This is a genomic window from Flavobacterium sp. (assembly GCF_965657075.1).
Lineage (GTDB): Bacteria > Bacteroidota > Bacteroidia > Flavobacteriales > Flavobacteriaceae > Flavobacterium.
Window position 1 is genome coordinate 1 of sequence record NZ_CBFHMV010000018.1, and the last position, 53,720, is coordinate 53,720.

Annotated in this window: 46 protein-coding genes; 40 read left to right on the forward strand and 6 right to left on the reverse strand. The window is 29.7% G+C overall.

Translation table 11 applies throughout. The features are described 5' to 3' along the window. The 6 genes from ACTF56_RS10050 to ACTF56_RS10075 form a co-directional block, all read right to left on the reverse strand. Positions 1-5,167, reverse strand: a 5,167-nt coding sequence (locus ACTF56_RS10050) for a beta strand repeat-containing protein (protein WP_438966773.1), incomplete at its 3' end; no start/stop codon positions are given. Between the two features lie 75 nt (positions 5,168-5,242). Further along, positions 5,243-6,394, reverse strand: a complete 1,152-nt coding sequence (locus ACTF56_RS10055; RefSeq protein WP_438966774.1) for a hypothetical protein — start codon at positions 6,392-6,394, stop codon at positions 5,243-5,245. 858 nt (positions 6,395-7,252) lie between these two features. Then, a complete protein-coding gene (locus tag ACTF56_RS10060) occupies positions 7,253-8,623 on the reverse strand; it encodes an OmpA family protein (RefSeq protein ID WP_438966775.1) in 1,371 nt (456 codons plus the stop codon). A 148-nt stretch (positions 8,624-8,771) separates the two neighbouring features. Next, positions 8,772-11,165 (reverse strand): GumC family protein, encoded by a 2,394-nt coding sequence (locus ACTF56_RS10065; RefSeq protein WP_438966776.1) that lies wholly within the window; start codon positions 11,163-11,165, stop codon positions 8,772-8,774. Positions 11,166-11,171: 6 nt separating this feature from the next. Continuing rightward, complete coding sequence (locus ACTF56_RS10070) at positions 11,172-12,908, reverse strand: polysaccharide biosynthesis/export family protein (protein ID WP_438966777.1); 1,737 nt, start codon at positions 12,906-12,908, stop codon at positions 11,172-11,174. Positions 12,909-13,166: 258 nt separating this feature from the next. Then, the gene (locus tag ACTF56_RS10075) at positions 13,167-13,910 is read right to left on the reverse strand and encodes a LytR/AlgR family response regulator transcription factor (RefSeq protein WP_438966778.1); all 744 of its coding nucleotides are present in this window, start codon (positions 13,908-13,910) and stop codon (positions 13,167-13,169) included. Between the two features lie 383 nt (positions 13,911-14,293). Between ACTF56_RS10075 and ACTF56_RS10080 the strand changes: the two genes are divergently transcribed. From ACTF56_RS10080 to ACTF56_RS10275, 40 genes are all read left to right on the forward strand, one after another. After that, positions 14,294-14,443 (forward strand): hypothetical protein, encoded by a 150-nt coding sequence (locus tag ACTF56_RS10080; RefSeq protein ID WP_438966779.1) that lies wholly within the window; start codon positions 14,294-14,296, stop codon positions 14,441-14,443. Positions 14,444-14,498: 55 nt separating this feature from the next. Continuing rightward, on the forward strand, positions 14,499-14,969 hold the full coding sequence (locus ACTF56_RS10085) for a UpxY family transcription antiterminator (RefSeq protein WP_438966780.1): 471 nt from the start codon (positions 14,499-14,501) through the stop codon (positions 14,967-14,969). A 238-nt stretch (positions 14,970-15,207) separates the two neighbouring features. Next, complete coding sequence (locus ACTF56_RS10090; protein WP_438966781.1) at positions 15,208-16,182, forward strand: SDR family oxidoreductase; 975 nt, start codon at positions 15,208-15,210, stop codon at positions 16,180-16,182. Positions 16,183-16,187: 5 nt separating this feature from the next. Next, positions 16,188-17,576 (forward strand): UDP-glucose 6-dehydrogenase, encoded by a 1,389-nt coding sequence (locus ACTF56_RS10095; RefSeq protein WP_438966782.1) that lies wholly within the window; start codon positions 16,188-16,190, stop codon positions 17,574-17,576. Between the two features lie 12 nt (positions 17,577-17,588). Beyond that, positions 17,589-18,866, forward strand: coding sequence for a nucleotide sugar dehydrogenase (locus ACTF56_RS10100; protein WP_438966783.1), 1,278 nt, complete (start codon positions 17,589-17,591; stop codon positions 18,864-18,866). Positions 18,867-18,904: 38 nt separating this feature from the next. Then, positions 18,905-20,341, forward strand: coding sequence for an MBOAT family O-acyltransferase (locus tag ACTF56_RS10105; RefSeq protein WP_438966784.1), 1,437 nt, complete (start codon positions 18,905-18,907; stop codon positions 20,339-20,341). Positions 20,342-20,343: 2 nt separating this feature from the next. Beyond that, positions 20,344-21,480, forward strand: coding sequence for a hypothetical protein (locus tag ACTF56_RS10110; RefSeq protein ID WP_438966785.1), 1,137 nt, complete (start codon positions 20,344-20,346; stop codon positions 21,478-21,480). Between the two features lie 238 nt (positions 21,481-21,718). Beyond that, positions 21,719-22,477, forward strand: a complete 759-nt coding sequence (locus ACTF56_RS10115) for a cytidylyltransferase domain-containing protein (protein ID WP_438966786.1) — start codon at positions 21,719-21,721, stop codon at positions 22,475-22,477. A 12-nt stretch (positions 22,478-22,489) separates the two neighbouring features. Continuing rightward, a complete protein-coding gene (locus tag ACTF56_RS10120) occupies positions 22,490-23,548 on the forward strand; it encodes an N-acetylneuraminate synthase family protein (protein ID WP_438966787.1) in 1,059 nt (352 codons plus the stop codon). A 149-nt stretch (positions 23,549-23,697) separates the two neighbouring features. Beyond that, positions 23,698-24,216 (forward strand): KdsC family phosphatase, encoded by a 519-nt coding sequence (locus ACTF56_RS10125; protein ID WP_438966788.1) that lies wholly within the window; start codon positions 23,698-23,700, stop codon positions 24,214-24,216. Between the two features lie 98 nt (positions 24,217-24,314). Further along, positions 24,315-26,111, forward strand: a complete 1,797-nt coding sequence (locus tag ACTF56_RS10130) for an ABC transporter ATP-binding protein (protein ID WP_438966789.1) — start codon at positions 24,315-24,317, stop codon at positions 26,109-26,111. 212 nt (positions 26,112-26,323) lie between these two features. Next, on the forward strand, positions 26,324-27,127 hold the full coding sequence (locus ACTF56_RS10135; protein WP_438966790.1) for a hypothetical protein: 804 nt from the start codon (positions 26,324-26,326) through the stop codon (positions 27,125-27,127). A gap of 14 nt (positions 27,128-27,141) precedes the next feature. Further along, complete coding sequence (locus ACTF56_RS10140; protein ID WP_438966791.1) at positions 27,142-28,017, forward strand: glycosyltransferase; 876 nt, start codon at positions 27,142-27,144, stop codon at positions 28,015-28,017. A 22-nt stretch (positions 28,018-28,039) separates the two neighbouring features. Then, positions 28,040-29,353 (forward strand): hypothetical protein, encoded by a 1,314-nt coding sequence (locus ACTF56_RS10145; RefSeq protein WP_438966792.1) that lies wholly within the window; start codon positions 28,040-28,042, stop codon positions 29,351-29,353. A gap of 19 nt (positions 29,354-29,372) precedes the next feature. Continuing rightward, positions 29,373-30,539 (forward strand): glycosyltransferase, encoded by a 1,167-nt coding sequence (locus tag ACTF56_RS10150; RefSeq protein ID WP_438966793.1) that lies wholly within the window; start codon positions 29,373-29,375, stop codon positions 30,537-30,539. Positions 30,540-30,662: 123 nt separating this feature from the next. Further along, entirely contained in the window at positions 30,663-31,766 is a 1,104-nt protein-coding gene (locus tag ACTF56_RS10155) for a hypothetical protein (protein WP_438966794.1), read from the forward strand. A 4-nt stretch (positions 31,767-31,770) separates the two neighbouring features. Continuing rightward, complete coding sequence (locus tag ACTF56_RS10160) at positions 31,771-32,886, forward strand: hypothetical protein (RefSeq protein ID WP_438966795.1); 1,116 nt, start codon at positions 31,771-31,773, stop codon at positions 32,884-32,886. After that, positions 32,879-33,520, forward strand: a complete 642-nt coding sequence (locus tag ACTF56_RS10165) for an acyltransferase (RefSeq protein WP_438966796.1) — start codon at positions 32,879-32,881, stop codon at positions 33,518-33,520. Before ACTF56_RS10160 ends, ACTF56_RS10165 begins: the two co-directional genes overlap by 8 nt. 71 nt (positions 33,521-33,591) lie before the next feature. Next, entirely contained in the window at positions 33,592-34,665 is a 1,074-nt protein-coding gene (locus ACTF56_RS10170) for a glycosyltransferase (RefSeq protein ID WP_438966797.1), read from the forward strand. Beyond that, positions 34,662-35,600: a glycosyltransferase family A protein gene (locus tag ACTF56_RS10175; protein WP_438966798.1), complete on the forward strand. Its 939-nt coding sequence runs from the start codon at positions 34,662-34,664 to the stop codon at positions 35,598-35,600. Before ACTF56_RS10170 ends, ACTF56_RS10175 begins: the two co-directional genes overlap by 4 nt. Before the next feature lie 276 nt (positions 35,601-35,876). After that, positions 35,877-36,296: an adenylyltransferase/cytidyltransferase family protein gene (locus tag ACTF56_RS10180; RefSeq protein ID WP_438966799.1), complete on the forward strand. Its 420-nt coding sequence runs from the start codon at positions 35,877-35,879 to the stop codon at positions 36,294-36,296. Between the two features lie 174 nt (positions 36,297-36,470). Next, the gene (locus ACTF56_RS10185; RefSeq protein WP_438966800.1) at positions 36,471-37,622 is read left to right on the forward strand and encodes a glycosyltransferase family 4 protein; all 1,152 of its coding nucleotides are present in this window, start codon (positions 36,471-36,473) and stop codon (positions 37,620-37,622) included. An 89-nt stretch (positions 37,623-37,711) separates the two neighbouring features. Beyond that, a complete protein-coding gene (locus tag ACTF56_RS10190) occupies positions 37,712-37,948 on the forward strand; it encodes an acyl carrier protein (protein ID WP_438966801.1) in 237 nt (78 codons plus the stop codon). Between the two features lie 14 nt (positions 37,949-37,962). Further along, positions 37,963-38,706 carry an SDR family NAD(P)-dependent oxidoreductase gene (locus ACTF56_RS10195; protein WP_438966802.1) on the forward strand — a complete coding sequence of 248 codons (744 nt, stop codon included), beginning with the start codon at positions 37,963-37,965 and terminating at the stop codon, positions 38,704-38,706. 1 nt (position 38,707) lies between these two features. Next, positions 38,708-39,340 (forward strand): NeuD/PglB/VioB family sugar acetyltransferase, encoded by a 633-nt coding sequence (locus tag ACTF56_RS10200; RefSeq protein WP_438966803.1) that lies wholly within the window; start codon positions 38,708-38,710, stop codon positions 39,338-39,340. An 11-nt stretch (positions 39,341-39,351) separates the two neighbouring features. Next, positions 39,352-40,338, forward strand: a complete 987-nt coding sequence (locus tag ACTF56_RS10205; RefSeq protein WP_438966804.1) for a hypothetical protein — start codon at positions 39,352-39,354, stop codon at positions 40,336-40,338. A 17-nt stretch (positions 40,339-40,355) separates the two neighbouring features. Further along, positions 40,356-41,429: a ketoacyl-ACP synthase III gene (locus ACTF56_RS10210; protein WP_438966805.1), complete on the forward strand. Its 1,074-nt coding sequence runs from the start codon at positions 40,356-40,358 to the stop codon at positions 41,427-41,429. Between the two features lie 73 nt (positions 41,430-41,502). Further along, on the forward strand, positions 41,503-41,748 hold the full coding sequence (locus tag ACTF56_RS10215) for a hypothetical protein (RefSeq protein ID WP_438966806.1): 246 nt from the start codon (positions 41,503-41,505) through the stop codon (positions 41,746-41,748). Positions 41,749-41,752: 4 nt separating this feature from the next. Then, a complete protein-coding gene (locus ACTF56_RS10220; RefSeq protein ID WP_438966807.1) occupies positions 41,753-42,505 on the forward strand; it encodes an SDR family NAD(P)-dependent oxidoreductase in 753 nt (250 codons plus the stop codon). 94 nt (positions 42,506-42,599) lie between these two features. Continuing rightward, entirely contained in the window at positions 42,600-44,003 is a 1,404-nt protein-coding gene (locus ACTF56_RS10225) for an AMP-binding protein (RefSeq protein WP_438966808.1), read from the forward strand. Then, complete coding sequence (locus ACTF56_RS10230) at positions 43,987-44,613, forward strand: MBL fold metallo-hydrolase (RefSeq protein WP_438966809.1); 627 nt, start codon at positions 43,987-43,989, stop codon at positions 44,611-44,613. Before ACTF56_RS10225 ends, ACTF56_RS10230 begins: the two co-directional genes overlap by 17 nt. 23 nt (positions 44,614-44,636) lie before the next feature. Next, on the forward strand, positions 44,637-45,347 hold the full coding sequence (locus ACTF56_RS10235) for a sugar transferase (RefSeq protein WP_438966810.1): 711 nt from the start codon (positions 44,637-44,639) through the stop codon (positions 45,345-45,347). 4 nt (positions 45,348-45,351) lie between these two features. Further along, positions 45,352-46,503, forward strand: coding sequence for a LegC family aminotransferase (locus tag ACTF56_RS10240; protein ID WP_438966811.1), 1,152 nt, complete (start codon positions 45,352-45,354; stop codon positions 46,501-46,503). Between the two features lie 10 nt (positions 46,504-46,513). Beyond that, positions 46,514-47,725 carry a polysaccharide biosynthesis protein gene (locus ACTF56_RS10245; protein ID WP_438966812.1) on the forward strand — a complete coding sequence of 404 codons (1,212 nt, stop codon included), beginning with the start codon at positions 46,514-46,516 and terminating at the stop codon, positions 47,723-47,725. A 4-nt stretch (positions 47,726-47,729) separates the two neighbouring features. Next, on the forward strand, positions 47,730-48,401 hold the full coding sequence (locus ACTF56_RS10250; protein WP_438966813.1) for a sugar transferase: 672 nt from the start codon (positions 47,730-47,732) through the stop codon (positions 48,399-48,401). Positions 48,402-48,410: 9 nt separating this feature from the next. Next, entirely contained in the window at positions 48,411-50,258 is a 1,848-nt protein-coding gene (gene glmS, locus ACTF56_RS10255; protein ID WP_438966814.1) for a glutamine--fructose-6-phosphate transaminase (isomerizing), read from the forward strand. Positions 50,259-50,832: 574 nt separating this feature from the next. Beyond that, positions 50,833-50,976, forward strand: coding sequence for a hypothetical protein (locus ACTF56_RS10260; protein ID WP_438966815.1), 144 nt, complete (start codon positions 50,833-50,835; stop codon positions 50,974-50,976). A 736-nt stretch (positions 50,977-51,712) separates the two neighbouring features. Beyond that, complete coding sequence (locus ACTF56_RS10265) at positions 51,713-52,453, forward strand: LytR/AlgR family response regulator transcription factor (RefSeq protein ID WP_438966816.1); 741 nt, start codon at positions 51,713-51,715, stop codon at positions 52,451-52,453. 540 nt (positions 52,454-52,993) lie between these two features. Beyond that, complete coding sequence (locus ACTF56_RS10270; protein WP_438966817.1) at positions 52,994-53,344, forward strand: hypothetical protein; 351 nt, start codon at positions 52,994-52,996, stop codon at positions 53,342-53,344. Between the two features lie 2 nt (positions 53,345-53,346). Beyond that, positions 53,347-53,670: a hypothetical protein gene (locus ACTF56_RS10275; protein WP_438966818.1), complete on the forward strand. Its 324-nt coding sequence runs from the start codon at positions 53,347-53,349 to the stop codon at positions 53,668-53,670. Positions 53,671-53,720 lie beyond the last annotated feature (50 nt).

The following is a 53,720-nucleotide window of genomic DNA, read 5'->3' on the forward strand; positions in this document are numbered from 1 at the left end:
GAACGCTGTAAGTAACGGTTGTAAGACCACACAAGCTAGTAGGCCCACTAATTGTTCCTGTTACTGTACTAACTGATAAATTTCTTTCCGGTCCTGCACCACAAGTTGAATTTACGGCTTGTACAGAAATAGTACCCGATTCAAAAGTAGCTAAATTATAACTTACTGTAATACTAGTAGTACCTTGACCACTAACTAAAGTTGCTCCTGTAGGAACAGTCCATGTGTAAGAATCTGCATCTGAAACAGCTGCAACACTGTAAGTATAGCTATTTAAAGCAGTATTACCTGTAATATTTCCTTGACTATCCAAGACAACTTGTACGGCTCCACAAACACGATTAGCTCCATTGATTCCTCCAAGAATTGGAGCTGAGTTTACAGTAAATCTTCTGCGAGTACTTAATCCACAATCATTTTGAGCTTGAACTGTAATCGAGCCATTAATAGTTCCCGAAATTGAAACATTTATTGAAGCGGTATTGTCGGCTCCAACAACTGTCATTCCTGAAGGTAAACTCCAAACGTAAGTTGTTCCAGACACATTTTCAACGGAATAAGTAGTAGTACTTAAACCACATACATTTGAAGGTCCTGAAATAAAGGAAGGTAAAGCAACACCAGCCACAGCATAATTACTTTCATAGTTGTATTGTGAAGCTACACAAGTAGCTTTTATGTTTCCTGATGTGAAATTTGCACCTGCAGTAACAGAAATTGAATTTGTTCCTTGTCCTGATACAATTGTTGCACCAATTGGAACCGTCCAATTGTAAATACCATCAGCTATAGTTGTTGCAGTATAAGTTTCAGTTGTATTCGAACAAAGAACTGACTCACCAGTTACATTAAAATCTATTCCACCAGTTAACTTTGTAGCATAAAAAGTACGAGTTTGAGTAACACCACAATTATTTAGGGCATAAACAGAAACAGTACCATTTGTAAACGATCCTGCAAGGGCTACCGAAATAGAAGGACCTGTTTGAGAAGTAAGCGTCATACCCGCTGGCACATTCCAAATATAACTCGTAGCTCCACTTACTGGTGAAACAGAATAAGTGGCTGTGGTAGCATCAGATGCTAAATTTGCAGTACCACTTATGAAATTGATTGAACCTAAAGCTGGAGTTACTGTTTGACTTACAATTTGCGTATTAACAGCACAAGGAGTAACACTAGAGGTTAATTCTGCAAAATAATATTTTGTACCAACAGTTGTTGTAGGCAATGAATAAGAATTACTAGTAGCTCCTAAAATTAAAGTAGCCCCTATATAACTATTTGAACTATTGCTATACCACTGAATGGAATAATTACTTGCAGTAGATGTTAAACTGATGGTCTCTGCTGTTGTATTTTGACAAACTTGATCACTTACAACTATTGGCTGAACTGTGATAGCCAAAATTTCTTCGCAAGTTGGGTCGGTAGCTCTATAAATAGCATAGTTATTTCCATTTACTAAAACTGGACTAAAAATTGTACTGTTTTCATCATAACCGTAACGCGTATTACCATTTCCACCTACTAAACTAGTAAGACCAGTACTGCTTGCGTTTGTTCCACTGAATAATTTCGCAATACCATTGGTTCCTGTTGTAACCGATGGTGTTCCACTAACGATAATATCACCATCTGTTGTAGTACCAATAGAAGCCGATTTTCCAGCATTTAAAATGATCGCATCTGTAGCTGTATTGTCTGTAACTACATTACTATTTAAGTTTAAATTATTAGTAAGCGTTTGAATATTAATTTTACCACTTGCAATAATTCCTGGATTCGTGAGCGCTCCAATAGTTAATTCGTTGCTATCTACATAACTTAAAGAACCTAATTTTGACGATAAAGTTCCACCAGCAATAGTACCAACATTATTAGAGGTATTCGTTAAGGTAAAAGTTCCTGTACCTGAAAGCTCTAAATTAGTAGCTGTAATTGCAGCTGTTTGTGTAACAGCTCCTGGTGTTGTAATATTAATATCACCATCAGTTGCTATTGTTCCTTTAATTTCAATATTTCCATTTAAATTTAACGTTCCAGCAGTGCTTTGGAATCCTTCAAAATTTATAACCCCATTGGTACTAGCAATAGGACTACCAATTGATATTGCTGGTCCACGACCACTGTAGCCAGAAGTTCCAATTAATGTAATGTCCCCATTCTCTGAAAGAATAGGATTGATTTGAGAGGCTTCAATTCGAATACCCGTAGCCTGCTCAATTACTTCAGCAAAAGCTCCTGAACCCCCAATACCATTGATTAAAATAGTCCCATTTCCAGTTGCTTTCACTTGAGAATGTTTGGATAAATTATCCATTGCTCTTCTGATTTCAACACCTACTTGATTAGCATCTGAATTTGACGATCCAGCTCTACCGCCTAATCCTGTTAACGAAATAATACCAGAACCTTCTATTGTAAAACCTTCTAAGGAAAGCCCCCAGTTAGAAGAAGATACACCTCGTATTGAACCTATAGCATCTACTGTAATATTTGTTCCTTTTATAGACCCTCCATATAAGCGAGTACCTATTTGAAAATTTTGCAGGTTACCCGTTCCTTGTCCTTTTATAAGAACATCACCAGATCCTGCATCAATACTAGTATTATCCATAGACAATCCAGCATTTACAGTTAATCCAGCTCCACGAGATTCTGTGGCGAAAGCTCCAATAGCATATCCATCAGGAATACCATCATTGTTTGTATCATTTCCTCCTGCTAATACCACATTTCCTCCATAAGTTCTTATGGAAGAAGCATTCATTAAAGCAATAGTTCCCCCAGCAACTGAAGCTGTTCCGGATGCATCAGCATCGGACCAGAAAATTACATCACTATCATCAGTTGTAATATTCACTCCTGCTGCTTGTTTAATATTTCCGCTTGCTTTTAAGGTAAGACTATTAGAATCCGTTGCATACACAACATCTGTATTAACATTTATATTAGCGCCTATAATAGTAAGATTTCCTAAAGCCATTTTTGACAATACATCGGAAACATTTATAGTTACCGCTGTATTAGAAATAGGGTATATCGAATTATTCCCAAAACGCCAAGTAGAACCTTCTGCTGAACCGCCACTTGCAACAATTGTCATATCGCCTAATGTAGATAAATTTAGCCAATGTGCATAAAGTGTTATATCAGCCGCAACAGAATAAGTAGCATTCACATCGTATCGTGTACCTGTACCATTTGCTGCTGTATTCCATCCTATGAATTGGTATCCTGTTTTCTCTAAACTTCCTTGATTTGGTAATGTAGCAGAAGTAGTAAAAGTAATATTTGCTGGAGAAGAACCAGCGGTATTCGTATTTCCGTTAAAAGTAATTTGACGATTAGAACAACTACCTGTAATGGTATGGGACGATACACCTGAAGGCAATGGATTAAGCGTATAGCTAGAAGCATTAGCCCCTGTTAATGTTAGACCAGACAAATAGGAAACTCCTGTATATGTACCTGGTGGAGTAGCATTATTGATTGTAAAAACAGGTGTTCCTGTTGGTGTTGCTAATCCAAGTGAAGATAGAGTAACCAAATTTCCTGAAGCATCTGTAATAGTGTAATTTACACTTATAGCACTACAAGGACTTGATTGATCCGTTGTTACTTTTACATAAAGAATGCTTGGAGGGGTTTCCAAATCTAATAATACAGGTAACTTTCCTGTTTCTTTAGACCAAATGGTATTGTTAAATCCTGTTGGTAAAGATGTACCACTAGTAGGCGAAACAGCCGTTACAGAAGAATAAATATTTGAACTGTTATTGAAATTAGCTCCAGGCGTAGATTGTGTTGTATAAGAATTTGAAATTGGACCAGAATTAGATAAAACAAATCCAATTAAACCCCCAAATGATCCAGTTGAAACAGCGCTACCCCATGAATAACAGTTAGAAACTGAAGAACCAGAAGCAAATAGTACCCCTATAACTCCACCAGTACCATAGTACGCTCCGTAGGTACCCGACAAAACCGATCCTGTGGTAAAAGATTTGTTTAAATTCAAAACCATATCGGCATTTGTACCTTGTGTATGTTGAACAGGCAAATTTATGTTTTTACCAATATCTCCTATTAAACCACCAATTGCAATATTGTCTGAATAAGAACCACTTGAACTTACATTAGTATAACTATAACATCTTGAAATGTTTGCAGTTCCATTGTTTACACTTCCTACCAATCCTCCGGCAAAAAAGAATTTTTGTCTATCACCAGAAGACATATTATCAGTAGAAAAGTTATTTGCAGTACCAATATTTCCACTCGACCATACAGACTCTATTGCAGTTGTATAAGCTATGCTAGAATAACCTGTGGTAGTAAGCGCTGAATTTCCTATGTTACCAGCTAATGAACCAATTCTAAATTCACTTCCTGAAGTTCCAGCTGATGTGGAGTTGGTTAAAATATCTACATTAGTAACCCCTAAGTTTCTAACAGTTGCGCCTTGTAATTGTGCAAATAATCCAAGATTTGTCTTTGATGAAGCACCTCCAGAATTTCGTATTTTTAAGCCATTAATAACATGACCTAAACCATCAAACTTTCCTGAAAAATTAATATTAAACAAGGCGTTTGAGTAAGTATCACTAAGGTAAATATTTGCCCCAATAGCAACTCTTGTGGCACTAGTAGCAACGGTCATTACACTTGATAATTGATTTAAAGTGTTACAAATAGTAAATATTTCATTACCAATACGTAATTGAGAAGAAGCACTTGCAAAACTTATCTTATTACGATTTTTTTGAGACATCGCACAACTATAACTGCTATTTGGCGCCGTTGTTGCATTTGATCCTCCATAAAATAAAGATAATCCTGCTGAGCTTCCTCCAACAGTAACATCGCTATAAAGCAAGATATTTTGCGAAGCATTAAGAGTCAAACTTTTATTTGAACTCCATGAAATAGCTCCATTTACATAAAGATTAGAAACACCAATGATGCTTAAATCGTTTGAAGCCAAATGTCCATTAATAACACTAGGGTTAATAATTGCATTTCCAGTTACATTTAGCACATTAGCACTTAAAGTCCAATTTGCACCCGAAAGTCCTGTTTCACCAGTACTAGAAATTGTAAGATCTTGAGCATGCCCTAAAAAGGATAAAACAAACAAAAAAAGAAAAAGTTTTAATTTCATAATTTTTATTATTATAATTTAGGTACAAAATTAACTTAATAGAAGCGCATAATATTATAGATAAAATATAGAAATTTAATTTTCCATTAAATACATAACTAATTCATTATCAGTATTAATATCCATTTTTTTTCTTAATAGGTATCTTTTACTAATCACACTTTCATATGAAATATTAATAAGTGTTGCTATTTCTTTATTACTTAAATTTAACTTAATTAAAGTAAGGAAATCGATATCTTTTTTGGTTAACTTTGGGTATTTTTTTTTAGTTTTTGATATAAAATTAGGGTGCATATTCATAAACTTCAATTGAAATTCTCTCCAATAATCTTCATTATCAAAACAGCGATCTATTTTTTGTATTAATTTAGCAGTTGTATTATTTTCTAGTTGTAGTTCGTTTTTATCTAAGAGACCAATCACTTTTTCTTTGATTTGAAATAACTTAAGCTGTAAAGCTGTTAACTCTCGTTCTTTTGTTTGTGCTATTTCAGACTCATATTGCAACTGAATTGCTGTTAATTTTGCACTTTTTTCATGCAATTTCTTTTCTTGCTCTAACTGCTTTAAAGAAAGTTCTTGAATTTTATTCTTCTTTTTGAATTTATCTATAAAGTAATAAACCCCTACAATGATAAAAAGTATTGAAATTAAAATAATAGCATTTTGTAGTTTTAAATTGAATACTTTTAACTCTAAGGTTTTATTTTTGTTAATTTCTTCTTTTATATTAAATTGATTTAATTGTTTTTGCAATTCTTCAAAAGTATTTTTCTTTTCTCTTTCGGCGTAAAGCTTTTGTAATTTTTTTAATGCATCAAACTCCTTGGCTGCATTATTTAAATTTTCGTAGATACTAGCCAATGTTTCATAGTAAAACACTTTTTCTTGTAAGTTAGCATCAGAAAGCATAAGTTCTGAATCTAAATTAAGTAATTGCTGAATTTGAGTATACTGATTCATTTTTTGTAAATTACGAATGTAAAATGAATAAATTTCAAGGGAAAGATGCGGCAAACTGGTATACATATAATCAAAAGATTTTTTCAAAAAAGGTAAAGCATCGGCATACTTTTGATTTTTAAAATAATATTTTCCAATTCTACTTAAACAGAAATTTTCGTTTCTTAGATCCGAAATGGATTGAAAACCTTTGAGGGATTGATTTAAATAATCTAAGGCTTTTTTATCGTTTAATTGGCTATAGCATTCACCAATATTCATAAGAGCTACGTATTTGTTTTGAATATTGTTGTCAATTACTTTATTAAAATAAGTAAGTGTCTTTTTATAATTATCTATTGCACAGTCAAAATCTCCTAAATTAAATTGAATGTTCGCTTGTCGTAAAAGTTGAATGTTTAGTAATTTTTCATCGCCAAATTCTCGTAATTTTGGAATTAAATTTGATGATATTTCAAGAGCTTTATTGAAATCTGATGTATTGTAATAAACAGCACTTAGTTCACTTTTAACTTTAAATATATTTTTTTCATCTTCTAAAAAAACATATAATTTTTCAGCTTGTTTATAATTTTGCAATGCCAAGTCAAATTTACCATTCATTTTTTGGGTATTTGCAATATTGCACAAAATATTTGCCTTAGTTAGCTTTGAGGCATTTTTATCGAAATAGAAAGCTTTATGAAAATATTGGATTGCACTATCATAATCCGAAACTACTGCATGGTATATTCCAAAATCATTATACGTTTTTGAAATTATGCTATCAGAGAGTTTTGGTAATAGTATAATAGAATCTAAATATTTTTTAGACAACTCAGGGTTAGAAAATTGAACTTTTGCAAACGCGTTATAGTACGTCTTATAGTCCTTTTTATTTTGGCTGAACAAAAGCGATACTGTAAGTAAAGCCACTATAATAAAACTGTTTTTCATGTGCTATTTTTATTATATTCAACTAGTTTTGAAGCATTCAAAATTTATTTATCTAAAAATTGAGCATAATTCAGTACTTGTATTATTATGTTCAAAAACATTAAGATGCAATTACTATTTTTAAAAAATAAGGTCTGCAAAAGAATTACAGACCTTAAGATAAGGGTTTATTAAAGTTCTTGTTTAATCTACTTTAAAAGCTACTCTTCTTACCATTTGTCTAGCCAATGAAGACTCTTTAGGTACAGAATTATCTTCCCCTTTAACCACTACTTTTAATCGGTTAGCGTCTATACCATATTTAACTATCATTTCGGTAACTTTTTCAGCTCTTCTTCTTGACAAATCAATGTTGTAGTCAAAATCACCATATTCGTCTGCATACCCAATAATTTCAGCTTTTGAATTTGGATTAGCGTTCAAATATTTGATTAAGAAATTTATTGCTGATATGGTACCTGTGGTAATTTTAGTTTCATCAAAATCAAAGAAAACATTTACATACTGTCCATTAATCATACTTCGCATTTGAGCATTAGAATAATTAGTATCACCTGAAATTAAATTATTAACCGTAGCTTGTAAGTCTCCATACGTAGTGTTAATATAACTTTCTAGCTCATCAGGCACACCATTATTATTTAAATCAACAGCTCTTCCTTTGGTATCTACTGCTACACCAGTAATGGTATTATTTTCAGCATCTAAATAATCAGGAACACCATCTCTATCGGTATCGTTCATCATGGTTTCTAAAAATTCAATACGGGCTAATAATTCGTCATTTTCATCTTTCTTATTTTCCCAATACCAATCGGCATGTTTTTCTTCTTTTCCAAAATAATAAGTAAGTCCAATAGTTGATACATAAATAGAACCTGTTCGACTAAAGCTTGGATCTATTTTTGATTGTCCATCTAATGTTACATGATGCGTTAGATTACTAATCATCGTAAAATCTAAACTAAAGACTATTTTGTCACTAGCTTTAATTAATGCGGTTGCACCACCTAATACGCTAAAAATATTATCGTAATCACTAAAAGTTGTTGTGCTTGGAGCTTCTAAAAACGAAACACCTGGACCAAGATGTAATTGTAATCCAAATGTATCCGTAAACTCTTCCCAGTTGAATGCTCTATGTACATTTAATACAGCTTGTAAGCTTGTTCTATATAAGTTATTATTAAAATAAGGACTACTATTATCAGAAGAAAAGTTATCATAAGCGAAATCCCATCTTAGTCCGAATTTAGTATTAAACATTTTTCTAACATTTAAATCAAAATGATTGAAATCAGGATTGAAAAAATAATTTGGTGTAGTTGCATAATATCCTTCTGTAAAAGGTTTTATACCAATATTAGTACCTCCATTCAAATTCACTGACCAACGGTTATAATTCTTTTCTTTGTCTTTTGGATGAATGGTATCATTACCGTTTGAAATCTGTTTTTTTTCAATTTCTTGTGCAAAAGTTTTCTGATCTTGTGCAAAAGATGCAACAGAAAGTAAAAAAACTAACAAAAGGGTTTTAGTATTTTTGATATTCATAAGTTGTACTTGTTTTAAATTATAAGTGAATATTATTTTGTGATTTTTTGTTTGATTCATAATTCCAATTAAGTTTTTAACATGAGATTATTAATAGGAATGTTTTAAAAAAAAAGAATAATGTTTTGGGTTAAATAGGTTTGTGTCTTTATGGTTTAGATTTCTTGAATAATTTTAAAATGTACTTTATTGGATTCCTTGTAAATATTATTTGTTTATTGTCCTCATCATTTTCGCTATATCCATATCCGTATCCGTAATTATAAGAATATTTGTAATTATAATTGTAGCCGCTATTTGCTGTTATTGCATTAATGATAAAAGCTATGTTTTTTAATTTATTGCTTTCTTTTAGAGTTGTGGTATAGTCAATAAGTTTTTTTTCTGTTAAGTTATATTTGGTAATGTATAGCGTTAAATCAGCCAAATTTGCAATTAAGAATGTATCATTTACATAAATTGTAGGAGCAGTATCAATTATTATATAATCATATTCCAGTTTGGCTTCTTCAACAAGTTTGTCTATTCTTCCATTTGAAATAATATTGGAAGGATTAGGAGGAATTGGACCTGAGAAAAGAATTGAAAGATTATCATTATAAGGATTTTCTTGAACTAAAAATTCTCTCCAATCTTTGTCTATATTATGAAGGTAAGTTGACAAGCCATCGGTTCCTTTGTTCATATTTAATGCAAGATCTAATTTTGGTTTTCTCAAATCAAGACCAATTAGCAATACTTTTTTATCATAACTAGATAGGGCAAGAGCTAAATTTGTGGCTATAAATGTTTTTCCTTCACCCATTACAGATGATGTTATTAACAGCACTTGACCTATATTTTTTTCTTTTATTGGTAAGGAGAAACTAACATTAGATGATAATATTCTAAAACTTTCCGCATCAACTGATTTATCGTTTTTGTCTTCAAATAATTTAAAATCTTTAAATAAAGGTAATTCGGCAATTACAGGTATTTGAGAATTTTTAAAAACGGTATCATTACTTCCTTTTATTTTAGTATCGAGTAAATTATAGATGTAAATTATAGAAAAAGGTATAGCAAAACCTAAAACAAGTGCTATTAAATATAGCGTGTTTTTCTTTGGAGCAACAGGCTGTCCACTTGCATTTGCATATTCTATCACTTTGATTGATGGAGATGTTACAGCATACGCTATGGCAGACTCTTCTCTTTTTTGAAGTAATAGCAAATATAAATTTTCTTTAATTTTTTGTTGTCTTTCAATACTTCTTAATGTTTTTTCATTACTAGGTATTTCTAGCACTTCGTTTTTAAATTCAGAATAATTATATTGTTGTTGTTTTAGATTTATTTTTAATTGTTTTTTGTAGGTGAATATAGATTCGTTAATGTTATTTTTTAAAATAGTGATTTGTGATTCTAATCCTTTAAGAGTTGGATTTTCACTTCCAGCCGTTTTAATTAACCTATCTCTTTGTAAAATAAGTGAATTATAATCACTAATTAAACCATTTATGATCATGTTGTCTAAACCTATATTGGCAGGTAAAATAGATGTTTTTGAACTATCTAAAGCTTCTTTTAATAGGTCAGAAAGTTCAATTTGTGTTTCAATTGAAAAAAGCGTTTGATTAGAGATAGATTTTTCATTTACTTCCATTGCAGCATCTACTTCAATGAAACTCATTTCTTTTGATTTTTTAAAATCTCTTTTTTTATTTTCTATGCTATCGAGTTCTAGTGTTAAATTTAAAAATCTATCATCGATAAATCGAACCGTTTTTTCATTTACTAGTCTTCTGTCATTAATACCATCTTCATTAAAAACTTCAATTATTTTGTCAATTAAACAAATGCCTTTCTCTCTATTACTCTCTAAAATTTTAACAGAAAGTATTTCACTTTCGTTACCTACTTGACTGACACTAATTTTTCTCTTCAGAGATTCAACCGCATTTTTAAAAGGAACTATAGTTACATAAAATTCATAATTTGTTACTGTATTCTTCCAATTGGAGTTGGGTTCTAAAATTATGTCAATATCTTTGATTGTAGTTTTAGCATGTAATGTTGGTAAAAAAAATTCTTTGCCATTTGTTGGAGTTATTAAATAACCTCCATTTTTTACATTAATCTTAATTTCAATAGGAGAAAATAAACTATCTTTATGGGAAAGCGACGTTACTTTAATTGGAACATTCCAAAGTTCAGTATTTTTAAATTTACCTTTCCTGTAGTAGGTTGTTGTTAGATTCAATTCAGAAACGACTGGAGTAAAAAGTCTTCTTGATTTTAAAACTTCCATTTCGTTTTCTAAATTTAAACCTGTTCTAGATGCCATCATTCCCAGTAATTCAGACGGTAATTTTAATCCGTTTTTACTCTCATCAAGTATCTTAACTGTAGATTCTACTGCATATATTGAATTTTTGTATCTTAGATAAACATTAGCGGAAAGTATTGCTATAACTATGCATGCTAAAAAATAATGCCAGTAACGCAAGTATTTGAATAGTTCTTTTTTTAAATCTAAAGGTTCTTCTATGTTTGTATTCAATTTGTGTTAATTTTTAATTAATAAAATACCAGTTAATAGCAATGAAACAACTGATATTAACGTTCCAGCATTACCAATAATACCAGCAGATTTAATTTTAGCATTGTTGGGATTAACAACAATTACATCGTTTTGTTTGACGTAAAATAAATCTGTACTCATCCATTCTGTTGAAGTTAGGTCGATATGATTTATGGTTTTAACGTTATTTTCTTGCCTAATTAAAAGCACATCTTTTCTTTCGCCATTGATAGTTAAATCACCAGCTAAGCCAATGGCTTGTAATAACGTTATGTTTTTTTCTTCGAATGTAAATGTGCCTGGACTTTTTACTTCACCTAAAACTGTAATTTTAGAATTTAAAATTCTGATGTTTACGATGGGTTCTTTTAAGTGTGATTCATCTTTTAGTTTATTTACTAGAAATAACTCTAATTCATCTGTAGTTTTGTCCGTGACTTTAATAGTTCCTAAAACAGGCATAGTTATAGTACCTTCATCATTTACTAAATATCCTTTTAACTTTAAAATTTGAACATTAATAGCTGCATTGGTGTTTTCAAGCATTTCAATATTATAAAGTCGAGAAGATTCTCCATCAAGTGAATTTATTTTAATATTTAGAATATCATTAATTTCAATTTTCTGATTTAAAATTTTTTTATCATCTATTTCATTTTTACTTGTTTGTTGAAAATACAATAAATCTTTTTTTGTAGTGCAGGATTGAAAAAATAGAACAGACAACAATAGGGTGAATCCTAGAGCACCATTTTTTAAAAAATTGAAATTATAATCTTTCATTTTGTGAATTAGTATTGGTGTTGAAAAAATGAATATTCCGGCGATGAGTATTATTAGTACTTGAAGATTAATATTTATCCGGTTAATTAAAATACTAATAATCGTTAAAATAATTGTTGAAATGCCCACAAAAATAGATGTTTGCCAATGTTTGAACCCCAATTTTAATAAGCGGTGATGGATGTGATTTTTGTCTGCTGAAAACGGATTTTTTTTATAAATAAATATTCTTATAAAAAATACACGTGTGGTATCTAACAAAGGATAAAATAACAATGAAATAAATAAAATAGGGTTTATTTGATAATAATGATTTCCATAAGTCAAGCCTTTAATATTCAATAGGTTTATTAGCAAATAGGACATCAAAAAACCTACTATCATGGAACCAGTATCGCCCATGAAAATCTTTTGCTTTTTAGAAAAATTATATTGTAAAAAAGCAACAATCGGCCCCAATACTATTATTGATATGATACACATATTTGTGATGTTAGCATTGTAAAAAATCAAACAGCTTGCAAACAAAAAACAAATGGCTACTATACTTGCTAATCCATCAATACCATCAATTAAGTTGTAAGCATTAATTAGTAAAACAAAAACAAAAGTTGTAATCCCAATTGACCAAATAGTACTTAGTTCATAAATACCAAGAAATCCATAGAAACTATTAATTGTTAAATTTGAACTTAGAATTATCAGTAAGGATATTGCTATTTGAACTATAAATTTAGATTTTGCAGATAAAACTAATATGTCATCTTTTAAACCTAAAAAAAACAACACAAATACAGAACCTAATAATTGATAAGCTTGAACGTTTTTGAATAGAGAACCAAATATTGAAAATGCTAATATAAACCCCATAAAAATACCAACACCACCCAAGGTAGGGGTTTTCTTGATGTGAGAACTTCGATCTGAAATTTTTGCCATCAAGTCTTTTTCGTTAGAAATGTTTATAATAACTGGAAAGCTTGTATAGCTTATTATCCAAGAAATTATAAAAAAAAATAAGAGCCAGGGAAGCAGCGAAATATCGTAATTAGTCATAATGCATTACATATAGTCCAACAAAGATATTGTGATTGGTAATTTTACATACTTGAATGGTAACAAGTGATGTATTTTTTTTAATAAATGGGAAGTAAACGAGAGTATTGAAGATTTAACTCTTTTTTGAGAAACTTGAATTTAAAGACTATTTTTTCCGATATTTAGAAAAGCGTTTAAATCTATGATTCTTCTTTTTGATACGGGTATATTTTTATTATTTATCATCTCACAATAATATCCGTCAGCTTTAATTATGTTTGTGAGTTTATTCATGTTGATTATGAATTTATGATGAATTCGGCAAAAAATACTAGGGTCAATTAATGATTGAAATTCACCTAAGTTTTTACTTGCCATTTTGCTTACTCCATTGGTCAAAAATAATTTAGTATATCTTCCATCAGCTTCAAAGTAAACAATGTCTTCAACTTTAACTAATTCTATTTTTTTTATTGAACTTACAGGAATAAATTTTTGAAATTTTTCTTCAACAATTTTTTGAGAATAAAAATTACGTTCTAGGTGTATTTTATTTATTGCTCTATTTATTCTAGCCAATAAAATGTTTAAATCTGTGGAAATCAAAATATAGTCAAAAATGTTGTATTTTAAATATTCAAAAACATCATTTTCATTAGGTGATAAAATAATAATTTTCGCTAAACTTTGATTGGCTTCTCTTAAAAAATTTATAATATCAATTTTGTTGTTGTAGTCTTCAAAAATTATAATATCAATAATTTTGTTATTATCAATATTTTTTAAATCATCAAAATTATTTACTGAAAAAAAAATCACTTCATGAGAAGAACTACAAATAAATTCGTTTATTTGAATTTCAATGTTTTTATTATGTTGATATGAAGCAATGTTAATTTTCATTTTTGTTATTTACATTACAAAAATCTATTATTTAATAATTTATTTACTGATTGATTTAATATGTGGTACTAAATAAGTCATAAGTGTATAAAAAAAACATCTAATTGAACTTAACCTTTTTTTATCAAGTTTATAAATATTTTCTATATTATCCATTAGGCATTTATTTATAAAACATCTTTTTTCATTTATATCCTTTTTACTTCCACTTGTTACTTTTTTGTGCATCCTAGAATTATAATTAATCACTTTTGCAGTTATAATTAGTAAATACTAAACGAGTGTATTTTTTTTCAATTTTATCAGTTAAACATTTTTCCGCCTACCAGCAGGTTATAGATGATTACAAGTCACTTCAAATATATGAGAGTGAATTATTGTATATGAATAACAAAAAAACCTCTAACTACGAAAGAGTTAAAAATGAAGTTGTGGTCTTGTTGGAGCGAATCATTAAAAACAAGAATTTTTTGAATGAAAATACCAAAGCAGATCAAGAATATTTATTGAAAATAAAAAACGATAATTTATAATCACTAATCAAATACCATACAATAACCTTTTTTCTGTACTACTAAATATTTTTAAATGAATAGCAACTTAAACTGGTTTGTTCTCTACACAAAACCCCAACAAGAGCTTAAGGTATTAGAACAGCTAAGAAAAATTAATATAGAAGCTTATTGTCCTACAATTGAAGAAGTACGGCAGTGGTCGGACAGAAAAAAAAAAGTTACAGTTCCTTTAATAAAATCATACGTTTTTGTGAGAATTGATACGAAACACAGACAAGATGTTTTTAATGTTAGTGGAGTAGTTCGTTATTTGTTTTGGTTAGGAAAGCCTGCAATTGTTTATGATAAGGAAATAGAATATTTAAAAAAATCTTTAGAAAAGTCATATACATCAATTAAACTTGATTGTTTAAAAACAGGAAATAGAATGTTAGTTACTTCTGGACCATTTATGGATAATGAAGGAACAATAGTTAAGTTAGGTTCAAAATATATTACTATAGAAATGGAACAACTTGGGTTGTTAGTCACTTTAGTAAGATAATAAATTAAAATATATTTTTTTTAGGTGGTTCACAATGTGACTCATTCGGCGAAGCCGTTTAAAAAATGAAATAGGAACTGCTTAACATGCAACTAATAGTGTGCGAGTTTTCGATAAATTATAAAATAAGGGTGTTGGTTGGTATTTAATATCAAATAGCATCGTTTTCAAGTAGTGTTTACGAAATGAAGTCGTAAATATTGAACAAAATTAAAATTAAAACAAATAGTATAAAATTTTGAAGCAATCAATACTAATAACTGGTGGTGCTGGATTTATAGGTTCTAACTTATGCGAATACTTCTTAACAAAAGGTTATAAAGTTACTTGCTTAGACAATTTTTCTACAGGTCATCTACATAATATTACACCATTTTTAAACAACCCAAATTTCAAATTAATTGAAGGTGACATTCGGAATATAATTGATTGTCAAGAGGCAGTTTCTGGAGCTACTTTTATATTACATCAAGCAGCATTAGGATCTGTTCCAAGATCTATAAATGATCCTATTACAACAAATGATGTTAATGTTTCTGGTTTTTTAAATATGCTAGTTGCGGCTAGAGATGCAAAAGTAAAACGTTTTGTTTATGCAGCCAGTTCATCAACTTACGGTGACTCAGAAGAACTTCCAAAAAGAGAAGATATCATAGGAAAACCACTTTCGCCTTATGCAATAACTAAATATGTAAACGAACTTTATGCTGATATCTTTAGTAAAACCTATGGTATAGAAACCATTGGGTTGCGCTACTTCAACGTTTTTGGTAGAAGACAAGATCCAAACGGTGCATACGCTGCAGTGATTCCATTGTTTGTTAAAAAATTAATGAAACTTGAAAGTCCAATCATTAATGGTGATGGCAATAATTCAAGAGATTTTACCTATATCAATAACGTAATTCAAATGAATGAATTGGCCATGTTAACAAATAATAAAGAAGCCATTAATACTGTATACAATACCGCATTTGGAGATCGAACAACTTTAAATGATTTAATGACATCACTTAAAAAGTACTTGTCAGAATTTGACCCACAAATTAGTACTATAGAAACTATTTACGGACCAAACCGCTCGGGTGATATTCCTCATTCTTTAGCCAGTATAGAAAAAGCTAGAAAATTATTACATTACAACCCACAGTTTTCAATGCAACAGGGTTTGCAGGAGGCAGTTGCTTGGTATTGGAATAACTTAGAAAAATAAATCACATGATTAAAACGATTTGCTGTATTGGCGCAGGATATGTTGGTGGACCAACAATGGCTATTATTGCTCAAAAATGTCCACATATAAAAGTTACTGTTGTTGACTTAAATGAAAAAAGAATTGCACAATGGAACGATCCAAATGTTGAAAACATACCTATTTACGAACCAGGATTAAGTACTATAGTTGCAGAGGCAAGAGGAAGAAATCTATTTTTTTCAACTGAAGTAGACAAGGCTATTGATGAAGCAGAAATGATTTTTATTTCTGTAAACACACCAACAAAAACCTACGGAGTTGGAAAAGGAATGGCAGCTGATTTAAAATTTATTGAACTTTGTGCTAGACAAATTGCAAGAGTTTCCAAAACAGATAAAATTGTAGTTGAAAAATCAACTTTACCAGTTCGAACGGCAAGTGCTATTAAAAGCATATTAGACCATACAGGCAATGGTGTTCAATTCCAAATTTTATCTAATCCTGAGTTTTTGGCTGAAGGTACAGCTGTTGAGGATTTATTAGCTCCAGATAGAGTTTTGATTGGAGGAGATTCAACTCTGGAGGGACAAAAAGCAATTCAACAATTAGTTGATATTTACACCAATTGGGTTTCAAGTGAGCATATTTTAACTACGAATGTTTGGTCCTCAGAATTATCTAAATTAACGGCAAATGCTTTTTTAGCTCAAAGAGTTTCTTCTATTAACGCCTTGTCAGAATTGTGTGAAAAAACAGGAGCAGATGTTAATGAAGTTGCAAAGGCGATTGGCATGGATACTCGTATAGGTGCGAAATTTTTGAAATCTTCCGTTGGATTTGGAGGGTCTTGTTTTCAAAAAGACATTTTAAACTTGGTTTATATAGCAAAATCGTATGGATTGAATGAAGTTGCCGATTATTGGGAACAAGTTATCATAATGAATGACCATCAAAAAAGAAGATTTGCAAAAAACATTATCAAAACGCTCTACAATACAGTATCAGAAAAAAAAATTACGTTTTTAGGCTGGGCATTTAAAAAAGATACAAATGATACAAGAGAATCAGCCGCCATTTATGTAGCTGATGATTTGTTAGCCGAACAAGCAAATGTAGTTGTTTTTGATCCAAAAGTAAATGAAAATCAAATATATCATGATTTGAATTATTTAGAAAGTCGCTCTGAAACTGAGAACTCCAATAGATTGAAAATTGTAACTGACCCATATCTTGCTTGTAAAGACGCACATGCTATAGCTATATTAACAGAATGGGATGAATTTAAAACATACGATTGGCAAAAAATATACAATCAAATGCAAAAACCAGCTTTTGTGTTTGACGGTAGAAATTTATTAAATAAAAAAGAATTAGAAGAAATTGGCTTTGTATATCAAGCTATAGGGTCATAACTTGAAATAAATATGAGTAATAAAATAGCAGTTATTGGATTAGGTTATGTTGGATTACCATTAGCAAGATTATTTGCTACCAAATTTCCTGTAGTAGGGTTTGATATTAATCAAAAAAGAATTGATGAATTAAATTCGGGAAAAGACAACACATTAGAGATAGAAGAGGATATTTTACAAAAAGTATTAGTAAAATCACCATCAGATTCTAAGGGTCTCTATTGTTCAGCTTATTTGGAAGATATTAAGAATTGTAATTATTATATAGTTACAGTGCCCACACCTGTTGATAAAAACAATAGACCCGATTTAACACCTTTGTTTAAGTCAAGTGAAACTGTTGGAAAGGTTCTTAAAAAAGGGGATATTGTAATTTATGAATCTACAGTGTATCCTGGAGTTACCGAAGAAGAGTGTGTGCCTGTTTTAGAGCGAATAAGCGGTCTGAAATTTAATGTTGACTTTTTCGCAGGGTATTCACCTGAGCGAATTAATCCAGGAGATAAAGAGCATACCGTTGAAAAAATATTAAAAGTTACTTCAGGATCTACTCCAGAAATAGGTGTAAAAGTTGATGAGCTGTACAAATCTGTAATAACAGCTGGAACACATTTGGCACCAACTATTAAAGTTGCCGAAGCAGCCAAAGTGATAGAAAACTCGCAGAGAGACATCAACATTGCTTTTGTTAATGAACTAGCTAAAATCTTTAATTTGTTAGGTATTAATACGCAAGATGTATTAGAAGCGGCAGCAACAAAATGGAACTTTTTGCCTTTTAAGCCAGGATTAGTAGGTGGACATTGTATTGGTGTGGATCCTTACTATCTAGCACAAAAGGCACAAGAAGCAGGTTATCATCCCGAAATTATATTAGCTGGTAGAAGATTAAATGATAGTATGGGTGAATATGTTGCTTCTCAAGTGGTGAAGCTAATGATAAAAAAAGGAATCACGGTAAATGGCGCTCAACTTTTATTATTAGGAATTACTTTTAAAGAAAATTGTCCTGATGTTCGTAATACTAAAATTGTAGATGTTATAGCAGCCCTTGAAGAATACGGAATCAACGTCACCATTTATGATCCTTGGGCAAATCCAACTGAAGTTATGCACGAGTATCAACTTACTTGTCATTCAGAACTTATTTTGGAAACTAAATATGATTCCATCGTACTTGGTGTTGCTCATAAAGAATTCATAGAGATGGATATAAATTCGTTAATGAATAAAAATGCAGTTGTTTATGATGTAAAAGGTATTTTAAAAAATAGTGATGCAAAATTGTAATTACTAAAGCAAAATTATAAAAAAAAACATAAAAGATTATGCTTTTTAATTCGATTGACTTTGCAATTTTTTTACCAATAGTTTTTTTTCTGTATTGGTTTGTAACTAATAAAAACCTAAAATTACAGAATTTTTTAATTGTTGCTGCAAGTTATTTATTTTATGGATGGTGGGATTGGAGATTTTTAGCACTTATCTTATTTAGTACTATAGTAGATTATGCTGTAGGAAGAGGACTTTCAAAAGCGTTAAATATTTCTAAACGAAAAATTCTACTTTGGACAAGCATTTCAATTAATCTTGGTTTTTTGGGTTTCTTTAAGTATTATAATTTTTTCTTAGATAACTTTATTACTGCTTTTTCATTTTTTGGAACAGAAATAAAAGCAAGTTCATTAAATGTGATTTTACCTGTTGGTATCAGTTTTTATACTTTTCAAACCTTGAGTTATTCAATAGATGTTTATAGACGTAAACTAGAACCGACAAAAGATTTTATTGCTTTTTCAGCTTTTGTAAGTTTTTTTCCTCAATTAGTTGCTGGTCCCATAGAGAGAGCTACACATTTACTTCCTCAGTTTTATAAGAAAAGAACTTTTGATTATTCAAAAGCTGTTGATGGATTGCGTCAAATTCTTTGGGGTTTATTTAAGAAAATTTTAGTTGCAGATAATTGTGCAGAATTTGCTAATTTAATATTTAATAATTCGGACGAATATTCTGGAAGTACACTTGTTTTAGGGGCATTATTTTTTACATTTCAAATTTATGGTGATTTTTCAGGGTATTCTGATATAGCAATTGGTACATCAAGATTGTTTGGGTTTGACCTAATGCAAAATTTCAATTTCCCATACTTTTCAAGAGATATTGCTGAGTTTTGGAGGCGATGGCATATTTCTTTGTCAACATGGTTTAGAGATTATCTTTATTTTCCTTTAGGCGGAAGTAGGGAAGGTACTTTAAAAAAAATACGAAATACGTTTCTCATTTTTATTGTCAGTGGATTTTGGCATGGAGCAAATTGGACTTTCATCATATGGGGAGCTTTAAATGCATTATATTTTTTACCTCTTTTATTAACAAATAGTAATCGTGATAATCTAGATATTGTTTCTAAAGGCAGATTAGTTCCAACTTTGCAAGAAGTTTTTAAAATGCTATTTACATTTAGTTTAACTGTTTTTGCTTGGATATTTTTTAGGGCAGATAATGTAGCTCATGCACTAAACTATGTTTCAAAAATATTTTCTAAAGAATTGTTTTTAAAACCAGAAATTTTCCCAACAAAAATAATAATCATAATAGCAATATTTATTTTTATAGAATGGCTAGGAAGAGAAAATGAATATGCAATGGCTAAAATAGGTCATAGATGGAAACGTTTTTATAGACTAGCTCTTTATTATGCAATTATCATATCTATATTTTTTCTTAAAGGAAATGAGCAGAAATTTATTTATTTTGATTTTTAATTATGATGAAAACCTTTGTTTTAAAAACCTCTAAATTTTTAATAATTTTATTAGTAATGTTATCCCCAATTTATATGTTTCTCTTATATACTGGAGAAAATTTTTATAACATTGATAAAATAATTAAATCTGACAATAAATACTTTATTGGGTACTCACATAATGAAGAAAATTATAGTTATCTCAAATGGAAAACTATTACATCCAAAGAAAAATTTAAGATATGGACTTTAGGTAGTTCGCGAGTTTTACAATTTAGAGAGAATATGTTTACAGATTCTTTTTACAATGCAGGATATACTGTTACTTCAATAGGAGATTATTTGGAGTTTATGAAATCTATACCAAAAGAGAAATATCCTGATGTATTGTTGTTGGGCATTGATCAATGGATGTTTAATAAAAATTATGATGATCTAAAATATACAAGAGATACTACATATTGGAAAAGTAGTTTTTTATTTTTCCCAAAAAGTAATATTTACACTCCTTTATTTTCTAATCTTTTATCAGGAAAATATAATTCATTAATAACCCAGTTCAATGCTAAAAATGAAGATATAAAAAAAATTGGTTTAAATGCTTTAGTGAATAATACTGGTTTTAGGAATGACGGAAGTATGTACTATGGAGCTCAAATTGAAAATTTATTAAACAATAGTATTTCCACAAAAGATTTTGAATATAAAGAAACGTTTAAAAGAATTAAACAAGGGAATAGAAAATTTCAATATGGAGATGTTGTAAATAGTCAAGCAATTAGTAAACTTGAAAAATTATTAAAATTTTGTGATGAAAATCATATTTCAGTTGTAGGTTTTCTTCCTCCATTTGCAGAAAAAGTAAATCTTAAAATGAAGGAAACAAAAAGATATAATTATATTGAAAAAATTTATCCTGAAATAAATCCTTTGTTCAAGAAATATAATTTTGAATTATATGATTTAACAAGTCCTATTAAATTTAACTCCGAAGATGATGAGACAATCGATGGATTTCATGGTGGTGAACTCACTTATTTAAAAGCACTAATAGATATTACTTATAAGAATTCAATTATTAAGAATCATGTAAATATTATAAAATTAGAAAATGATATTTTGAATAAGCAAAATAGATATTTAATATATAAAAATTAAGTCAATTTATTTAAAGATTACTCAAAAATCAATAGGTTTCAAAATCTTATGTTAGTAGTCATCCAAAACAATCCAGATAAAAGTTAGAGTTATTTATGATGAATATAGTATTCATAAAAATAAATTATAGTCTTTAATTGTTAATAATTTTTTTAAGGTCAACTAAGTACATCTTAAATTCAATCTACCTAATTGGAGATGAAATAATCAAGAAATATTCCATTATATACTATTAAATATGAATAATCTAGGTTTTATTATACAAGCTAGAATTGGTTCTACGAGATTGCCTCAAAAAATGATACTTCCTTTTTATAATGATTTATCTGTAATTGAAATTTTAATAAATAAAATACAAGATAGTTTTCAAAACATTCCAATCATACTAGCTACATCAGTAAACTCGGAAAATGATATTTTAGAAAATATTGGATTACAAAAAGGTTGTAAGGTGTTTAGAGGTGATGAAAAAGATGTTTTAAGTCGTTTTTGTAATGCTGCTAAAGAAAATAAGATTGACCAAATAATTAGAATATGTGCAGATAATCCTTTTTTAGATATAAAAGAGTTAAAGCGTTTAGTTGATTTTTCAAATGGTAATAATGCCGATTATATTAGTTTTAAAGTTGACGGAGTACCAAGTATAAAAACACACTTTGGCTTTTGGGCAGAATATACAACACTTGAGGCTTTAGAAAAAATAAAGATTAATACCAGCAGTCATTTTTACCACGAGCATGTAACGAATTATATCTACGAAAACCCTTCGAAGTTTAAGATAAAGTTTATTTCTCCAAATGTAAAAATTAACAATCAAAACGATATAAGAATGACACTAGATACTAAAAAGGACTTTATGCTTTTAAGTGAAATTTTTGCTGCTTTATATTCCAGATTTAAATTAAGTTTTGGTATTGATGAGATTATAGATTTCTTAAAAGACAATACTAAATACCAAGAAGAAATGCTTCTTGAAATTACTAAAAACATTAAATAGTTTAAAAAAATTATGAAGAATAAAATACAAAATGAAACCTACATCATTGGAGAAATTGGACAAAATCACAATGGATCTGTTGATATTGCAAAATTGATTGTTGAACTTGTATCAAGACCTATTTTTGAAGACAATTTTAATTTAAGTTTAAAGCCAATGAATGCTGTTAAGCTTACTAAAAGAGATTTAAAAGAAGAACTTACAGATACACAAATGAATCGCTTATATGATTCTCCACATTCGTTTGGAAAAACTTATGGTGAGCATAGAGCTTTTTTGGAATTGTCTGATGAAGAGCATTTTGAAGTTTATAAATATGCTAAAAGTAGAGGATTAGAGTTTGTAGAAACTTTATGTTCTCTTGGATGTCTTTCATTACTGAAATTATTTGAACCAGATTGTTTAAAAGTGGCGAGTAGAGATTTAACTAATTTACCACTTTTAGCTGCAATGGCAGAAACTAAAATCCCAATAATTCTCTCAACGGGTATGGCAGGAAATAAAGAACTAGATGATGCATTAGAAACTATTTCACACTACCATTCAAACATTTCTATTTTACATTGTGTTTCTCAATATCCCACACATCCGGAAAGTTTAAATTTAAAAACCATTACCTACCTTCAAAAAAATTATCCTGATTACATTATTGGTTTTTCAGACCACACCATTGGAATATCTGCACCTGTTGTAGCAGTAGGTATGGGTGCTAAAATTATTGAAAAACACATTACCATCGATCGAAATATGAAAGGAACGGACCAAGCCGGATCTTTAGGTCCGGAAGGTGTTTTTAGGATGGTAAGAGATATTCGAGTTGCTGAAAAATGGGAGGGAACCGAAGCTTTATTTATTGAAAAAGAAGTACTTTCTGCGAAAGTTAAATTAGAACGCTCTATTGCAACCAAACGAGAGCTTGCTGTAGGAGAAATAATAACGGAAGAAGACTTACACTTATTGAGTCCTGGCGATGGTTATAAATGGTCACAACGCCATGAAATAATTGGAAAGGCAGTAGCGCAAAACATCCCTAAAAATGAATTAATTTATCCTAATTTAATTCAGTTTTAATTTGTATTTAAATACTTCTTATTCGCTAGAATTGAAAAAAATAAATACTCTCTAAACACAACAATTATATTTAAAGGTTTAATTTTTTATTAGATACAAAATAACCTAAAATATAACCTTATAATAGAAATTTCCAAGAAAAATATAATATGCTACCAAAATTAATTATTACTGATATTGATGGGGTTTGGACAGATGGGAGTATGTATTACGACCAGACTGGAAATGAATGGAAAAAATTCCATACCTATGATAGTGCAGGAGTTCTTTTTGCGCACCTTCAAAACATACCAGTTGCAATTATAACAGGGGAAAATACAGAAATTGTTTCTCGACGTGCTGCTAAAGTTAAAATTGATTATTTATTTCAGGGAGTAAAAAATAAGACACAAATAGTCGAAACTTTAATTGAAAGTTTAGGAATCTCTTTTGAGGATTGTGCATTTATTGGAGATGACATCAATGATGTTGGTTTATTATCAAAAGTAGGCTTTAGTGCTTGTCCAAGTAACGCTCCCGATTATATCAAACAAAAAGTTAATTATATAACAATTAAGTCTGGTGGACAAGGTGCTTTTAGAGAATTTGTAGAATATATTTTAAGCACAAATAGCATTTTGGACTTGGTCGTAGAAAAAGCAATTCATAATCAGGAAAAGTCTAATTAGCATTTTAATATTTGATTGAGAAAAATGAAATCCTTCCTACATTTCAAAAAAAGTCTAATGAATAATTCTATGCAACTACTTAAAACAAAAACTTATTAATGAACTTAATAAAACAACTCCTCACTAATTATTTTGAAAACCTAGCTTATTTTTATAAACAACTGCGATATCGTTTGTTTATGATGATAATATTAGGCATTTTAGTTGGTGTTCTAGACGGTTTTGGATTGGCGATGTTTATGCCGTTGCTGGAGATGGTAAATGATGCCCAACAAGCAAATGGATCTTCTCTAGGAAATCTTAGCTTTTTAATTGTTGGAATGGAACGTATAGGACTTTCTTTAAATCTAACATCGGTATTAGTTTTAATGGTCTTTTTCTTTGTATTTAAAGGTGTTATTAAATTCATTTCAAGCCTATACAATGCTACTTTACGCAAGTTTTTCATCAATAAATTGCGAAATCATTTACTTTCATCTTTCAATCAAATTAAATTTAAATATTTTGTAACTTCTGATGTTGGACGTATTCAAAACACCATGTCTGTTGAAATTGAAAGAGCTTCAGCTGCTTTTTATAATTATGCCAATACATTACAACAAGCCATAATGGTGTTGGTTTATGTTAGTTTTGCCTTTTTTGTAGACATTCGCTTTGCCTTTCTTGTGACTATTGGAGGTGTTTTATCAAATTTTTTATATAAGTCTATTTATAAAAAAACTAAAGGAGCATCAAAAGATTTTTCTCGCGATTCTCATTCATACCAAGGGCAAATTATTCAATATGTTAGTAATTATAAATATTTAAAAGCAACTGCTCTAATTGATGTTTATTCTAATCGACTTCGTAAAAGTATTAATTCAATTGAACGTAGTCGTTTTAAAATCGGTAAATTAAGTGCTATTTTAGAATCGGCTCGCGAGCCTATGTTAATTGTTATTGTTGCAAGTGTCATTTTAATTCAGACGCACTTATTAAATGCTTCCTTAGGTCCAATACTAGTCAGTTTATTATTTTTCTATAGAGCTTTATCTTCTTTAATGAATTTACAAAATTCATACAATCGTTTTTTAGAATTATCGGGTTCATTGGATAATTTAGTTGATTTTCAAAATGAGATAAATAATCAGAAAGAACAAAATGGCAATCATGTGATAGACCAATTAAATAAAATACTAGAGCTGAAAGAGGTTTTTTTAGCATATGATAAAGTAGACATTCTTAAAAATATTAATCTAAAAATTTTTAAAAATGAAACGGTTGCTTTTGTTGGTGAAAGTGGTTCTGGTAAAACAACATTAGTAAATATTTTAGCTGGTCTTATTCCTGCCGATAGAGGAACTTTATATATAGATGGCATTGATTGCAAAACTATTGATGTTAAGTCTTATCAAAAAAAAATCGGATACATAACACAAGACCCAGTTATCTTTAATGATTCTATTTTTAATAATGTTACACTTTGGGCAGAACCAACTGCATCTAACAAAAGTCGTTTTAGAGAAGCGTTACAAAAGGCCGCAATTGTTGATTTTGTAGACCAATCGCCACTAGGAGCCGAAACTATTTTAGGAAATGATGGTGTCAACCTAAGTGGTGGTCAAAAACAACGTATTTCTATTGCAAGAGAATTATATAAAAATATCGAAATTCTCATTATGGATGAAGCGACTTCTGCTTTAGACAGTGAAACAGAAAAAGCAATTCAACAAAGTATTGATGCACTTAAAGGACAATACACCATTTTTATGGTAGCCCATCGTTTATCAACCATTCGTAATGCTGATAAAATTGTTGTAATGAAAAAAGGGGAAATTCAACAAATCGGTTTATATCAAGAACTTTTAAAAACTTCTCCTTCCTTTATGAAAATGATTGAGTTGCAAGAATTATAAATAACTATTAGTATGACTTTAAAACTATCATTTTGATATCAACCTTAGTAAAAATAATTACAAAAAAACAAATTATTTTATATGATAAACATAGGCAAACACTGCCCATTGTTAAAAATAATTTTAATAAACAAAAATTCTTTTTTTTTGATATTGGTTTAATATGGAAATATATTCCATTTAAAACTAGTAATAAATCAAAACATAGAGTTATGTATCTTATTTTAAATCTTATTCAACCCAAATATATTTTGAGTATGAATTGGATTACTATAAGAGAAAGCCTATATAAAGTTTGGACAGCTAGACATTTAAATAGTGCTTTTGTGGTAGTACAACACGGGGCTTATGTTGGAGGAGTAGTTACAGACCTACCTCACAAATACACCAAATGTGATATTTTTTTGACTTGGGGAACTTTTTTTAAAAATGATTTTATTAAAAATAATTCACAAAAGAAAGTGGAAATTGTAAGTTTTGGAAATCCAATTTATAATGAATTTAATCGGGATAATTTTAATTATAAAACCACCCAAACTAATAAAATTTTACTGTTACCAACTGCCTTAGATTCGGAAAACTTAGTTCATTTTAATCTGTTATTAGATAAATTAAAAGAACTCAATTTTCAAGTTTATCTGAAAGAGCACGCCAAACAAGGTTTAGAAAAGAATAAAAATGGTAGTATTAAATATCCAAGTATTGAAGGCATAGAAAAAATAAAAGAGCGACTCTATCCTTTATTAAAGAATAATGATTTTGACTTTATAATATCTGATCATTCTTCCTCATTATTAGATGCTATATTCTTCAAAAATAATGTCATCTATTTTGATCCAAACAATGAAAAAAAAGGTTACAAAACAAATTATTCAAATTATCTACCCAATTTGTATAGGAAAGATTTTACTGAGTTGAATAAAAAATCTTTTTATCAAATAGTTGACATTGAAGCTCAGGAAGCATTATTTAATAATATGTTGGTTTTAGGTAACAATCAGTTGAATCTTAAATAATTCAAAGTAGTAAAATGATAAAAATTATAATAAAAAAAATAATCATATTAAGAAATTATTTGATTTATAAGAAGTTTCATTTCTTTTCTAAAATCAATGATAGTAAATTACGAACAAATCCTGAAGCTGATTTCGTAGTATCAATAGCCAGTTATCCGGAGCGAAGTCATTTACTGCCTGCTGTTTTTGAAGCATTAAATAATCAAACGACTGTTCCTAAAAAATGGATTTTAGTTCTATCAATTGAAGAATGGCCAGAAGGGAAACTTCCTTTTTATTTAGAAAAATTAGTAAAAAGAGGAGTTGAAATTATTTGGGTTCAAAATAATACGTATGCAGTTAAAAAATTAGTTCCAACCCTGTTAAAATATCCAGATTATGGGGTGATTACTTTTGATGATGAACTTATTTACGGAAAATGTATGATAGAAAAATTGATTAATTGTTCTCGAAAACATCCAAATGCTATAATTGGACACGTTGGCAAACAACTAATACAAATAAATGGTGAATTAAAAATGTTTTACAGAACAAAAGTAGGAGCTAATTTTAAAACACCAAGTGAGCAAGTTTATTTTTTAGGAGGTGCTGGTACATTGTATCCTGCAAATTCTTTAGATTCGAAAATTAGTGATATGGAAGCCATACATAGAATTGTTCCTGGTAGGGGTTCTGATATATGGTTTTGGGCTGCTGCAGTTGCAAAAGGTACAGAACAGATTTGTCTTGGTACTAAGCAAGATGTAAACTTATATTTTGCAGTTCCAAGTACCAAGACCACAAAACCAAAAGATACTCCTGGTGGAGAAATAATGGAGCAACGTTTCCAAATGGCAATTGATTTTTTTAAAATTCGTGAGAAATTGTTAGCGAATTTACCAAACTATTAATAGTTATTATAAATTTCTTACTATGAGTAATTTTAACTTGAATCATAAAGAACAAAAAGGATATTTAATATTACTCTTGTTAGTTTCTCCTTTTTTAGCATTATTTAATATTTTAAAGCTAAAAAATGAAAAGGAAATAACCTTTTTTGGCACGCTTTTTTTCGGTTTAATAGGAAGTGTTTATGTTTATACTGAAGGGAATGACGGACAAACTCATAGGTCGCAAATAATAAACAATTATCTGGAAATGACCCTAACAGAATTTTTAAAGAATTCTTATGATATTTTAACCTTTAATTCAACTCAAGTTACCGATATTTATTCACATAGTCTGTTTTATATTTCAGGGTCTATATTTCAAATGCCCGTCTTATTACATTTTTTTGCAGGTTTAGTCTTGGGTTATTTTTTTACTAAATCGGTTTTGTTAGTTTTAAATAGTAATTTAAGAGTTAAAAAGAATTATATTATTCTTGGATTTATTTTTTTATTTCTTTTAATAAGAAGTATTTCGGCCTTAAATTCCATCAGAATGTGGACTGGAATGTGGGTTTTTTTTTATGGAACTTACGGATGGTCTATAACTAAAGAGCGAAAGTATTTGTACTTTATTTTATTTTCAATGTTCGTTCACTTTTCTTATGCAGTTATTTTAATTCCAGCTATTGTGGCTTATGCCATTCGAAATTTTAAATGGCTGTTAGTCATTATTTATGGTGTTTCTTTTTTTACTTCAATAGGTTTTTCATCGATTGCATCCTATATTCCAAAAGCTGATTTATTTGAAACAAAACAACAACAGTATGCCATAGATTCTGAAGATAAGGCAAAACGTTTTGAAGTAAATAAAAAAATAAGTAATGAAATAATTAAAAATAAAAGTTTATATGCAGGTAAAGGGCAATCTATTTATTTGGATTATAGTATTGTCGGATTAACCATAATATTATTATTTTTTTATCTTAAAAGGACTTCAAACATCAATTTTGAATTTTTAATTTCTACGGGCACTGGTTTATATGCGTTTTCAAATTTTATGGCTTTTTCACCCGCACTACAAGGTAGAACAAAAATGATCGCAGCTACATTTCTATTAGCTGCAGCAATTCAGTTACAATTCACTTTGAAAAGTTATAACTTAAGTTCAAAAACTAAACATAAATTGGATATGGGATTCGTTGTTTTTTTAGTATCATCAATTCCTATGGTATTGTTTCAGATATCCTATATTATTTCATGTTTTAGTTTTTTTTTATTGTTATTTCCTCAGATTTCATGGGTTATAGGTGATAATGATTTATCCATCCGTGATGCAATAGGATTTATAATTGACTAATAATTTTAATAGACTACAAATGAACATAGTTCTTTTTTTAGAGCAATCTTTTGATCCTCATGCAGGAGGAGCGCAGCGAAGTACCTCCAAATTAGCAGAAATATTTAAATACTTTGGCCACAATGTTGTGCTAATCTCTTCCTCAAATAAGCCGTCAGTTGTTACAAGTTGGTTAGATATACCTATTTATCATATCAATACTAAAAAGGATAAGTTGCTTTTTAAGCAGATTTTGGATGAAAAAAATATTTCAGTTATACTTAATAATGCTGGTGAATCTATGACGTCCACAAAATTTTTATTAAACAATAAGGCTAATAATATTAAAATTATAAATTTATTAAGAATTAATCCTTCAAATTTCTACGATAATCACAAAGATTATATTGGCTTATTTTTTAGTAAGCGTAATTTAGGTTTTTTGAACAACTTTATAGTACGAAAATTGTGGTTGGCATACCATATTTTAAGAATACGAAATGAATTTAACTATATCATTAATAATACGGAAGCATTTGTAATGCTCTCAGATCGATTTAAAGAAGATCTTTATTCATTAGCCCCTGGTTTAAGGAAATATCATAATAAAATTTACGGAATAACAAACCCTTTTGAATGCCCGAAGATAAATATTCAACAAACAATAGCAGAAAAAGAAAACATTATTTTGTTTGTTGGAAGGTTGCATATAGTGCAAAAACGAGTAGATCTACTTATGGAAGTTTGGAAAAAATTACATGAAACCTTTCCTGAATGGAAGTTTTGGGTGGTAGGCTTTGGAGATAGCAAGTCCATGATGGAGAATTATTGTCTACAAAATAAACTAGATCGGGTTACTTTTTTTGGTAAAGACAATCCCAATGATTATTATAAAAAAGCAAAAATATTTCATATGACTTCGGCTTTTGAAGGTTTTGGAAATGTACTGATAGAAGCTCAAAGTTATGGCTGTGTGCCAATTTTATTTAATTCGTATTCAGCAGCTCCAGATATTGTAACTGATAAAATTAACGGAATTCTAGTCGATCCTTTTAATATTGATAGGTATGTAAATGAAACGAAAGCACTAATTAATAATTCTGAAAGATTAAATAAAATGGCTTTAAATGCCTATGAAAATGTTAGTAGATTTTCTTATGAAAAAACGTATGAAAAATGGGTTGCAGTTTTTAAGTCAATGCATTAGTTAATAAAGATAATCTTCAACAATTTAAATACTTTTAGTTTATGAACTCAAAAGTTTATAATAATCTAACCTTCTTATTAAGTACTATTTTAGGATAGAATTAAATTATACAAATATATTTTAATGAATTTCAAAACCAAACTAGCTAAAAATTATATCAACTTTCGAGGTTGGAAAACAAACCGTAAAATTGTAGTCATCGAATCAGATGATTGGGGCAGTATAAGGTTGGCCTCAGAGGATGTTTTAAATAAAATTAAAAATATTGATAGTGAAACACTTAATTCGTCAAGAAAATATTATGATGGTTTAGAAAGAACACAAGATTTAGAATTTCTCTTCGAAGTCCTTTCAAAATTTAAAGATATCAAAGGCAATCATCCTGTTATCACCGCACTAACATTAACATCTAACCCTGATTTTAAAAAAATACTTGCTTCCAATTATCAATATCACACAGAATCAATAATTGAAACTTATAAAAATCACGAAGAAAACAACTTATTTAATCTGTGGAAAAATTCGGGGATAAAAAATAATTTATTATTTCCACAATTTCATGGAAAAGAACATCTTCATCCTGAACGTTATCTTTCAAGAGTTAAAGATTTAAATGATTTGGAGCATGAGGCTTTTAAAAATTCCTCGATTTTTGGCAAATCTTCAAAAACAAGGGATAAAGATTTTTTAGCGTCTTTTGAATATCAAAATGAGCATGATAAAAAAAATATTGAAAAACGAACCGAAGAGGGTTTAAATCAATTTGAAGCGTTATTTGGTTTTAAATCCAAATCTTTTTGTCCATCGCAATCAATTTATGGGGAACATCTTTTCGGCACTTTAAAAAATAACGGAGTGCTTGCAATTCAAGCTGGCCAACAATTTAGACCAGAAAATTTAAGATTAAAAAAAGTAGATCATTATTGGGGTGACACCTTAAACGGTCTGCTGTTCTGGAGAAGGAATTGTACGTTTGAAACTTATAAAGGAGATAATCAAGATCATGTTGGGCAATGTTTAAAAGAGATTGAAATAGCCTTTAGATGGGGAAAACCCGCTGTAATTAACAGCCACAGAATTAATTTCACAAGCAGACTTACACCAGTTTTAAGGGATAAAACATTGTCAGATATAAATTTATTACTAAAAATGATTTTAAAAAAATGGCCGGATGTTGAATTTATGAATAGTAGTCAGCTTGCAGAAATAATGGCAAACATTAAATAAAATTTTGAAACAAACTCTTAAAAAGCACTTAGTAAATTGTCGAGGTCCAAGGCTTAAACAAAAGTTTTTAGTTTTTGAATCTGACGATTGGGGTGCAATTCGTATTCCAAATGTTGAAGTACGTGAGATATTATGGGAAAATAATTTAACAAAAAAAACCGATCCATTTTCGAGATTCGATGCTTTAGAATCAACAGAGGATTATCAAGCTTTATTTGATGTTTTACTTAAATTTAAAGATCAAAAAGGAAATCATCCATTAATAACTGCAAATTTTATTTTAAATAATCCCGACTTTAATGCTATCAAGACTTTAGATTTTATAGAATATAAGTCAGAGTCTTTCTTAAAAACATATAGCAGGTATGAAGGAAATGAAAAGGCTTGGGAAACTTTGCAATTAGGTATTTCACAAAATTTAATGAAACCTCAATTTCATGGTACTGAACATTTGAACGTAGTTCGATGGATGCAATTTTTGAAAGACAATAATGAAGGATACAAAACAGCTTTTGATCTAAATTGTTACGCTATTGATGACCTAACCGCACAAAATAGAAGAAGTAATTTGATGGCTGCTTATGATTATAATTCTAACGATGAATTAAATTATATTCAAAAAAGTGTTGTAGAGGGTTTACAACAGTTTAAATATATTTTTGGGTTTGCCTCTCAAACAACTATAGCGCCATGTTATGTTTGGAATGATAAAATAGAACAAATTTTTTATGATGAAAACATCAAGGGCTTCCAAGGGTCTTTCTTACAAAATATTCCTAATAGCAGTAAGTCTTTTCAAAAAAAATACCGCTATACGGGTCAAAAAAACAATCTAAATCAAACTTATTTAGTTAGAAATGGGTTGTTTGAACCTAGTATTAATGATAAAGTAAATTGGGTCGATAAGTGTTTGGAAAGTATAGAAATTGCTTTTAAATGGGGAAAACCAGCCGTAATTGGCTCGCACAGAATTAATTTTGCGGGGCGACTTGATGTAGAACAAAGAAACAGCAACTTGAAACATTTTGAATTACTTATTAAGAAGGTTTTACAAAAATGGCCAGATGTATATTTTGTAAGTTCAGAGCAACTATTTAAACTTTTATTAGAAAATGAATAAAACTAGAAATATAGTTGCAAAGTTAATGGCTTTCTATTATCAATGGACATTACCAAAATCAAGTATTTTAAAAATAGGAAAGCAAAGTATTTTATTTGCAAAATTCAAAGTTAAAGGGAAAAATAATAGAATCAATATTGGTGAAAATTGCACTTTAAAAAACACTATAATTGAAATTTCAGGAGATAACAATTTAATTTCGTTAGGTAACAATGTAAAAGCATACGAAGGATTAAAAATACTAATTGAAAGTACTAATTGTGAAATTAAAATCAGTGATAAAACCACTATTGGATCTGCAAAAATGCAATTAGCTGAAAAAAACACAAAAATTAGTATTGGAGAAGACTGCATGTTTTCTCGAGAAATAACAATTAATACATCTGATTTTCATTCTATAATAGATTTAAAGTCTAATTCCAGAATAAACCCAGCAAAAGATGTAATTATTGGCAATCATGTTTGGATAGGAAATGGTTGTTATTTAAACAAAGGAGTTATTATTGGTGATAATTCAATAGTAGCAGCTAGAAGTGTCGTTCCAGGAAAAAATTATGAAAACAATATTCTTTTAGGTGGAGTACCTGCTAGATTGTTAAAATCGGAAATAAATTGGGACAGAAAAATTGTTTAGAAATTTTGATTTAAATAGCTACACTGATAAAATACGCCTCTTAAGATTCAAAATTAAAGTAATAATCTAACATGAAAATACTTATTGTTGCTCCATCAAGAAAAATTGGAGGTATAGAAAGGGCCTTGTCAGTACTTGCCAATGAATGGGCTAATCAAGATTTTGAAGTGGTTTATGTAACATGTTTAAAAAGCGAACCATTTTATCAACTGCATGAATCTATTAAAATTGTGGAGCCTAAATTTAAAAGAGTGGGAGGTTTGTTGAACAAATTGTTGTTTTATCCGCGCTTGTTGTTTTTTATTCGTAGAACTGTACAACAAAATTATCCCGATAAAGTGTTGGTATTTGGTGATTGGTTTAGTCCTATTACTTTACTAGCTTTATGGAAGTCTGGCTTTCCAGTGTATATATCTGATCGTACGATACCCAATTACCCTTTTTCATTTCCAATTCCTCAATTAAAAAAATGGTTGTATCCTTCCTCTGCTGGTTTTATTGCACAAACAGCTCGTGCTAAGGTCTATAAAGAACAAATTTTTGGTTCACAATTACGTATTCAAGTTATCCCTAATGCTTTACCTGAATTATCAGTAATAACTACGTCTACAGTGAAGCATGAATGTAAAATTATTTACGTGGGTCGTTTTGCTTGGGAGAAAGACCCTGAACTCTTGATTCGTTCTATGGTTTCTTTGGTGGCTCGCTATCCGCTATGGAAATTAGAAATGGCAGGTACAGGTCCGTTGTTGTTGTCTATGAAGTCTCTTGTAAAAGAATTAAATTTAGAGTCTAATGTTTTTTTTCTTGGTAATGTGCAGGAGGTTGCTGCCCTTTACAGTTCTACTCAAATATTGGTGCTGCCATCGGTCATCGAAGGTTTTCCTAATACACTTATAGAAGCTATGTCGTTTGGTTTACCTTGTGTTTGTTTTAACGATATACCTTACGAAGCTATTATTACTGATGGTGTAGATGGTTTAGTAGTTTCGCAACGTTCTCCCGAACATTTGGCAAAAGCTATAGAAAAATTAATTGAAGATAAAGCATTAAGAGAAAGAATAGGTAGTAATGCCAAAACCTCTGTACATCGTTTTGCCAAGGAAAAAATTACTCAAGAAATTTTAGAATTTATGAAGTCATGATGAATACCTTATTATACTTATATTTCAAATTACCACACGATCGAAGTTTTGGTATCATTTCTAAAATAACAAACCGACTGGCCGCTAGAATACTAAAACGTATATTAGACAGAAAGGTTCCTAACTATTTTTTAAGAACGCTGGATAAGTTCCCTTCAGGAGTTAATCAATTACCACGTGAAAACAAGCTTATTGTTTCTTTTACATCGTTTCCAGGTCGTATAGCCGATGTTTGGATTGTAGTAGAGTGTTTGTTTAGACAAACCTATAAAGCGGATAAAATTATTTTATGGCTTGATCAGGAAAAATTTGATATTGATACACTTCCTCCACTCTTAAAAGCTCAAACGAAAAGAGGTTTAGAAATTAGGTTGGTGGAAGATTTACGTTCCCATACTAAATATTATTATGCTTTAAAAGAGTTTACAAATTCTTATGTAATTACAGTTGATGATGATTGCTATTACCCGGAAACTTTAATAGAAAACTTGATGGAAATTAATAAAGCATATCCTAATTCCATCGCATCTAATAGAATTCATAAATTGGTATTTAAGGATAATTTAATAGTACCTTACCAAAAATGGTCTCATAATTATAGTCCAAAAAACACTGTAAATGGGGACTACTTGTTAACAGGGGTTAGTGGCGTTTTATACGCACCAAGTATTTTTGATGCCTACTTTTTTGATACTTCCGTTTTTATGGAGAAATGTATGTTTGCAGATGATATGTGGTTAACTATTAATGCCTTTCGTATGAATATTCCTATTGCTTCCAACAGTACTTTTAATAAAGATATGATAGCGATTTCTAAAAGTGGTGCTGTTCGACTACTAAATTACAATTCAAGAGGTAGCGGCAATGATGTGCAGCTTAGAGCTGTTCTAGATCATTTCAATATGGGGAATTTAGAAAATTTTAAAAAAGAATAAATCCTAATAAAAAAATTAAAAGCAATAAAAACCGTGGAGTAAATACTTCGTTTTTGGTGCAAGTTTCATTAAAAAGCAAAACGAATTGTTGTTAAATTTCAATAAAGTATTTGCTATCAATATCATTAATTTTGAACTGAATAGATAAATTAATTTTGTCGAAACTATTGTTACGGTAAATGAAGTTGAAACCTTATTCAAAGTTGACTAAGTTGTTAATATTAGAATTGCTGCTGATTATTAAAAATGTATAAGATTTTAATTTATAAGTAAAAAATGAAAAAAGCTATAATTGTTAGTGGGTATTTTAATCCTATACATAAAGGACATATTGAATATTTTAATTGTGCCAAATCATTTGGTGATGAATTATTTGTAATTATTAATAATGATCATCAAAGAGCATTAAAAGGTTCAAAAGAATTCCAACTTCAAGACGAGAGATTATTTATAGTATCCAATATCAAAAATGTAGATAAAGTATTTTTATCCATAGACACAGATAGAACCGTTATTGAAACGATAAAATATATTAACGAACATTTTGGTTCAAGCTATTTATTGGTTTTTGCTAATGGAGGAGATCAAAACAATAACTCTATTCCAGAAGCTGTTGTATGTAAGCAACTTAATATTCAATTGTTAGATGGATTGGGTGATAAAATTCAATCATCTTCTTGGCTTTTGAAAAAATAATATCAAGTTGATAACATTATATTTTGTCTGTATTTCATGCAGTTAGAATAAAAATTAATTCATTTAATGATTATACAATATTTGGAGGTTTTCCTTCAAAATATTTAAAAAAGATATCAATTACATTAGAAAAAAATCACCTTATGAATAATTTTAAACATAATTAGGGAATCGATGAAGCATAAAAAACTCATCATAGGAATTACTGCTGAAGGTTCTGTAAACTTGCTTTTAGGTCAACTTACTTTTTATAAATCTCAAGGCTATAAAACTTATTTATTGGCACCTTACAGCGAAAGATCGGCTGCATTTTGTAAAAATGAAGGGTGCGAGCATTTAATTATTAATATTGAAAGAGAGATTTCTCCATTAAAAGATCTAAAAACATTATGGGCCATATTAAAAATATTTAGAAAAATCAAACCTGATATTGTAAACTTAGGTACTCCTAAAGTTTCGCTTTTAGGAATGTTGGCTGCATATGTTCTGGGTGTACCAAAACGTATTTATACTTGTCGTGGATTTAGATTTGAACACGAAAAAGGAATGAAGAGAAGATTGCTAATAGCGATGGAAAAAATCACTTCTTTGTGCGCTCATCAAGTTATTTGTATAAGTGACTCAGTTCAAAAATTAGGAATTGAATCGAATATTTTTCCAATCAAAAAAGCTAATATTATCAACAAAGGCAGTAGCAACGGTGTAAATTTAGATTTATTTAATCCTTTAAATCAGTCGTACATTGATAAAAAACAAGACATTATTAATAAATATGATTTAAAAGATAAATTTATTTATGGCTTTTTAGGTAGAATAGTGGATAGAAAAGGAATTAATGAACTTTATAATGTTTTCTGTAAAATATATAAAGAAAATCAAAATACTAGATTGCTTTTAGTAGGTCCTTTTGAAACAGATCAAATTTCTAACAAAAACTTGTTAGAAAAAATAAACAGGCATCCTGGTATTGTAAATGTAGGTCGCGTTTTACAAGATGAAGTTCCACCTTATATCCTTGCTTTAAATGTCTTTGTTTTACCTGCATGGTGGGAAGGTTTTGGTAACGTCCTAGTTCAAGCAGCAGCTATGGGAGTCCCTGTAATTAGTACTACAGGAACAGGTACAATTGATGCAGTTTCTAATAATTTTAATGGTGTTTTAGTAACTCCAAAAGTAGAAGCAGAACTTGAATCTGCTATGAAAAATCTATTATCTAACAGCGAAACAACGCTTCAATATGGTAGAAACGGCTTAGAATGGGCAAAAAACTTTGAGAGAAGTATCATTTGGAATGGTATCAACAAACTTTATACAAAAACAGAGTAAGTTTCTCATATTTAAATAGGTATTGAATTTTAACTAGTGCTCTTACATTTATTAATAATATTTTAATTATAAACAAAAACAAAACAATCATGGAACAAAAATTTATTGAATTATTTAAAGAAGTTTTGGAGGCTGAAGACCAAGATATAATTTTAACTGACAAATTTAGAGATTTTGATAATTGGGACTCTTTAACCAATCTATCTCTTATAGCAATGATAGATGATGAGTTTGGTGTTCATATTCAACATAGTGATTTTAAAAACCTAACAACAATTACAGATCTTATTGAAACTATTAAATCAAAGAATAAATCATCTTTATAAGAACTTAGTAGTTTATGAAAACAATTTTTAGTCTTTCTAACAAAAATATTCTAGTAACTGGTGCATCTTCAGGAATTGGAAGGGCAATTGCGATTGAAAATTCAAAACAAGGTGCTAATATAATCGGCACAGCAAGGAGCGAGCAAAAATTATTAGAAACTAAAGAAATGCTATATGAGGGTGAACATTTATTTATAAATGCAGACTTAAGTGATGAGGCTAGTTTAGACGAATTGGTTCAACAACTTCCTTTGCTAGATGGAGTTATTTTAAATGCTGGAATTGTTAAAACAATGCCTGTTAAGTTTATAAAAAAAAACACTTTAGATTACATTTTTAATGTAAATATTCAAAGCTCCATCTTATTGATTCAAAAACTATTAAAACATAAAAAAATCAATTCTGGAGGTTCTGTTTGTTTTGTTTCATCCGTTGCAACTCAAAAAGCTACCGTCGGAAATGCCATGTATATAGCAACTAAAGGAGCTGTAAATTCTTTTGCAAAGGCTCTAGCACTTGAACTAGCACCAAAACAAATTAGGGTGAATGCGATCCTGCCCGGTTTTGTAGAAACTAATATTTTGGACGAAAATGGTATTAGTGCAGATCAATTAGAAATACATAAAAATAATTATCCAATTGGTAGATTTGGAACACCAGAAGACATTGCCTTTCTATCCATCTACTTAATGGCAAATGAATCTAAATGGATGACAGGTAGTTTATTAACAATTGACGGAGGCTTTTCACTAAAATAATATGAAAAATTTAATAATTATTGGGGCAGGTGGACTGGCTAGAGAAGTATACGATTTAGCCTTAATATGTTCACAAAATGAAACTCTTTTTAAGATAAAAGGGTTTATAAGTAAGGATGATACCGGAATTGAATCCATGGGATATCCTAAAATTATTTCCAATCCAGAAGATTATGTTGTTCAAAATGACGATTGCTTTTTTTGTGCTATTGGCGATGTAAAAATAAGGAAACGTGTTGTAGAACATATAATTGATAAAGGTGGCGAATTTATAAACTTAATTCATCCAACAGCTATACTTTCACCTAGTGTAAAATTGGGAATAGGAATAGCAATTAAAAGTCATTGCGTCATTTCTAGTGATGTAGAAATTGATAGTTTTTCATTTTTACAAAGCTCTGTGATCATGGGCCATGATGTTAAAATCGGAAAATTTTGTCAAATAAATTCATTTGCTTTTCTAGCAGGATATGTTAGAGTTAGTAATACAGGTACTATTAATGCTGGTGCAAAATTACTCCAAAATGTTGTTGTTGAAGAACATGCTATAGTTGGAATAGGTAGTGTTGTAATTTCTAAAGTAAAAATGGGAACGACAGTTTTTGGAAATCCTGCCAAAAAAATCAATTTTTAAATAGTTTTTAAATGGTAAAATTTGAACATCAATCAATCAAAATAAAAGCTCTTGCTAGTGCTTTACCATTTACAGAATCTCAACATTCTGTAGATGAGCAAACCAGTTCTGATTTAGGATTTGAAGCTGCATTACAAATAATAAATAAATATCAGATTGATTTAAATACCATTGGCATATTGCTTTTTATTTCTAAAACAGCTGACTATCGTGGACCAGCTACAGCATTAGTTTTGCATAACCGACTACAATTACCAATAGATTGTTTAGCTTTTGATGCACCTGTTGGAGCTTGTGGTTTTGAAACGGCTTTAAATGTTGGTTCTTCTTTATTAAAAACTAATAATACAAAGTATGCCTTATGTATTTTTGGAGATACTACTTCAAAGCAACTTTCGGATGGTGATTATTTAAAAAGTGAAATTGTTGATGCTGCATCTGCAGTACTTTTGGAAAAATCATATTCTGATGATTTGTTAACGATTGAGAATTTATCATTAAGCAATCACTGGCAAAATTATGTAATACCTTCAGGTGGATTTAGGACAAATAATTTATTCAATCATTTAGTCAACAAAAGAGAAGATCAATCTAAAGAAAATCTTCACATAGATTTTTCACAGATTGACAATGCATTTGAAGTAAAAATAACCAATATAATCTCTGACAAGCTAAAGCAAAATTCTTTTAAACCTGTTATTTTAGTTAATTCATGGAGTAAAAATTCAGCAATGGCTATACAAGAAATGTGTACTCTAAACAATTTAACGTGTCATTTTACAGAAACTAATCCTTATGCTTTTTCAGCCTCTATCCCTTTATTGATTGAGAAAATTTTCGAAAATGAAACTCAAGAAATTATTGATATCATGACCATAAGTTTTGGTGAAGGATTATCAATGGTTACATCAGAGTTCAAAATCCAACAATCAGCTATTTTAAAAACAATCAAAACAAATAGTTTTTTTGATAATGGCTTTGTGTCGCATGAAATGTAAAAACCAAAATAAACAATATGATTTTAAGTAAAATAAATAATATTAAAATTTCTGGAGTTTCTGTTGCACTACCAACTACGCAAATAGAAAGCCAATCCTTTTATAATCAGTTTGGTAAAGATAATGTTGATAAATTTATTGAAATGACAGGTGTTAAGAGCGTTTGCCGTTCTGTTCCTGAGCAAACAGCTTCAGATTTAGGTTATTTATCTGCAAAACAACTTATAAATGAAAGAACTATAGACGTATCTGAGATAGGTTTATTAATTTTTGTAAGCCAAAAGCCCGATTATCGAACACCAGCGTCTTCTTATATAATTCACGAAAGATTGGGTTTAAGTGAAAACTGTATGTGTTTGGATATTAATTTAGCCTGCTCAGGATTTCTTTTTGGATTACAAACGGCTATGAGTCTTTTAAATTCATCCAATGCAAAAAAAGCATTATTAATCACCGCTGATACTTCTGTTAAAACAATTTCCGAACACGATCGAACTATGATAATGCTCTTTGGTGATAGTGGTTCTACCTTATTGTTAGAAAAAACGGACGAAAACATACAAACAAGTTTTGCTGTTCGTTCAGATGGAAGCCGATTCAAGAGTATTATTACACCAGCAGGTGCTTACAGAAATCTTAATGCTCCAGTTGATTCTGTAAGTTGGAGTGATGGTATCATAAGATCAGACTATAATACCCACATGAAAGGAATGGAAGTATTCGGATTTTCGATTTCTGATGTTCCCAACCTAATCGCTGATTTTTTACAAGAAAGAAATAAGACACCAGAAAATTATGATCATTTTATTTTGCACCAAGCAAATCTTTATATTTTAAAGCAACTATCTAGAAAAAATAAAATCCCGATGTCTAAAATTCCAATCTCTTTAGATAGATACGGAAATAACAGCAGTAACTCTATCCCACTTGTTTTAGCAGATCATTTTTCTGATACAGAAGATCTTACTATGAATTTGTTTTTTAGTGGATTTGGTGCTGGTTTGTCATGGGCTTGTGCAGATGTAGAAATTAATACAAATGCAATTTTACCTGTTCTCTTTACCGATGAATATGATTTAAGGTTCAACTAAAAGCTATTAAGAGCTCAATTATTAATTAAACAAAAAATGACCTTAGGTCAATTACTTTCAAAAATAAATAAATATGGAAAATTTAGAGAAATACATAACTGTTTTTAAGGATGTATTTGAAGTTCAAGATGATGTACTTAATGATTCATTTTCATCAGATAATATTGATAATTGGGACTCAATTACACAATTACATTTGGTAACATCTATTGAAGATGCCTTCGATGTGATGATTGATACAGAAGATATTTTGGACTTTAAATCTTTTGAAAACGGAAAAATAATTCTAAAAAAATACAATATAATTTTAGAACAATAATAAAATGGAGCATAGATTGTTGGCAAACAAAATTTGTATCGTTACCGGAGCTTCCAAAGGTATTGGAAAGGCCGTTGCAACTCTCTTAGCTAAGAATGGCGCAGTTGTATATGCTACAGGAAGAGACATAGATGCTATAAAAGATTGGGCTTTAGAGGTTTCAAATACTTATCACACAAGAGTAGTTCCTTTAGGTTTAGATGTAACGGATTATGATACAGTAAAGAAACAAATTCTCGAAATAAAATCAAAAGAAGGTCAAATTGATGTATTGGTTAACAATGCTGGAATGGTTACCTATGAAATGATTCCAATGATTGATATGAATCAATTTAATAAGATGTGGGAAGTAAATGTTACAGCTGTACTATTTTTAACACAGTTAGTATCACGAATAATGTCGCGACAGAAAAAAGGTTCAATTATAAATATTTCAAGCTTGGTGGGTGAAAAAGGAGCTTCTGGTCAAACCGCTTATGCAGCAACTAAAGGGGCAGTCATTGCTTTAACAAAATCAGCAGCAAAAGAACTAGCACCTCAAGGAATTAGAGTTAATGCTATAGCACCTGGAATGGTAGCAACAGATCGTTTTTTAAATGAAATGGAATCAAAATTTAAAAATAAAACAGAGGCTATTGGTATGGGCAGATTAGCTGAACCAGAGGAAGTAGCTGAACTTTGTGTTTTTTTAGCTTCTAATGCATCGGCCTACATAACTGGTCAAGTAATAGGGATTGACGGCAGTATAGTGATTTAAGCTAATAAAATCGTAATTAATAATTTGTTGGTTGAAAAAACACCAATAATTAAAAAATGCGATACCACACGTTACCCTAAAAAAAAAATAACAGATGAAATGTTTTTATAATTTACATCAACACAATCAAGAACAAATAGCCTTATTAGATGAGCAAAATTGTGCACTAACCTATGGTGAATTATCCAATTTTGTTAACTCATTTAAGGATCTAATTCCTAACAGATCACTGGTTTTTCATTTTTCTGAGAATTCAACGCCTTCAGTAGCCCTTTATTTAGCCTGTTTATCTAATCGTGTAGTTCCAGTTTTATTGAATCCTCAAACAAATAGAGAATTAATAGATAAGCTGTTAAATAATTACCAACCACACTATTTAATAATTCCCGAAAAAATGTGGAGTTGGTTTACTACCACTGTGGTTCATGAGTATAATAATTATAGAGTTATAGAGTATTCTCAAACTAAAATAATGCTGTTTGAAGATCTAGCTTTGTTACTTCCAACGTCTGGTTCTACAGGAAGTCCTAAAATGGTGCGTCACAGCTATCAAAACATTTTTACAAGCGCTTCTAATGTTGCTTCTTTTTTTGAATTGAATAAAAATGACCGTCCATTAGTTGTATTACCAATGTATTACACCATGGGCTTGTCGGTAATAAACAGTCATTTAGAGGTAGGAGCAACATTATTACTTTTTAATTCTTCAATGACCGATAAGTCATTTTGGAACAGGCTTAAAAACGAAGCGCCAACAAGTATAACAGGTGTTCCCTATACTTTTGAGATTCTTAAAAAATTGCGGTTTTTTAAAATGCAGTTTCCCTCATTAAAATTAATCTCACAAGGTGGCGGAAAAATGGCCGAAGATTTATTGCAAGACTGTATTCAATATGCAAAAGATAACAATTTAAAGTTTATTCCAACTTATGGTCAAACAGAAGGAACAGCTCGAATGGCTTTCCTTGAAAGTGATGAAGTTGAAAGAAAGAAAGGAAGTATTGGAAAAGCAATTCCCAACGGAAAATTAGCAGTTATTAGTGATCAAGGAATAATTTCAACAGAAGGCGAGGCTACAGGTGAAATGGTTTTTCATGGACCAAATGTAACACTTGGTTATGCAGAACATATTTTAGATTTAAATAAAGGAGATGAACGAAAAGGATATTTAGAAACTGGTGATATAGTTAGAAGAGATGATGAAGGATTTTATTTTATTATAGGTCGTAAAAGCAGATTTTTAAAACTATTTGGATTGCGCGTTTCATTAGATGAGTTAGAATCATTAATTAAAGATCAATTTCATTTAGAATGTGTATGTAAAGGAAATGATACTTTCATGACGGTTTATATATCGTCTGAAAATCTTTTGTCAGATGTGAAAGAATTTATTATTCAAAAAACAGGCTTGTATCATAAATGTATTATAGTCAAATATATTGCTGTGTTTCCTAGAAATGAAGCAGGAAAAATATTAATGAATGCCATTGAAGATTGATAGATTCATAAATCCTTACAAAGAATCTAATACTTACTTAGTACCTATTGGTGATGATAAAATTGTAATCATTGATTTAGGAAATTATCCAATAGAATTGCTTAATGACTATTTTATAAAAAACAATAAGCAACTAGCAGCAGTTTTTCTAACACATGAACATTCTGATCATTGTTCGGGTATCAATGAACTTGCAAAGTATCATGATTTTGATTTGTATTGTTCTCAACCATGTGCAATAAATATTGAAAATGAAAAGCAGAATCTTTCTTTTTATATTCCTGGTATAGAACCTTTTAAAGTTGTTTTGAAAAAGAAAATTGTACAAGATGGAGACCTCTTAAAGTTCAGCGATGTTGCATTTGAAATAGTGACATCACCGGGTCACAGTTCAGGTAGCATTTGCATCTTTATTAATGAATTTGTGTTTACAGGTGATACAATTTTGGAAAACAAAAAATCGTACTTAGGTTTTCCACACAGTAACAAATTAGAGTACCATAATTCTATAAACAAGTTAATCCATCGGATAAACAACCTAACCATTTTACCTGGACATGGTGAAAAGTTTAAAGGTGAATCCAACGAATTAAAAAAATACGCCCTATAAATTCCTCCAAATAAAATTTAATAATGCATTCAAACTATTTTTATGTAAAACGTTTTTGTGATGTTCTTTTTGCCTCACTGGGGCTACTTGTATTAGTGCCTTTTTTGCTTCCCATAATCATTCTTTTAAAATATACATCAGAGGGAGAAGTATTTTACAAACAAGAACGAATTGGTACCAATAGTAAAGCTTTTTATATTTTGAAGTTTGCAACTATGCTTAAGAATAGTTCCAATATTGGAAACAAAAATTTGACCGTTAGAAATGACCCAAGAGTAACACCAATTGGACGATTATTAAGAAAAAGTAAAATTAATGAATTACCACAGTTATGGAATGTTTTAATTGGTGATATGTCATTTATTGGTCCACGACCGTTGCTCTCTAAAGGCATTGGGATGTATACAGAAGAGGCTCGAAACCAAATACTTTCAATTCGACCTGGAATTACTGGAATAGGTTCATTAATTTTTAGGGACGAAGAACAACTGGTTACTTTATACAACCAAAAGGGATATGATACTAAAGAATATTACCAATTGCATATATTTCCTTTCAAAGGGGAAGTAGAGCGTTGGTACGTTAGCAGACAATCCTTTTGGTTAGATATTAAAATATTGTTTGCTACTTTTTGGTCAATAGCAACAAATAAAACAAATTTCATCTTTAATTTATTTCCTTCATTACCAAAACGACCAGTATTTTTAACTCTAAATTATCTGTCAAAATTATAAAAATATGATCCCATTATCAGTACCTTTTCTAAACGGAAACGAATGGAAGTATGTAAAAGATTGTCTGGATACGGGCTGGATTTCTTCTGCTGGTTCTTATGTCAATCAATTTGAACAACAAGTTGCAGCTTATGCTGGAGCTAAATATGGTATAGCTTGCATGAACGGAACAGTCGGTTTACACATTGCTCAAATGCTGTCTGGTGTATCGACTGGTGATTATGTTATTGCGCCAAACATCACATTTATAGCTACATTAAACGCCATTAAATATACTGGAGCTTCACCCATTTTAATAGATTTAAATCCAAAAACTTGGCAAATGGATTTGAATCTTTTAGAATCTTATTTAAAAGAAAATACAATTGAAAAAGAAGTTGAAGGAATTTTCTATTCTTTTCACAAACTTACCAATAAACGCATCAAAGCAATTATGCCTGTTCATGTATTAGGAAACATAGGGGATATGCATCACTTACAAGAAATTGCAACTACTTTTCATCTCGATATTATTGAAGATAGCACTGAAGCACTGGGCTCTTTATTCAAAGGGAAACACGCTGGAAGTTTTGGAAAATTTGGTGTTTTTAGTTTTAATGGTAATAAAATAATCTCAACTGGAGGTGGTGGAGTTATTGTAACAAACGACGAAGAATTAGCAAAAAAAGCAAAGCATTTAACTACACAAGCCAAAGTAAGTGCTATGGAATACATTCATGACGAAATAGGTTACAATTATAGACTGGTAAATGTTTTAGCCGCTATTGGTGTGGCTCAAATGGAAGAATTTCCAGTACTTTTAGAAAACAAAAAGCGAATGGATCAATTCTATCGTTCTGAACTTTCTGGAATTGGTGATATTGAATTTCAACTCGTTTCTCCTGATGTGGAAGCCAATTGTTGGTTGTTCACATTTAAAACGCAACACATGCGTGAACTTTTAAGTTATCTCAACGATAACGGTGTACAATCGCGTCCTTTTTGGGTACCGATGAATCAATTGGAAATGTTCAAAGAAGATATTTACGTTTCAATGGACGACCATTCTAATCAAGTATATCAAACTTCAATTAGTATTCCAAGTTCGGCTGGAATTACATTAGCAGAAATGGAAACTGTAGTAAAAACCATTAAATCATTTTATTCAGCACTTTAAAATTAAAAAAATGAACATCATTGATATTCCAAGATTTATAAAAGAGTACATAACTAAAAGACCAACAAGTTTATTTGCTCCAGATATTGAAAAGTATAAACAAGAATTATCTGAAATAATTCAAGGAAAGAATGTTCTTGTCATTGGAGGCGCTGGTACAATCGGCTCTTCTTATATTAAAGCAGTTTTGGCTTTTAAACCAGGAAAACTTGTTGTTGTAGACACTAACGAAAATGGATTAACCGAACTTACTAGAGATTTAAGAAGTACACCAAATCAGTTTGTCCCGGAGCAATACATTACTTATCCAATGAGTTTTGGTGATTCTGTTTTTGAAAAAATGTTTTTGACTCATGGACCTTTTCATATAGTAGCTAATTTTGCTGCTCACAAACATGTACGAAGTGAAAAAGATCAGTTTTCTATCGAAGCCATGATTGAAAACAATGTTTTTAAAGCAAAATCTTTTTTAGATTTATTATTAAAACACAAACCGGAACGTTTTTTCTGTGTATCTACAGATAAAGCTGCTAATCCAGTGAACGTTATGGGAGCTTCCAAAAAATTAATGGAAGAGGTAATCATGGCTTACAGTTCGGAAATACAAATTACAACTGCTCGTTTTGCTAATGTTGCTTTTTCTAATGGGTCTCTATTAGCGGGATATATTGAACGTTTATTTAAAAATCAACCCATTTCTTGTCCTAACGATGTTAAGCGATTTTTTGTCTCACCTGAAGAAAGTGGACAAATCTGCATGCTCGCTTGTATGTTAGGTAAAAGTGGAGAAATTTTTTTCCCAAAATTAGAGGAAGAAGAACAAGTTTATTTTAAAGCAATAACAGAAGATTTTTTCAAAGCCTCAAATCGTGAAATAGCCTTATGCAACTCTGATGAAGATGCAAGAGTTAAAGCACTTACTTTAAACGAATCAGTACCTTATCCAGTCTACTTTTTCACTTCTGATACTTCAGGTGAAAAACTTTATGAAGAATTTTATACGGATTCTGATGAGGTAGATTTACAACAATTTGAAAGTTTAGGAGTCATTAAAAATGCGCGAAAACTTCCTATGGAAGCCATCGAAAAGTGCGTGAATGATTTGCATCAACTTATGAATTCTGGCAATTATGATAAGCAAATTATCGTAGAAAATTTAAAAAAATATCTTCCTGATTTTCAGCATATTGAAACTGGAAAAGGCTTAGATCAAAAAATGTAATCTTATGTATTTAATCTTTAAACGTACTAGCGATATTTTATTGTCATCGCTTTTAATACTTATTCTTTCCCCTTTATTAATTCCAATCATTATTGGTTTAAAACTTACAGGTGAAGGCTATATCTTTTACAAACAAGAAAGAGTGGGGTACAAAAATAAAATTTTTTATATACTCAAGTTTGCAACCATGTTAAAAAACAGTTCCAATATGGCTGGTGGCATTATTACAACCAAAAAAGATCCAAGAATTACCCCTATGGGTGGATTTTTAAGAAAAAGTAAAATTAATGAATTACCTCAATTATTTAATATTTTTTTAGGCGACATGAGTTTCGTGGGTCCACGACCGGTCATGTCAATAAGTTTTAATGCTTATCCTGAAAAAGTTCAAGCAGTAATTTATAACGTTAAACCTGGCCTTACAGGAATAGGATCTATTGTTTTTAGAGATGAAGAAGATTTAATTACACAAGTAAAAAACAGAGGAGAAGATACTTGGGATTTTTATTCCAATAAAATATATCCTTTTAAAGGGGAATTAGAAATTTGGTACCAAAAAAATCAAACTTTATGGGTAGATTTCAAGATAATAGTAGTAACTGCTTGGGTTATTCTTAGTACGGAAAGTAACTTAGTTTACAAAACATTTAAAACTTTACCAAAAAGAGAATTTTAAAATTTATATATGTGTGGAATTATAGGTTACATTGGACATAGAGAAGCTTATCCAATTATCATAAAAGGATTAAAGCGATTAGAATATAGAGGATACGATAGTGCAGGTTTAGTCTTATATGACGGAACTGACTTAAAAATGTCAAAAACCAAAGGAAAAGTTTCTGACTTAGAAGCAAAAGCGGAACAAGAAGAAACAACAATTGGAAAAATAGGAATGGGACATACTCGTTGGGCAACACATGGTGTTCCAAATGATGTAAACTCACATCCGCATTTTTCAAATTCAGGAAAATTAGTAATTATTCATAATGGAATTATTGAAAATTATGAGCCATTAAAAATTGAATTAATTAAAAGAGGTTATACTTTTAAATCAGATACTGATACAGAAGTATTAATTAATTTAATTGAAGAGGTTAAGAAAAATGAAAATTGCAAATTAGGAAAAGCAGTCCAAATAGCCTTAAATCAAGTAGTTGGTGCTTATGCTATTGCAGTAATAGATCAAGAAAAACCAAATGAAATAGTCGTAGCTCGTTTAGGAAGTCCATTGGCTTTAGGAATAGGGGAGAACGAATATTTCATTGCTTCTGATGCTTCTCCATTTATTGAATATACTTCAAATGCTATTTATTTAGAAGATGAAGAAATGGCTATTGTACGTCTTCATAAACCAATCAAGGTTCGTAAAATTAAAGATGATTCTTTAGTTGACCCATACATTCAAGAACTTCAAATGAATTTGGAGCAAATTGAAAAAGGAGGTTATGATCACTTTATGATGAAAGAAATTTACGAACAACCAAGTGTTATAAAAGATACTTACAGAGGAAGACTTCATGCTAATAAAGGAATAATCCGAATGGCTGGAGTTGAAGACAACCTTGAAAAGTTCACTAACGCAAAAAGAATATTAATCATAGCTTGTGGAACTTCATGGCATGCTGGATTAGTAGCAGAATATATTATTGAAGAATTTGCAAGAATTCCAGTTGAGGTTGAATACGCTTCAGAATTTAGATACAGAAATCCTATTATCAATAAAGATGATGTTGTAATTGCAATTTCTCAATCAGGCGAAACCGCAGATACTTTAGCCGCTATTAAATTAGCTAAAGAAAACGGAGCATTTGTATTTGGTGTTTGTAATGTTGTAGGTTCGTCTATTTCTAGAGAATCTCATGCAGGTGCTTATACGCATGCTGGACCAGAAATTGGAGTGGCTTCTACAAAAGCTTTCACTACTCAAATTACTGTACTAACAATGTTAGCTTTACGTTTGGCTAAGGCAAAAGGAACGATGAATAATTCTGATTATCAAAGATATTTATTAGAATTAGAATTAATTCCAGAAAAAGTTGAAGAAGCGCTTCAAACGAATGAAGTGGCTAAACAAATTGCTGCAATTTATAAAGATTCACCTAATTGTTTATATTTAGGAAGAGGTTATAATTTCCCTGTGGCTTTAGAAGGAGCTTTAAAATTAAAAGAAATCTCATACATACACGCAGAAGGATATCCAGCTGCAGAAATGAAACACGGTCCAATTGCTTTAATTGACGAATCAATGCCTGTTGTCGTAATTGCTCCAAACAAAGGACATTACGATAAAGTAGTAAGTAACATTCAGGAAATTAAATCAAGAAGCGGAAAAATCATTGCAGTTGTCACCAAAGGAGATACTCAAGTTAAATCTCTAGCAGATCATTTCATTGAAATACCTGAAGCAACAGAAGCCTTAACACCATTGTTGACTACAATTCCTTTGCAATTATTATCTTATCACATAGCAGTTATGAGAGGTTGTAATGTGGATCAACCAAGGAATTTAGCAAAATCGGTGACTGTCGAATAACAAAAACAAAGCGAAATTGAAAGATTTCGCTTTTTTATTGCAAAATAACAACTGAATATGCTCTTTATATTTAGTTCATCATTACTTAAAAGTATTTACTTTTACTATTTATTTGATTTTTTGATAATAAATAGTAACTCTTTATTTTAATGATTGTTACAAGTTTTCAAATTTTATTTTACTTCTGTAAATTGGAAACTGTATTTGCTTTATTTTTATTTAACTGTCAGACTTAAAATTCTTACAAAAAATATAAAAATAGCCGTAAAAACTTTACATTATTCATTAAAACCTCCCACTTATTAATTTCATCTACAACCTATCAAATTATAGTTTTAAATTTAATTTAATATTAGATAATAAGTTAACCTATTTGCACTGAGATTATTTTTTATAAATAATAAATTTTGGGGTTTAAAAATTTTTGCTCGGTGCATAGGTTTTATTAAATATAAATAATTCATTTGAAATTACTAATTGAATTTGAGTTGTATTATTTTCTTCAAAGTAGAAAATAGTTCTTCATTTATTTTAAATGATTGGTATTTAGTTTGATTTATTTTAAATGTAAATAATGGAAAAAAGGGATATTCATATTCAAAACACTTTCAATACATTTGGAAGTTTACCTTTGGTAAAGGTTAAAGAAAATAAATCTACTTTTTTTTCTCAAATTCCATTTTTACCTATTATAAAAACACCCATTTCAATTTATTAAAGAATGATATAAAAAAAAATGCGATTGATTAAAAAAAGAGATTTGTTTTTTAATTATTTTTATATTGTTAGTTCCTCCCTATTATTTGTTGTTTTTTTTAAATTGAATTTCATCAATCTATCGATTTTTGTTACTACTAATGTTCTATTTTTAAAGTTTTTTAAAATTTACAAATACGAACTTCTTATCTACTACAAAGACGCTCATTTTACAAAAATGGCTGTCCTTAAAAGTGAAATTAAGGAAGTGAATGAAACTATTCAAATCATAAATAAAAAAAGTTCTTCCTAGTAATTATTTTTTTAATGTATTTATAAGTAGTTCATAAATTTCTAAAATCCCATGCATTAAGTCCTAATAAAGGCACTCAATTTTACCCGTAAAGTATTTTAGACCAATATTAAACCTAACACAATTTTTAAGATGTTTTTTAAACTTTACAAGGCTATCTTTTCTAAATTTTAAACAATTTTAAGGCTGCCAAGCTTCATTTTTTTTGTGTTTTATTTATTATATTTTATTCAATAAATAGATAAAAAAAACTAAAAACGTTAAAGAATATTTAAAATAAATACAATTTTACTTAAAAAAAAACTTAATTATTTATATTTTTTTTAACAATAAAATAGTAGGAATTTTGTACCTTGTTCTGATATAAATTTTGTAAAAATTAGATTATATTTTTAATAAAAACTTTATAAAAATATAATTTATTTAGTAATAAAACCTGTATGTCATGAGAAAATTATCGGCTCTGATTATAGAAGATGAATCAGAAAACATTTCGCTATTAGAATTATATTTAAAAAAATATTTTAAAGAAATTGAAACGATCTTTAGTTCAAACCGATTGGATGAAGGTACGAGTATATTTTTGGAACATCGACCCGATATTTTATTTTTAGACATCAAGCTGGATGATGATACTACTTCATTTGAATTATTAGATAAGTATAATATTGGAAATGCTCAGGTTATATTCATAACTTCACATGAAAAATTTGCTTTAAGAGCTTTGAACAGAGATAATGTGTCCGCTTATTTGATTAAGCCTATTATTAAAGAAGAATTAATTAATGCTGTAACAAAAACAATTTCCAAATTTAATTTAGAGGTACAAAACAAAAGCAGTAATAAAGAAAGCAATACCTCTAATTTTATAGCTGTTTCTTCAATTGATAAAATAGATTTAATAAAAGAACAAGATATAATTTCGTGTTCTGCTCACGGCACTTATACTGTTATTAAAACTAAAAACAAAGAATATACCTCTTCAAGAAATTTAGGATTATATGAAGAGCTGCTTTCACCAAGTAGTTTTTTTAGAATACATCATAAACACATTGTGAATTTAAATCATATCAAATTCATCAATAAAATGGATGGTTATTTTTGCGAAATGAAAAATGGAGATAATTTACCTATATCCAAAAGAAACCAAGAAAAATTCAGTAAATTCATTAAGCTGAAACTTTAAAATTCGTATTTCTTTACCTAAAATCATTCCTCTTTTATAATTACAATCTGTTAATTAAAGCAATTGAACTAGAGATAAAGTATTTCAATAAAAAATGAACATCCTACAATGTGTAAGAAATAACACGTGTCTGTAATCTGAATAATCTCCTTATCACGAAAATTTAGATATAAAACATTTTTATATTAAAACCATTTTCTTATTAAAATAAAACCACATAAATTTTCAAAAGTAAATAGCGGCAATGGATTTTCTTCAATTCATTTTGGCTAATTATTAATTAAATCACCTTTAACAATCTAATTTATAGCAACTTAATTTTTATTAATGAATAAATTTTAAATTGTTTTAATGATGAGTATTATTCTTGGTGCAAATTAAAAAATCTGTTGTAAATACTTTTCTAGATGATGCAATAAAATTTAAAATAGTAATTTCTTTAAATCCTGATTATATGGAAATTAAGCCTTAATTTCACTCAAACAAATAATGTTTAAAACCTTAGACACTATGTTTTAACAAATTTAAATAGCAAAAAAAATGGATACTAAAAAAAGAGAATATTCAATCAACCTTAAATTTGATAGCATTACAATTCCTCCTTTTAAAGATATTTTAATATTAGGAACAGAATGCATTCATGGCAGACTTGGTTTAGAAAAAGGATTTCAATTACTTTCAATTGATTTGTTCAAAGTAATAGAAGTTGACGATAGTGAAACTGTAGCGTTTATTTTTATCAATAACTATCTATTAAAAAAAATACCGCAAAGTGAAATTTTAGCAATTTTAGAAGAAAATGTGTTTCCTTATATGTTGTCTGATGAAACCATAAGATTAGAACTGGATTTTAACATTACAGTAAAAAACATAAAAGGGAGTTTAAATTAATCATGATCAATAGTCTAACTACAAATAAGGAATTTCATATAATCAACGAGTTCAGTCATATTAAATCTATTGACAACAATCACCTTAAGAATTCTTTTTTTGTTGTTACCGATGACGATGACAATTACAAAGGACTTCTTAGTAAAGTAGATTTAATGCTAAAACCTCACTTTATAGTTGGTGACTGCATCTCGAAAAGACCAAGAATAGAGAATACTGCAAGCTTAGAAGATATTTTAAACGTATTCAATGAGAATCGGTTTGATGAATATCCTGTTTTTGAAAAAGGTGTTTTTAAAGGTGTGTCTTGTCCTGAAAAAAGTTGACTAAATATTAAATAATATGTCAACAAAAAAGAAAATTTCAAAAATTCCGA

What these genes read in the sequence shown, in the direction of transcription:
- ACTF56_RS10055 (WP_438966774.1), bottom strand. Translation starts at nt 6,394, where the DNA reads ATGAATATTGGTGAATGCTATAGCCAATTAAACGATAAAAAAGCCTTA.
- ACTF56_RS10060 (WP_438966775.1), bottom strand. Translation starts at nt 8,623, where the DNA reads ATGAATATCAAAAATACTAAAACCCTTTTGTTAGTTTTTTTACTTTCT.
- ACTF56_RS10070 (WP_438966777.1), bottom strand. Translation starts at nt 12,908, where the DNA reads ATGGCAAAAATTTCAGATCGAAGTTCTCACATCAAGAAAACCCCTACC.
- ACTF56_RS10075 (WP_438966778.1), bottom strand. Translation starts at nt 13,910, where the DNA reads ATGAAAATTAACATTGCTTCATATCAACATAATAAAAACATTGAAATT.
- ACTF56_RS10080 (WP_438966779.1), top strand. Translation starts at nt 14,294, where the DNA reads ATGAATAACAAAAAAACCTCTAACTACGAAAGAGTTAAAAATGAAGTT.
- ACTF56_RS10085 (WP_438966780.1), top strand. Translation starts at nt 14,499, where the DNA reads ATGAATAGCAACTTAAACTGGTTTGTTCTCTACACAAAACCCCAACAA.
- ACTF56_RS10095 (WP_438966782.1), top strand. Translation starts at nt 16,188, where the DNA reads ATGATTAAAACGATTTGCTGTATTGGCGCAGGATATGTTGGTGGACCA.
- ACTF56_RS10100 (WP_438966783.1), top strand. Translation starts at nt 17,589, where the DNA reads ATGAGTAATAAAATAGCAGTTATTGGATTAGGTTATGTTGGATTACCA.
- ACTF56_RS10105 (WP_438966784.1), top strand. Translation starts at nt 18,905, where the DNA reads ATGCTTTTTAATTCGATTGACTTTGCAATTTTTTTACCAATAGTTTTT.
- ACTF56_RS10110 (WP_438966785.1), top strand. Translation starts at nt 20,344, where the DNA reads ATGATGAAAACCTTTGTTTTAAAAACCTCTAAATTTTTAATAATTTTA.
- ACTF56_RS10115 (WP_438966786.1), top strand. Translation starts at nt 21,719, where the DNA reads ATGAATAATCTAGGTTTTATTATACAAGCTAGAATTGGTTCTACGAGA.
- ACTF56_RS10120 (WP_438966787.1), top strand. Translation starts at nt 22,490, where the DNA reads ATGAAGAATAAAATACAAAATGAAACCTACATCATTGGAGAAATTGGA.
- ACTF56_RS10125 (WP_438966788.1), top strand. Translation starts at nt 23,698, where the DNA reads ATGCTACCAAAATTAATTATTACTGATATTGATGGGGTTTGGACAGAT.
- ACTF56_RS10130 (WP_438966789.1), top strand. Translation starts at nt 24,315, where the DNA reads ATGAACTTAATAAAACAACTCCTCACTAATTATTTTGAAAACCTAGCT.
- ACTF56_RS10135 (WP_438966790.1), top strand. Translation starts at nt 26,324, where the DNA reads ATGTATCTTATTTTAAATCTTATTCAACCCAAATATATTTTGAGTATG.
- ACTF56_RS10140 (WP_438966791.1), top strand. Translation starts at nt 27,142, where the DNA reads ATGATAAAAATTATAATAAAAAAAATAATCATATTAAGAAATTATTTG.
- ACTF56_RS10145 (WP_438966792.1), top strand. Translation starts at nt 28,040, where the DNA reads ATGAGTAATTTTAACTTGAATCATAAAGAACAAAAAGGATATTTAATA.
- ACTF56_RS10150 (WP_438966793.1), top strand. Translation starts at nt 29,373, where the DNA reads ATGAACATAGTTCTTTTTTTAGAGCAATCTTTTGATCCTCATGCAGGA.
- ACTF56_RS10155 (WP_438966794.1), top strand. Translation starts at nt 30,663, where the DNA reads ATGAATTTCAAAACCAAACTAGCTAAAAATTATATCAACTTTCGAGGT.
- ACTF56_RS10165 (WP_438966796.1), top strand. Translation starts at nt 32,879, where the DNA reads ATGAATAAAACTAGAAATATAGTTGCAAAGTTAATGGCTTTCTATTAT.
- ACTF56_RS10170 (WP_438966797.1), top strand. Translation starts at nt 33,592, where the DNA reads ATGAAAATACTTATTGTTGCTCCATCAAGAAAAATTGGAGGTATAGAA.
- ACTF56_RS10175 (WP_438966798.1), top strand. Translation starts at nt 34,662, where the DNA reads ATGATGAATACCTTATTATACTTATATTTCAAATTACCACACGATCGA.
- ACTF56_RS10180 (WP_438966799.1), top strand. Translation starts at nt 35,877, where the DNA reads ATGAAAAAAGCTATAATTGTTAGTGGGTATTTTAATCCTATACATAAA.
- ACTF56_RS10185 (WP_438966800.1), top strand. Translation starts at nt 36,471, where the DNA reads ATGAAGCATAAAAAACTCATCATAGGAATTACTGCTGAAGGTTCTGTA.
- ACTF56_RS10190 (WP_438966801.1), top strand. Translation starts at nt 37,712, where the DNA reads ATGGAACAAAAATTTATTGAATTATTTAAAGAAGTTTTGGAGGCTGAA.
- ACTF56_RS10195 (WP_438966802.1), top strand. Translation starts at nt 37,963, where the DNA reads ATGAAAACAATTTTTAGTCTTTCTAACAAAAATATTCTAGTAACTGGT.
- ACTF56_RS10200 (WP_438966803.1), top strand. Translation starts at nt 38,708, where the DNA reads ATGAAAAATTTAATAATTATTGGGGCAGGTGGACTGGCTAGAGAAGTA.
- ACTF56_RS10205 (WP_438966804.1), top strand. Translation starts at nt 39,352, where the DNA reads ATGGTAAAATTTGAACATCAATCAATCAAAATAAAAGCTCTTGCTAGT.
- ACTF56_RS10210 (WP_438966805.1), top strand. Translation starts at nt 40,356, where the DNA reads ATGATTTTAAGTAAAATAAATAATATTAAAATTTCTGGAGTTTCTGTT.
- ACTF56_RS10215 (WP_438966806.1), top strand. Translation starts at nt 41,503, where the DNA reads ATGGAAAATTTAGAGAAATACATAACTGTTTTTAAGGATGTATTTGAA.
- ACTF56_RS10220 (WP_438966807.1), top strand. Translation starts at nt 41,753, where the DNA reads ATGGAGCATAGATTGTTGGCAAACAAAATTTGTATCGTTACCGGAGCT.
- ACTF56_RS10225 (WP_438966808.1), top strand. Translation starts at nt 42,600, where the DNA reads ATGAAATGTTTTTATAATTTACATCAACACAATCAAGAACAAATAGCC.
- ACTF56_RS10230 (WP_438966809.1), top strand. Translation starts at nt 43,987, where the DNA reads ATGCCATTGAAGATTGATAGATTCATAAATCCTTACAAAGAATCTAAT.
- ACTF56_RS10235 (WP_438966810.1), top strand. Translation starts at nt 44,637, where the DNA reads ATGCATTCAAACTATTTTTATGTAAAACGTTTTTGTGATGTTCTTTTT.
- ACTF56_RS10240 (WP_438966811.1), top strand. Translation starts at nt 45,352, where the DNA reads ATGATCCCATTATCAGTACCTTTTCTAAACGGAAACGAATGGAAGTAT.
- ACTF56_RS10245 (WP_438966812.1), top strand. Translation starts at nt 46,514, where the DNA reads ATGAACATCATTGATATTCCAAGATTTATAAAAGAGTACATAACTAAA.
- ACTF56_RS10250 (WP_438966813.1), top strand. Translation starts at nt 47,730, where the DNA reads ATGTATTTAATCTTTAAACGTACTAGCGATATTTTATTGTCATCGCTT.
- glmS (WP_438966814.1), top strand. Translation starts at nt 48,411, where the DNA reads ATGTGTGGAATTATAGGTTACATTGGACATAGAGAAGCTTATCCAATT.
- ACTF56_RS10260 (WP_438966815.1), top strand. Translation starts at nt 50,833, where the DNA reads ATGGAAAAAAGGGATATTCATATTCAAAACACTTTCAATACATTTGGA.
- ACTF56_RS10265 (WP_438966816.1), top strand. Translation starts at nt 51,713, where the DNA reads ATGAGAAAATTATCGGCTCTGATTATAGAAGATGAATCAGAAAACATT.
- ACTF56_RS10270 (WP_438966817.1), top strand. Translation starts at nt 52,994, where the DNA reads ATGGATACTAAAAAAAGAGAATATTCAATCAACCTTAAATTTGATAGC.
- ACTF56_RS10275 (WP_438966818.1), top strand. Translation starts at nt 53,347, where the DNA reads ATGATCAATAGTCTAACTACAAATAAGGAATTTCATATAATCAACGAG.